Raw genomic sequence first — 57,671 nt, forward strand, 5'->3', positions numbered from 1 at the left:
GCTTTAACTGCTAGTTTATTCTGTGATAAGCCATTTATCTCCATTAGTTCTTTCAATTTATCAGAATTTAAATTCATAAGCTCCCCTCCCTTAGTTATCTGTTAAGCTTGTCAGCTAACTTGCTAACATAATGACAAAAAAATAAATATATAAGAAACATCAACCTGTATAATTTTTAAATAAATCAGCTATTTGCTTCTCATAAAATTTGTAGGACATTGAATTTTTACAAAAGCAAATAGCGATTTACTAATAACAATTAGTATATTGCCAATTGTACTGTTTTTTCTCTTATAAATCTTAATTGACTGAGTCTTATTGAAGCAGCTGTTACTGAAACTCCAAATACTCTAGAAACTTTTTTGCTATTTCAATTGCAATTTCATCAGTTTCAAAGTCTTGTCCTAATATTATATAATCACCCTTAATTCTAAACTTTTTAAATATTTCACTTGTTACCACTTTAAACATCTTTTTTGGCATAAGCAAGCAAGATGCCATATAGTTAGCCTGCCACTCCATCCAATCATTATTCGTTTTAAAAGTTCTCCTTGATGCATAATTTTCAAAGCTCCTTTTAAAACATTTTATTGATGGCATTTCTTTACCATTTATACTATCCCAAAAACCAAATTGATCTCTCTTTGCTTTAAACATTTCCCTATGCAATATCCAATGCCCAGCTTCATGACCACTGGTAAAATTATATCTTCCTTCTTGATTTTCAGTAAGTAATGAATTATCAATAATTACAGTACCTTTTTTTACGTATATATTTCTTATTTTCTTGCTTTCAGAATCATATACATTTAGAAATCCATTATCAAAGGCTGTTAAACCAAGAATACTTCCATCTTGTGTTATATCCTTATAATCCATATCTAACTTCAAATAATTTTCTAAGAATTCATCAATAGGAGTCTGCATAGGTTCTTTCAATATTTGAGGATTGAAATCCCACAAATACATTTCAGCAATTTCTTCTATGTCACTTTTGTATAGTAATGGTAAGCCATCTTTTTTTCTTGGGATACTTACATCCACTAAATCTTTTTCCCCCTATCATTTAGCTTTTTAACAAATTCATCCCAATCTTCTTCCGTTGCAACTTCCTTAGCTTTCCTAAGTGCTACCCTAACTTTTTCTGATGACATAATATACTCTGGAAGATCAGGCGATATTGTATTTTTACCTTCACCGGCTAAATCAAACATTGTATGTTTTTCATCCTCAGTTAATTTTAAAATTTCAGCTATTTGTAAGAGTTTCTCCATGTCTGGTGGATATCTTCTGCCTTTTTCAATATCACTGAGATATGCGGGTGCAATTCCTAGTTCTGAGGCCATTCCTCTTAAGGTTATTCCGAGTGCCTTCCTTTTATCTGCAATATAATTTCCGAAACCTAATATATTATTCATTTCAATCCCCTTCTAAACAAATTAGCGTGTTCGCATATCTGATAACATTATTGTATAGGAAACAGTTTCCATTGTCAATATGTTTTTTACAATTTATTCAATTTTTTATATTTTAATGTATATTTCTAAAACATAATATTTTTAAATTTTCCTTCTTCGATTTGTAAAATAGACTTTTCATAAATTTTCTTTAATTTGCACATCTTAATAGTAAAAACACAAATATCATCAATTACTACTGGTTCTACAATATCAGCATACTCTTTTATAATATTCTCCATAAATTCTATATCTGTATTGTCAATGAAATCATTTTGACTAAAATTCAATAAGGCTAGCTCATGTATTAATTCATCCTTTTTATATTTAATTAATTCATATTTATTTTTATCCATATATAAATTTAATTTTTCGATAATTAAAGCAAGAATTTGATAATTAGGTTCCGCCTCAAGTTCTACATTATCCTTTAAATATATAAATCCTTTCTTGTGTAAATTTTTCGCTATTTTTATAGTTTCCTTAAGTTTTTTTTCCATAAAAATCACCTTCACTTATTATATATGCATAGCATTTAGAAAATTCAGTAATTTTATAAAAAATTTATGTACACAATAAAAAACAAGGGTATTTATATTATTGTACAAATTCTACCCTTGTTTTCTATTTATCTTATTCTATTTCATTTTCCAAAGACAACATTTTCTCCTGTCTCATGTCATGTAAAGTCTTATCACTGTCTTTGATCATAGCCCAAGAATAAATTCTGATTGTAGACCATCCAGTAACCTTTTGCCCCCATTTATTGAATGTAATTTTTTCACCATTAAAATCAACATACTTAGCATCAACAACCGTTGCTTCTGAATTCTCAGAGTTCTTAATTACAACAATGTCTCCACTTTTAATTATTCCCCATTCAAAAAGCTTATCCATTCCTGGAAGTTTAGTTCTTATAATTGGTGTTAATTCAAAACAACTAATATCTACATTATTAGCTATAAACCAAGCTGCGGCTTATAATGTTTGATTGTCAAATGAAGAAGCTATAAGTATTATTCTCTGTTTTGAATTTAAAGTTTTAACAGCATTATTTTTTTAGAAAACCATTTAGTTTGTTCATTTTAACAATGAAAGTGTAAACATCATCAATTAAATAATTTTCATTAACGTTTAATAAGGCAAGTTCATCTTCATCATCTCTAATTAATTCATTTTCCACTTTATCCATATATAAGTTTAGATTCTAGCAAGTATCTGATAATTAGGCTCTGCAACAAGTTCTACACTGTCCTTTAAATATATGAGTCCTTTCTTATGTAAGCTTTTTGCTATTTTTATAGTATCCTTAAGTTTTTTATCCATAAAAAATCTTTAACTATGTTCTTAGACGTTCACTATATTATTTTAGATAATATAGTTGTAAAATTAAAGATACCTTGGAATTAGTATGTTTCAATATAAACTATGTGTATCCTTGAAAACATCTGCACCTGAGATACAGGCAAACTACTTTGCATCAGCAGAATTTCTTATCCCAGATAATAATTTTTTTAAGTTAGCAGTTGAAAAATATACCTATGATCACATAGCTAGTGTAATAGGCATGCATACCGAGCTTGCTATTACTGATTCACTAAATCAATTACATATTTCAACCATGATAAATTAAATATTTTTTATCCCACTATTTTAATATAAGTGTTAGTAATTGTCTTCTTACCTACTATAAACTAATCTAATGAATATCCATTCGTGAATTGTTTATATTATAAACTATAATATCAATTTGATTTTTCCACTCAGGTGCCTCACGCCCTTCTTTTGCTTCAAAGCACATATTAAATAGATTTATTACGTTATCAGGGTGAGCTTTATCATTTTCAAATATTTCTTTAAAGAAGAAAGAAAACTGCCCTAATGTTAATGGTACAATTTTTAATGCCATTTTCTCATCTTGTGGAGTATACCAAACTCCAATTCTAAAAGTTTCTGCTGTATTTGAATCAATTTTATTAGCAATGAATATTCCATACACAGGCTTGTCCTTATGTAAAACAAGATCTGCAACATGCCTACGAACTGGTTCACCTTCCATAGCTTCTTGCCTTGAATTTGTCGACATTGTAACTTCAACCACGATGATATAATCTTCAAATTCAAAAATCATATCTGGACCCCCGCCAGGCGCAGTGCCTACTGGTAAATAATCTTGATCTATACTAAATCCTCTAGCTTCATATGGTTTATTAGATATATGATCTATTGCTAAAAAAGCTCTCCATAAAACCCATTCTAAATATGCTGCCGCCTCGGATTTAGGCACTTTAATTGTACAATCTTCATTTAATTCTTTTTCCTTTCCATTGTTAACAATTAGTAAATTCATATACTCATAAATTTCTTTCCAATCTTTATGCTGCCTTTTAGAATATTCATCTTCCTTGAATTTATCGATATCCCTTTTTAAACTATTTCGAACCATATTTACGTTTGCAGCTGAATTAAGCGGCACATCAGGAATTACATATGGAATATTATATGTTTTTAATTCTGTAATTAAATCTTGTAAAACTCTATTTGCTGTTTCAACATTATCTGTTGGCAATGGTGCACCATTACACAATTTATTATATCGTTCTTTTAATGGCTCTGTGCTTGTAACTTTTCTACTAAGTTCAAATGCTAGAGTACGATATTCAGGTACAATACATATTCCTCTTCCTGCTCTCTTAACAATTCCTGAAGACACAATATAGCGTAGATTCATATCAGCATAATCTTTAAAATTCACTTTCGATTTCAAATAATGAATCCATACTAAATCAATTAATTCACGATCGTATTTTTTCTTGTTATCTGCTTTCTTTCTATTTTGCCTTATATTTAAAATATTCTCTACAACTTTATTAATATCATAACTAGGGTTTGTTGTTTGAACGCACGTTGCAAATTCAATAAAATTAAGCTTTGTATCCCCTGTACTTTCCTCCAACTTAAACATTACTGCAAGCACCCATAAAAATGGTGAATACGTAAGTTCTTCAGTTAGTTTTTCCATTGGCACCGTTAACCCGCGCAAAAAACACTCCTGTTGTGCTAAAATAGTATCTGCATTATAAAATGTTTTTCCTATAGGCGTTATATCATCTACAATTCCCAATTCATTTTGAGAAAAACCATCCTTTAAAGTTACTTCCGGATATGCAAACCCGTACTTATTAAACATAAGTCTATATTTACGGGTTATACTTGCATCCTTATCTTTATTTATATCCCCACCTATTTCTCCTACATTAAATAACAATTTTTTAAATGCAACCTGATCCTTTGGTTCCCGTAATTTTCCTACCAAATTAGATTCTACATATACTTTAAACCCACTAGGTATACGCCATGGATTTCTCATGCCAGTATTACCAATTAACCATATGTCTATTGGTTCTTTTACTATTCTAACTTCTTTAACTATTTTTTCTTTTGTCTTTTCACCTTCTTTATATTTAACTTTCTTTTTTTCAATTACCTCGTAAACACCAGGTTCTATCTCATTTATGTTTTCCTTCCCCATTATTATACCCCACAAAAATATATTCTTTTACGTTATTGCGTGTTGTATTAGTTCGTGTTCCAAAACTATACTTATAATCTACAGGTACAACATTAACATTTTCTTTATAACGTTTCAATAAATTTACCATCTCCTCCATAGTCGGCAAACTATTTGATGAGTAAGAAACTATAAGTATGCTATTTTTATGCTTTTTAAAAATGCTATCAAATGCCTCTGCAGCACCATTCTTTGTTGAAAATGGTGTCGGATATGACTTAAACTTCTTGGTTAGTGTATTCTCTTGAATTTCTACCCCTTCCCAATCTCTTGCAAGTCCTTCAACAAAATGATATCGACGTACATACTCGTTATCAGATTTCGGAGTATAATACGGTGGATCAATATAAACCAAATCCGCCTTTTTTTCATTTCTATCGAATCCATATTGTATGATTTATTTCTTTTTTTGTTATTAAAGACTGCATTGTTAATAACTTCAACAGCTTCCAAAAACTGCTCTTTGAACGTTTTTTTGTAAATCTCTCCTTCCATCATTATAACGATCTCCTACATAAGTAAAAATTCCTCTAGGACGTTTTTTTTGTGCATGCTCGTATTAAAGCTTCCATAGCAATTGCTCTTTGGTATTCATTTTCTATTTTCTTAATATTTGACCTTAGAATATCAATAAATTGATTATCTTCATCACTATAGTAAATTCCTTTAAATGTTTCTGAAACAAAGTTATTAACATTACCATTGGATATTAGCAATTCTTTTGCTTTTTCTATTGGAAGAATCACTTTATTATTCTCTATTAATGCCTTCGTAATTACTGCAGACATTGTCATATAATCATTACTAATTACTCGCTTTCCCTGCGCCTTATACATATAACTTACTATTCCAGAACCTGAAAAAAGATCTATAACTGAATCAAACTCAAATTTAGATGAATTCTTCCATATTTGTCCTATTAGTTTACTTTTAGACCCCATATATCTCGTTGAAGGAAATTTTGTTACTTGCTCCGATAATTCCATGTTGTTATTAGTTTGGATATGCTGTGACAATAATATCTTCTCCTGTTCTTCCATTACTCTTGCTATTAATACTTCGTTTGGTCTGGATAATGTCTATCTTAAAATCTTTATAAAGTTCATGTATCAAAGGATGGTTTGAATTTGTTAGTAATACATAACATCCTTTTTCATATAATCGATGTACTTGTTGCGCAAGATTAACTTGATCTTGTTCATAAAATTGCTCTTTTGTATATCGTTTAAAATCTGAGTAATTAGATATTGGCATATACGGTGGATCTAAAAAAATAAAATCCCCTTCAGTTGCATACGTTTCTAAAACTTCCAAATAATCTCCGCATATAATTGTAGTATTTTTAAGAACTTCAGCAGCTGCATGAAGTTTATCTGGATTACATATAGTTGGATTTTTATACCTTCCAAAAGGCGTATTAAATTTTCCTTTCTTATTCAGGCGATATAATCCATTAAAGCAAGTCTTGTTCAAATAAAGCATTCTCGCTGCTGCTTCAATTGGAGCGCACTCTAACCAATCTTTGGCTCTAACTTCATAATACATCTCTTCAGTATTTTTGTACACCTGTAGTTCTTCTATAACTTGATCACAATTTGCTGCTAACTGTTTATATAAATTTATAAGTTCCGGATTGGAATCTGCAATAATAGATTTAGAATACCCTAATTTGAAAAACAACGCTCCTCCACCTATAAAAGGTTCGATATATTTTTCATATTTTTTAGGAACCCTTGGAATTATCTCATTAAACATTTGTGTTTTTCCCCCTGCCCATTTTAGAACTGGGGTTACAGACTTACCTTCATCTACATTACTATTTGATCTTCTCCAATTTATATATTTTCCTGTTTTCACACGATTATCTTTTGGGTATTCAGCCCCAGTTGGAATAGCCCACATATTTCCAAACTTTTCTATTCCCTCTATTTTTTTTCATTACATAAAGTTTGAATTCTTCTAATCGATAATTGCCATTTTTCAGAGGCTTCTTTTATTGTCATGTACTCCACGATATTCACCCTGTTCCAAACACACCACTAAAAGTAAATCAGTAGTATGTTTTAAATTATAGTAATATTCATCTTATTATAAGCGTCCTTACGCCAAATGTCAATTTACAACTACTTTCTTTATAGGTGTTTTCAGTCTTTTACTATAAACTTTTTTAGTTTCTACTATCACTAATCACAAGCCAACTAATATCCTAAAACTTATTCACTATATATTATTTATTATAAAATACACAACACAATTTACTATTCTAACTTCCCATTTAATAATTTTATTTAACCTAAAAAAAGAGATAGAATTAAATAATTCCACCTCAATCTTAACTTTTTTAATCTTTTTAAATACACTTAAAATTTCTATTTATACATATAGCTCCAACATATTTAATTCATCTCATAAGCCCTATCAATGTATTCCTTAGCTTTTTCAAAATCCCTAACATCTTTTATTGTAATTTCTAAATCCCCAGTTCCCCAATGTCCAATTTTAGTTACATCTCTTGTAAAACCATCTTCAATAGCAATATCTTTAGGCTCTAATCTTAAATATAAGACTATACTTTTCATCTTAACTTCTACACATATAATATTTTTTATCTTCTTGAATACACTATACAATTTTAATTTATTTTCAGTAACATCATCACCAAGAGCCAATATGTAATCCCTAATAGAATAGTATAATCCTCTTATTTTTTCACTTGTTGCTTCTAATTGATCATCAAAATTCTTATCATTACTTTGCGGCTTTGTTACTTTATCTCCATCAATATCCTTAAGTCTTGTAGCAACATTAGAATTTATTAAATCAAACATCAATAAATCATCACCAAATTTTTTATATCTAATAAGATCTATGTTTCTATTTATTTGCTTCACAGCATACTCATCGTATTTAGTAAAATCTCCTGCTATGCAAATGAGACGTGGCATGGTCCAATCTAATTTATCTGAACATTCTTTTCCTAATGTTTTCATAACTAAAAGTTGAAAATCAGCCTTATGATCTAAAAGCCAGTCTAAATAAAACAGTCCTTGATTTATTACATTTTCATTGCTAGCTCTTTTATATTCAAAAATTACAGGACAATTATTCTCATCTATTCCTAGGCTATCCATACGCCCACCATTGGAAGTTGTATATTCACTTTTGAGAAATGTAACGCCAAAAAATACAGACATGTTTTTTTCAATTAATGTCTGCAATGCTCTTTCTAGTGTAGCCCATTTAGCTGGTAATTCTTCTACTTTACCATTTATTTTAAATAATTTTATATCAGACATTTTAACAGCTCCTAACCATATTTCACATAAATATTATAACATAGGTATTTCCGATTCATAGTGATACATTAAATTATATCCATTTTTCGTATATAAAAAAAGCCCCTGAGTGTAAATAAACACATCAGGAGCTTTAATTAGTATATTACCTAATTCTTATTTTCTTCCTGTTTCCTACCCACGTCCAAGGAAACATGTAAGATTTTTTTAACTTTCTAAACTTAACTTTATCAATGTCTCTAACTGTGTTTTCTTTCTAGCCTTACTACCGTCTCCACGTGTGTCGTGTTCTGTATAGGAACACACTTTTTCATCTTTTGAATCACCATTAAATTTTACCACATCTTTACCTTTTAATGAATGGCTCATGCCAGAATTAAATATGAATGTTAGCATATATGGATCTTTATTTCCTTCTTCATCCGTTCCACCTAATATTATTTTATTAACTGCACTTTCAAAAACTACTCTATCAAATTCTCTTATAGGCTTATTGCTATCAAAAACTTTTCTAAAACTTTCAATTCGTTTTTTTACATCAATATTATCTTCATTTACAAGTTCTGCTTCATCTCTTTGAGCTTTAAGTTTTTCTAACTCAGTTGATAGTTCTGTATATTTAAGTTCATAAGTATCTTTGTCTATCATTTCATCTATTCTCATATCAACTAATTTTCTAATCTTATTTTCTATAGAAGAAACTTCTCTTTGAAGCTTTTTTAATTCTTTTATAGAATTAGTAGCATTAATTGTATTTTCTACTGTTTCCATAAATTCTTCTACTATTTCTTTATTTTGAAGACAAAACATATTAAATGCTTCAAGAAATGCATTTTCTATTATCTTTTCATCTATTCCTTTACTATCTGGGCAGTATTTCTTACCTTTTTTAGTTGATACTACACAATGCCAAATGGTCTTTTCATGAGAAGTATTACTATGCCATCTTCTTCTTGTAGCAGTTCCTCCACAGAAACCACATTCTATTTTACTGCTAAATGCAAACTGCCTGCTATATTTTTCTTTTCTTCCCATGTTGCTGCTTCCTGAACTTCTCTTATTTAATATCTTCTGAGCTTCATTAAACATTTCTTCTGAAATAATTGCTTCGTGATGGGAGTTAATATAGTATTTTTCTTCTTCTCCCATATTATCAAGCCTTCTATGGGATATTGGATCAACTGTAAAAGTCTTACCTAGCAGTAAATCGCCTTTGTATTTTTCATTTTTAATAATACCTCTTACAGAACCATCATTCCAATTTGTACTTCCTTTTTTTGTTTTATACTTTAATTTAGTAAGCTCTTTTGCTATTACAAAACAACCTGCACCTTCCACATATCTTTGAAAAATGTATCTAACCGTCTTAGCTTCTTCTTCATTTATTGTAATTACTTTATTTATTGGATCGTAGTCATACCCTAAACAACCATTGAATCCAACCATTTCTCCTCTTTTCATTTTCATCTTCAATCCCATTTTTACATTAGCTGAAATAGATTCGCTTTCTTGTTGAGCTAAAGAACTTAAAATAACCAGCAGCATTTCACCATTCATTGTTAGTGTATTGATATTTTCCTTTTCAAATAAGATTGCAACATTATGTTCTTTAAGAAGTCTTACATATTTTAATGTATCTAAAGTGTTTCTTGCAAATCTGGATATTGATTTAGTTATTATTAAATCAATCTTCCCATCTACCGCATCATTTATCATTCTTTGAAAATCTAATCTTTTATCTGTCTGCGTTCCACTAATCGCTTCATCTGCATATATATCAACAAGTGCCCAATCCAGCTTATTTTCTACCATATTTCTATAATGTTCTACTTGGGAATTATAACTACTTAATTGTTCTTCTGAATCCGTACTTACTCTGCAATAAGCAGCTACTCTTAATCTTTCAATAACCTTTGCGTTTTTTCTATTGACTCTGCTTGTATTAGCTTTTATCACCTGAACATCTGCCATATGAATCGCTCCTTCAAAACATGTATTCCTATAACTTATTAGTTACTATTATATGACTCCTATCATGTTTTTTCAAGCGCTGACCATACTAATCTTATATTTTTTCATTAATTCATTTTTTATTGCTACAAATTCTTTATTTGATATCAAATTTAACTTTAATAGTTGACTTAACATTGCAAGCTGAACACTATATTTCATGTTATTATCCATATAATAATATCCCCCTTACTTCTTCTAATCAAAATAACAGGCAAAAAATTGAAAACTAACTAATTCTTCTTTGCCTGTTATTTATAAATACAATTTGTGTTTGTTAATTTTTAATATAGAGAAAGCAGCTACTCCTGTAACTACTTTATATTGCTATAAAAAATATTCTTCTCTTTTAACTTTCTTAAAAAATCTTCTCACATCATCAAGAGAATCTGTTATCCTGTATTCATTAAGAGCTTGAAGCACTCTTTTTCTGTACTTCCCTTTTAAGCTTACTCTATAATCAAGTATTGAAATAACACCTGTATCCGTCTCACATCTTATAAGCCTTCCCATACCTTGCTTTAGCTTTATTAGCATTTCTGGAAACACAATGTGCTTTATAAATTCCTTTAGCTCCTCATACTGCATTTTTTTATGTTCATAAATAGGTGTAGGTGTTGGGAAAGGCAAATTCACAATTATAAGTGATGATAAAATATCTCCAGGACAGTCAACGCCTTCCCAAAAGGAACCAGTTGCAAATAAAACACCGTTTTTGCTCCTTTTATAAGCATCAACGATGTTCTTCTCACTTTTATCCATCTTAAATAATGGATATTTTATTTTAGTTTTTGTTAATTCATAAACCTTTGACAACAGTGAATAGGCTGTAAATAGAACTACTGCATGTCCAAAAGATGCATCTATAAGTCTTAAAATTTCATCTGCTATGGCTGAAATATATTCCTCACTTTGCTTATCTGGATAAGGTATGTTTTCACTAATATATAGTAAGGTATTATTTTTATAGTCATAGGGTGATGAATAACTAACTTCACTTAGCTTATTACTGTAGCTCATATCTATTCCTGAAGTGCTTTTAAAATAATTAAAGCCTCTATCATCTGAAAGTGTACCTGATGTTAGTATCTTAGGCACTCTATTTTTCCATAGAACCTTATAAAGCTGTTTTTCCATATCCGTTGGAATAGAGCAAATAGAAATTAATCTTTCACTTTGTGGATTTTCAAGCCAATAAATTATATTAACCGACCCATGAAATATTTCTATAACTTCTCTTAAATTTTCAATCATTAACTCAAGCTGTCTATTTTTTTCAATATCAGCTTTACAATATAGACTTATCTTATCAAGTTTTAAAATGATATTTCCAAGTATTTTTCTTTCATATGCTCCAAGTTTAATTCTAATCTGTGAACTATCTTCCTCAAGCTCAATGTTTTTTAACTGATTTAAAAGACCTTGATAGAACTTTTTAGCCTCCAGAGATAAATCATCTAAATAGCCTTTTTGCACTGTCAAATATGCTTTATTTCCCTTCATTTTACTTTTTAAAACATTAACAATAATAAGTACATCTTCATAAGAAAATCTTTTTTCAAAAATTTGAATGGCAGCATCCATTAATTTATGTGCTTCATCAATTATTGCTAATGAATGCTCTGGCATAAGACTTGTCTTTCCTTTATATCTTTTAATTGCATCGGCTATATAGTAGTTATGATTACAAACTTGAAAATCATGGGTTGATGATTTTACATATTTCATAAGTTCTATATACCTACAATTTTCATAAAAAGGACAACTATAATTACAACCTTTAGGTACATTTATCTTTTGTACTATATGATTTTTAAGCCCCTTATACTCATCTAAATCTATTGAAATTTCTCCTATTTTTAAACCTATTAATTTATTAAGCAGTTCCTTATCAATATCCTTATCACTGCTTTTCAAATAGTTCATTATTCTCTTAAATCTTAATATACAAAAATAATGTTCTTTACCTTTTCTTAAAACTGCACTTAATGGCTTATCTATAATCTTATTATCAACTAAAATTTTTGATAGAACTGGTACATAGTTCTTAATTATGGCATTCTGTAACTCAATACTTGATGTTGATATTATTGAAACTGATTTCTTCTCACCTGTTTTATAAAGTGAATATACTATAGAGGCTACTAAATATGCATAGGTCTTACCAGTACCTACCCCTGCTTCACAGATTAAAATATTATTATTTTTTATACCATCAAATATTTTTTTAGATAGTTCAATTTGGTTATCTCTTACTATAAATCCATTTCCGCACATAAGCCTTTTGAAAATGAATTCAATCATTTCTTTAGGCTCCAATGGGAAATTTTCTCTTTCCTTTTTCATTTTCTTCTCCTCATATCTCCTTGACAGCACAAGGATACGGTGGAATTTATTCCACCGCATAGTTTCTGCTGTCAAGCAGTTTATTTATCTTATAAAAATAATTTCTTCTAAATTAATGTGCATCATATTTGTTCTCAACACCCCTGACACCTTCGGACATATATCAAGTTGCTTTTGGATAAGCATCATATAAGCTGCCATGCTATAAGTTCTCAAGCCAAAGGAGCGTTATCCCATCATTCCTTGTGGGCTGCCCAATGCCGATAAGCGTTCAAGGCAGAAGTATCATTATTTATCCCTTTGCCTATCATCGCAATTAGTCTTTCCACAGACTATTTAAAGCCAGAGTTAATCGCTCGCATATTTAATGGTCATGGCGCTCTGCTTAAGTTGCTTTCCGTGTCCCAGCAGCAAAGGTAGTTTTCTTGATATATGGAGTATTAAATTCTCAAAGAACTATAAAAGCACTTATAAAAAATGCCTTCACTATATAGCCTTGAGAAAATACATAAGGGGACAAAATTTGAAAATTTTATTTATTTTTTTCTAAAATTACTTTTAATTTTTTTATTGCTCTTTGATGTTTCTTTTTTGCAGCTTCATCCTTTAGTTGAAGTTTTACTGCTATTTCATTTATAGAAAGCCCAAATCTATATCTAAGCTCAATCACTCTAAGATCATCTTCTTTTAAACTTTTCAGGGCTTTTATAAGCCTTGGGTCTGAAATTAAATCAATAAATTTCATAAGCTTGTCTACCTCTTTTTCAACCTGAGAATCTTTTTCTGTTTCTGCAAATTCCACTGGTACCTCACAACTTTGTAAGTATTCCAGCGAAATGTTATGCCTATAATACTTCCGTTCATTGTTCTTTTCTTTTTTGTTTTCTTCCTCAATAACAACTTTAAATTCTTCATTAAATTTTTGATTTTCTTCCTTTGACATTTTTAATAACTCCTTTCAGAACGCAAAAAGGAGCCGCACAAAATGTGCGACTCCTTCCTGAGTTTTTATATTAATTTTTAATTTTGGGTATAAAAAAGCCCTGAGGCGTATATAAACGCTTCAAGGCTAAAAAACAGCTAATATTATTTCCATTGTATATATCATAGCAGTATCAAAGTATGGTGTCAGTACCAGTTATGTATCTTTTTAGTATCAATCTTGTATCAATTTTATGCTTTTAATTTCTTTCATAAAATTAGGAAATAAAAATCCCCATAGTATTGTTCCAAGTAAATTAATTGCATTTTTCTTCTCTCTATAATAGGTAGCCCTTGAACAGCATAAGTAATCAATTATTTCACTTTCACTATAAGTGTAGGCAGAAATATATATCTTATAAATTATTGAATAATACCTCTCTCCATTTTTAGGATAGGACTTTAACATAAGTAAGGCTTTTTCAATTAAATTTATAATACTTTTACTATCTTCTATAGATTGCAGCCTGCTTTCAAGTCTTGCCTCTGTTATGAATTCTTCTGTATCAGTAAGACTATGTAATAGTTCGTCCAGTCTCTTTCCAGAGAAAGAAATACAATCTTCCTCTATTTCTTCAAAGGAATTATTTATTCTCCATAGAACCTTATTATATAATTTTAAAAGCAGCTTAGTATTATGATAAATATTAGGACTTACTTTCTTATTATCTTTTAAGTTATCAATTCCAGCATTAATATTATTACTTTGAATTTCTTTAAAAATAGCCATATGACACATCCCCCTTACACTTTATCATTGACAGAAATATTGTTCTGAATTAGAATAATATTATGAACTTTCGTTCTAATTATAAGTATATATTGGCAAATTTATCTTGTCAATAATTTCAAGAACAAATGTTCTGTATTTAAATTTATATATTTGGAGGTCACGGAAATGAATTTTGGTGATAAAATAAAATTACTCCGTAGAGAAGCTGGACTTTCTCAGGAAGACTTAGCAAAAAAGTTAGGTATTACTCAAAAATCTATCTGTAATTACGAAAATAATACTAGATTCCCTAAAGGGCAAAAAATTATTACTGGACTTGCTGAAATATTCAATGTTTCTGTAGATTACTTAATTTCAGATAATGAAAATGTTTCAAGAGATGAGAATTTTATATCTTCTGCTAAAGCTGATTTTGGTTATAAAGGAAAAAAAGAAGCAGAAATGATTTTAAGGAGAACTTCTGCAGTACTTGCAGGAGGGGAATTATCCGATGAAGATAAGGATGCTTTTTTTAAGTCTATTACGGAAATATATTTTGATGCAAAACAAAAGGCAAGAAAAAAATATGGTAAGAAATCAGCATCTATAGGCAATGACGGTAATAAAACTCCTTAAGAGAGGTAATTGCTTATGACTAATTTTATTTCTAAAGAAGTGGATAAGCTTATTAAAAAATATAAGACAAGAGATCCTTTTGAAATGGCTAAAGGTATGAAAATTAATATATGCTATCATGATTTAGGTAACTTAAAGGGATACTATTTTTACCAGTCTAAATTTAGATACATTGTAATAAACAAGAACATTCAAGAAGAACTTTTGCCAGTAATATGTGCTCACGAGCTTGGACACGATAGGTTTCACCAAAATTATGCCAAAAATGATGCTATAAGAGAATTCTCTTTGTTTGATATGACATCAAAACCTGAAAGAGAAGCTAATCTTTTCGCATCAGAACTTTTAATTCCAGACTCTACTATTATGGATTTATTTAATGAAGATTGTACGTTTTCATCTGTAGCTGCAAAACTAAAAGTACCTGTTGAATTAGTTGATTTTAAAAGTCAAATTTTAAAATACAAAGGATATTCGATAACTCCTCTTGAACTTGCAAAAGGCAATTTTTTAAAAAGTTAATCACTACAAATTACTACTCTTTAATTATTAGGCAATATAAAGAGTAGTAATTTGATCATGCTTCTAATTGATAATACTTAATTTTTAGTATATCTCTAAACTCCATTTAAAGTCTTTTTATTGTTCATTCCTATATCATGGTGTATCCCTGTTCTTTTTATTAACTTAGTAATAATAATAAATGTTATATAAGTACCAACTGCTACAATTATTATTGATGCTCCAGAAGCAATATGAAGTTTATATGATATAAAAAGTCCTAATAGTGAAAATACCACACCAAACAAAATAGATAACTCCATAATTTTTCTTAAATTAAATGTAAATATTTTAGAAATAGCAGGTGGAACTGTTAATAATGCAATTACAAGTATTATTCCAACTACTCTTATAAGTACAACTACACTAAAAGCTATTAGTAGAAATACTATATACTCCATTAATTTAGCATTAATACCTATTACCATAGAAAATTCTTCATCAAAAAGATAAGCTTTTAAATTATTATAAAATGCTATTATAATAAAAATAACAACAAAATCTAAAATAGCCATTATACAAAGATCCATTTTAGAAACTGTAAGTATATCTCCAAATAAATATGATGATATGTCTGGTGGATATCCTGGAGTTAATGAAATAAATATTATTCCAAGTGCCATACCTAACGACCAAAACATTCCTATAATAGTGTCTGTATTTACTCTTGATTTTCTTTTGATTCCAACTATTCCAAAAGAAGATATTATAGCAAAAATCAGAGCCCCTATTATTGGTTCTATTTTTAAAAAGTAGCCCATACCTACCCCGCCAAATGCAGTATGTGCTATACCACCACTCATCATCACAAGTTTTTTTTCAACAATTATTGTTCCAATAATGCCACATATTATACTTGCAAGTATTGCCCCAATTATAGCATGCTGCAAGAATGTATATTTTAAAATAGAATCTAACATTTAACTCTCCTCCTGATGACTTCTAAACACTCTATGAGGTATATCTCCATGTGCTATAACATCTACTGGGCATCTATAAACCTTGTCCATTATATTTTTATCAAGTTCAGGTTCACCGTGATAAAATAACTTCTTATTTAAGCAGGCGATTTTATCAATATAAGAATATATAAACCCAGTATCATGAGTAACTACCAATATAGTAATATTTTTATTAAGTTCTTTTAGCAATGAATAAATACTGGTCTTTGATTGTATATCAAGACTTGCTGTTGGTTCATCTAAAAGTAAAAGTTTGGGTTCTGTACAAAGTGCTCTTGCAATCAAAACTCTTTGCATCTGACCACCAGAAAGCTGCCCTATTTGTCTATCCTTTAATTCATATATCTCTAACATATCCATTATATTTTTAGCAAATTCTACATCCTCTTTAGAATACTTATGAAAAAAATTCATACCAAATTTTAATCTTCCCGTTAGAACCACATCTATTACATCAATAGGAAAAGTTTTTTCGAACTTTGTAAATTGAGGTACATATCCTATAGAATTTTTTTTATAACTTGGATCTTTACCATATACTTTTATTTGTCCTAATGAAGGTTTAATTAGTCCTAAAATTGCATTTAAAAGTGTTGTTTTTCCACCTCCATTAGGACCTAAGATAGCAATAAACTCCTTATCTTTAACAGTAATATTTATATTCTCTAGAGCATTTACATTTTCATAGTAAACACTTAGATTTTCTATTTCAACTGCATTCATACTAATTCACTTCCATTACTTTTTTAAAAGTTTCCGCTATTTTTTCTAAGTTATTTATATAATCTGATGAGAGTGGATCTACCATTTCAGTCTTACCACCAATTTCTGAAGCAAAAGTTTTAGATTGTTTACTATCTATTTCTGCTTGATAAAATATTGTTTTTATTCCTTCTTTTTTTGCAAAATCAATAGTTTTTTGAAAATCTTCTGTTGTAGCTTCTTTTCCTTCTTGTTCAAGTGATACCATCTTAAGTCCGTAATCATCAGCCAAATATCCAAAAGCAGGATGATAACATATAAAAGCCTTATTCTTTAGTGGTAACAATGAACTTTTTAAATCAGCATCCAGTTTATCCAGCTTATTTAAATAATTCTCAGCATTAGTTTTATAAAAACTTTTGTTAGCAGGATCTTTTGCGGAAAGTTCTTTTTCTATTTCGTTAATCATAACTTTAACTCTTTTTGGAGAAAGCCATATATGAGGGTCTCTTCCTTCTGATACAAATTTTCTTTCTGCATACACCTTTGAAACCTCATCTGCCATATTTACTATTTCTATACTTTTGTTAAAATCTCTTATCTTCGGCAATATACTTGCTTCTTCAGTAGGTACGCCTATACTAAAATATATAGATGCACCACTAAGCTTTTCCATTATATCTGGTGTAGTTGCAAAATTTTCTGGACTTTTTCCAGGCGGAATCATTGTAATAACATCAACTTTATCTCCACCAACTTCTTTTACAAAAGCTTCCTGAGGAACAATAGAAACTGCAACACTAAGTTTCTTTTCTTTATTTTTATTACTACTTTTTTCAAGAATACTACATCCAGAAGAAAATATAACAGAAATAGAAATCAAAAATACTAATAAATTTTTACTTATTTTTAACATTAGACCACCCCTCTATATTTATGTAAATGCAAACTATTTGCATTTACACTCAATTTCATTATACTCTTTTCTTAGAATTTATCAATAACTAGTATTATCAATTTCTACTAATTGAATTAGTGTAATAAATTCAATTAATAACATATCTTAATTTTTTTAAATCCCTATTGATTAGCTAATAAAAATTTGTTAAAATAAAACAGTAAGTCACGAAGACTTATAATTGTTATTAATGTTTATAATTTTTAAATTTGTACCACGAAGGTAGAGTCAATTTTGCTCTACCTTTTATTTTATTATGGGGGTGTTATAATGAAATTCAAAACAAATGAAATGATTAAGGCAAGTTTGTTTATTGCATTAGGACTTGTTCTTCCATTTGCTTTTCATCAAATTGGGTTGGGTCAAGCATTGCTTCCTATGCATATTCCAGTTTTATTATGTGGATTTATTCTTGGAGGAAGGTATGGTATAATTGTTGGACTTATAACTCCATTTCTAAATTCTATACTTACAGGTATGCCACCTATATATCCTGCTGCATTATCAATGGCTTTAGAGCTTGCTACATATGGTTTTGTTTCAGGATATTTGTATAAGAAAAAGAACACAAATATTTTTCTATCTTTAATAATTTCAATGTTACTTGGAAGATTAGTATCTGGAACAACTAATTATCTTTTACTTTCAATGGCTGGAAAGCCATATGCTTTTAAAATATTTATTACAGCATCTTTTATTACCCCAATTTCAGGAATAATTCTACAATTAGTACTAATCCCTGTTATTGTAAAATCATTATATAAAATTCAAAAAGGAACTACTATAAATGGATAGCAGAGATTTTTTTAACAACCTTGCTTTTAAATGGGACGAAATTTGTAATCATGAGCCTTTAAAATTAAAGAAAATTATTGATTTATCTAATATCAAATATAACTCTAAAATAATAGATATTGGTACAGGTACTGGAATCATGTTAGACTATCTCATGCAGACTAATCCACTAAAAATTACTGCTATAGATATATCTGAAAACATGATTGCAGTTGCTAAATCAAAATATAAAGATAATAAAATCTCCTTTGTAAATGATGATATATTTAATTTTAAAGAAGATGGTTACGATTATGCCCTCTTATACTCTGTATATCCTCATTTTGAAGATAAGGAAGCTCTTTTTAGACAAATTTCAAATCTGCTAAATAATAACGGGAAAATAATTATTGCACATTCTGAAAGTAAAGAAAAAATTAATGCTGTTCATTCACTTAGTGAATCTGTAAAACATGATATTCTTCCGTCTATTGAAATAACAGCTAAAATTATGTGTAAATACTTTAAAATATCTACAATAATAGACAATGAAGAAATGTATTTTATTGATGGAATCAAAATATAATATTTAAAAACACTACCATGAAAAATTGGTAGTGTTTTTATACCCATCTTTTTATTTTCTTTTAGCTAAATAACTTTTCTTTTTATTAATGCTTCAATAATTATTAAAGCAAAAACTCCGCCTGCAAGTGCAGTTATAAGTTGAGGAGTACTCATACTTATTGATAATGTTTTAACCACCTTAGGTGGAAAGTTTAAGCCAAGAAGATCTATTAATTTAGTAGAAGCAAAAGTTAAAAAAGCATATTTCCCTATTGCTCCAAGAATAATTCCAATACCTCTTTTTAACAGTTGTCCTTCCATAAATAATGAAAATAAAAATACAAATAAAAAATTTCCAATTATAATAAATGGTATAAATGGAGCTAAAGGAGTTGCAAGTTGACCAACAAACCATGCTAACATAGGCGTTAAAATTCCTACTCCTACACCCCACCACTTACCGCAAATAAAAGCCGTTAGTATTAAAATACAATTAATTATCGGACCCACTAAAAATTGATTAATCTGTGGTATATTTCTACCTATTATTTGAAATATGATGCCCATTGCTAATAGTAAAGAAGCTTGGACTAATTTTTTTGTGTTAATGTTCATTTTCATATCCCCAATCTTTTATATTACTTTTATTATGTTTCCGGTATTGTTATATATAAATTTTTCTTTAAATTCATGCTTAATTTCTTCAGCAGCTTTTTCTCCTGTACAATGAGACAATCCTAAAATTTGTATATGCTTTTCTTTTAAAAAATCAATTGTTTTACTTAACCTTAATTCATCAGCTTCAAGTAAATGAGTTCCCCCTATGACACCATAGATTGGAATACCTGTCCTTTCTATAATTGTCTCTAAAATATTAATTATTCCTATATGGGAACATCCTAATATAACCATAAATCCCTTATCAGTTTTTACTCCCAAAACTATTTCATCTGAAAAAATTATCCAATACAAAATTTTCATCCTGTTTTATTTTAAATTTCTCACTTGTGACTTCAAAATCATTATTTCTTTTAAAATTAGCAAATATCATTATATTTTCAGTAATATAATATATATCTTCTTTAACATATTTTATTGGTATATTATTTTGATTAACAAATTCCTCATAAAAAGAATTGCCGATATACTTATAAGTTCCTTCTTCTATAAGTTTATATTTGTTGTTAAAAAATCCTTTCCCAACAATTAATTTATATGAGGTTTCAACTTTATCCACAAGTTTTTTAAACCCTCCACTATGATCGTAATGGCCATGACTTAATATAACGTATTTTAAATTTTTTAAATCGACATCTAATTTCTCAGCATTTTCAATAAAATTGCCGCTTTTACCAGTATCAAACAACATCTTTGTTCCATCAACTTCTATATATAGAGATAATCCATGTTCATTAAATAAATTTAAATTAATACTAGGATTATCTTCTATAAGGGTTATTATTTTTAGATTCATTTTAATTATCAACTCCATTATTTTTCTTGCTTAATTCCAGATTATTATCAGATAATACCTACGTTGAACTAATTCTCTCGTCCTTAAACTATATACTCTAAAGACTTCATTTCTAATTGTGATTATATCCTATCATATCTTTCACATTTCTTTCATTAACAAAAATACCTTTAAACTTTTCTATATTAAACCTTCTAGTAAATAAATCACATTTACATAAAAAGATATAATAAATATTCTTGCCGCAACCGAAGAGGGTTTCAAAATTTCCTTGTCCTTTTGCAATTATTAAATCTGCATTATCAATTATTTCTTTTGACTTTAAATTAATTTTATCTAATTGTGTACCTGGTATATCTGTTCCATTTTCTATGACATTAGCTATTTCACAGAGACCTACTTCTTCTGCATCAATTATAGTTGCATCATTAAGTGCTGGTTTTCCTCTTACAATAACATTTACAATTATATTGGGATATATTTAATTTATAACTTTAATAAATATTTTATCAAACACTATTTCCCCAGCATTATCAACTATATATGCTATTTGTTTAGCATCTTTTAGTCCTTGAAGAAATTCTTGATATTCCTTAACATCAATTACTTGTTCTTTAGCACCTATAATTAATTTTTTTAATTTTTCAATATCCACTTGATCCATAGCACCAAAATCAATAAAATTACCAACCATTGCATACTTTAATGCTGTAAGAAGTTTATCTTGAGAACTATAAATGTATCTTAAAATCTCTTCTTGCATAGAAATTAAAAGATTATTATATTCCTTTTTTATTTCATAATAAATATCCCCTAAGTTAAATTTACTGTTTAAAAATCTCATTATCCGTGTATTTAAATAGGGAGATGTGTCTCCTTTTTCAGACATTGAAATTATTTTAAATACTTCTTTCATAAATTTTAACTTTTCATCTTCATCAGTTTCATACTTACTAAATAAAGAATCTGCTTTTTTTATAGTACAATAAATACATTCCAAATTAATATCCACAGTTATCCCCCATCATTTTATTTCTTCCATGTCTATGTCTACCACAAATACATTTTTCGCAATTTTCTCTATCTCCAAAATCACTGCATAGCTTATAATCACCACCTTCTATTTTTAGTATCTTACCATTTACTAAGCTATCTGCTATTTTCTTGCGTGCATCATCATATATTCTTTGTATCGTAGAACGTGCAACCCCCATTGTATCTGCACATAGTTCTTGATTTAACCCTTCTAAATCCATAAGTCTTATTGTTTCATATTCCTCTACTGTCATTATTATTGCTTCACTTACACTTTTAGATAAATCAATAGGACCAAATTTATCTACTTCCGGTAATGTACAAACTCTTCTCCACTTTCTTGGTCTTGCCATTACTTACAACACTCCTCAGCCTTTTTATTTCTATAATATTGTAGTGCTATTGCATACTCAATTCTTTTTCTTTGCATATTGCATCCAATTTCATAAGGTATTTTTGTGTCTCCATTAAAATTATAATTATTAGCTTGGCAACCTCCACTACAAAAAAATCTTGCCCAACAATTTTTACATTCTGCTTTATTATATATATTTGATTTTCTAAAATCACTTGATATTTTTTTATTATTAATGCCTTCATATACATTTCCCATATAAAAATCTTTATTACCTACAAATTGGTGGCAAGGATAAATATCGCCATCAGGAGTTACTGCAATATATTCAAAGCCAGCTCCACAACCTGATATTCTTTTATAAATACATGCGCCTCCATTAATATCAATATTAAAATGATAAAAAATAACATCATCATGCTGTAATAATTCATCTAAAATTTTATCATATTCCTCATAAATCTTATCTAAATATTCTTCCTTAATAGAAAGTACATTATCCTCTGATAATACTACTGGTTCAATAGAAATTTCTTTAAATCCAAGCTCTATAAAATGCTTTATTTCTTCAGAAAAATCTAAATTTTGTGATGTAAAGGTTCCTCTTATATAATATTGCTTTTTAGATTTATGTCTTCTTTCAACCATCCTTTTTATTTTAGGAAGAATATCATCATAAGTACCGCTTCCATCAACTTTTAATCTTATACTGTCTTGCACCTTTTTCCTACCGTCAATACTCAAAACAATATTCACCATATTTTCTTCCAAATAATCCATTACTTCTTCAGTTAAAAGCGTTGCATTCGTAGTAATTGTAAATCTGAAATTTTTATTATATTGTTTCTCCAAGCTTCTTGCATAATCAATGGTTTTCTTTACAACACCAATATTTAAAAGTGGTTCCCCGCCAAAAAAATCCACTTCTATATTCTTTCTTGGGCCTGAATTTTTAATTAGAAAATCAATACTTTTTTTAGCTACCTCAAAACTCATCAACTTTTTTGCTGATCATATCCTTCACCATCAGCAAAACAATACTTGCATCTCAAATTACAATCATGGGCAATATTAAGGCATACTGCTTTTATATAATTAGGTTCTTCTTCAAATTTTTTAGCAATATTCTCATATATATCTTTAGTATATAACTGCTCATTATAAATGAGTTCTTCTATTTCATCATAACACTCATTTATAATAGCTTCATCACATATTCCTTTGAATTTATTTAAAACATTATCTCTACTTTCAATGTTATTTTCATCAATTATGTCATAAACAATTTTATCTACTACATGAATAGCCCCAGAATTTACATCCAAAATAAAATAATCATCTTTACATTTAAATTTATGTATATTTTTCATCGATTTATTGTCCTTCTTTCTCTACTTACACTTATATCTATTAGAAACCATATCCTAAATATCAGTATTCTTAATGGTTCCTGAAACAACCTTATCAATAAATAGGACACCATCAAGGTGATCTATCTCATGACAAAAGGCTCTTGCAAGCAATCCTTGAGCTTCAATTTCCACTTTTACACCAATTTCATTAAGAGCTTTAACCCTAACCTTATACGGTCGTTTAACTTCGCCTACAATGCTAGGAATACTTAAACATCCTTCTGTATCTTGTTCTTCACCTTCTTGTGCTACTATTTCAGGATTTATCAGTTTTATAAGACCATCACCAATATCAACCACAATTGCTCTTTTTAGTATTCCTACCTGAGGAGCAGCTAATCCTACACCATTCTCTTTATACATTGTTTCAGCCATATCATCTAACAATTGTAATGTTCTTTTATCAATTTTATCTATATACTTTGATTTTTTTCTCAATATATCATCTGTTTTATAATTAGTAATATTTCTTAAAGCCATATTTTTTTCTCTCCTTACAATAAAATTCAAATTAATAATATATACTTATACCTTAAGCATAAATAAAGGGTGGAAAGCCACCCCTTATTTACTTGTCATCTTGAAAATTATTTAATTGATTATTGATTAGATCAAGTCTGTTTTCAAGAATAGCTTTTTGTTCATTTAGTAAATCCTTTATATTGTCAGAATTAATTGTATTATTAAAGCCATTCCTTCTCAAACCTCTTCTGCAACCTAATCCTAATCCTCCAATTGCACCAAGAGCTTTAGCTGTATTACATAAGCCCATACCTCGTCCTGTCATTGATCCCATTCCTATTGGACCTGTACCATCTCTTCTTGGCATAACTCCATCTCCTTTTTAATTTTTGTTTTGGGCATTTGCCCTTTACAATTATTATTATACTCAGTTTTGGGTATATGTCAATAATCATTTGTATTGATTTTAAAGAAGTTCAATTTTAGAAAAATCAATGTTCCCTTTATCATCAACTATTTTTCTATCAGTATGAACATATTCAATTTTACTCACAAACATTTCATGTGAACCAGTTACTATGGAGTCCACTACCTTACACTCTATATTTATAGGACAATCTGCTAGTAAAGGAGCATTAACCTTTATTCCCTCTTCAACCTTAATATTAAATTTTGAAAATTTATCCTCTTCCCTGCCACTATGGCTTCCTAAATAATCAAACATTTCCTTTTGTAGCAATATTTACAACAAAAACTCCTGTTTCCTTCACAATTTTATAAGAATATCTTGAAGGAACAATACCCACCATAAGCATTGGCGGATCATAACTGCAATTACAACAGTAGGCTATTGCTAATGCATTGTTTTTACCTTCTGTATCCCTACAAGAAACTAGTATCTTTGGCATTGGCTGAAGACAGCTCTTCATATTTCCTTGAATTTTTTCCATAGTAATTCCTCCATTATTTATACAATTTATTTTTATAATAACCATCTGAAAGATATAATGCACCAATAGGGTTATGCGCAAGGACTCTATCTTTAACTGCAAAAACAGTTACAGGTGCATCGGAATATTTTATAAATAGTGAATCATGTCCTACACATAATCCTAAAATAATATTCAAATCCGTTTTAGCATTATTTAAAAGTATTGCCTGTCCTATAGGATTGCACATCGGTTCATAAGTATCCGGTCTTACTTTTTCACTATCTTTAATTTTTAGAAATTCTTTAGGTATGCTTCCGTTTTTGCAAACTACTGAATTAACCTCAAAACCATTATGCTTTAATATTGAACATAAAATTTTAGCCTCATTACTTAATCCAATGCAAAAGGCTACTCCTAATTTTTTATAGTTACATTTATTTGCAAAATCAATTATTTCTTCAAGTCTTGTTTTCTTACAATAGCCTTCGGCTTCAACCAATGCAGAATTATAAGCTAATTTATGATTTTCTTCTTCCAAATATAGTTTCTTTATTTTTTCCTGTTCTTCTTTTTCATTGCATGGACAATTAAGCGGAAGATTTTCATACTCTCCTGTTTTACAGTAATGTTCTCTACACATTGCACAAGTATACATATTGTCACCTCAACCATTTTAATCTATATAAAATCAATCGTAATTTTTCATTATTGCCTCTGTATCTTTAAATAACTCTGGAGCAATTGTACTCATGTTCATTTCCTTCCAAAATGACATTTTTTCATGGTCTAAAAAATATTTCATAGGAATTGGATGTGTTCCAACTATAACTGGTATTTTATAATGAGTCTCGATAAATTCTTTAAATTTTTCAATACTAGGGCATGGAGGATATCCCACTACAAAACCAGTCGCTAAATGAATTGCCTCTGCCCCATTTTTAATCATTTCTGCTGGAACATATTCTATGTTACCACCTGGACATCCCCCACAATACGAATATCCAACTATTTCAACTTCTTCTTCTTGCGAGTAGATTGAAAACCCTCCTACACGTTCCCTTAAAGCTCTAAAGCATTTTCCTCCACCACAGTTCTGATAGCGTCCACATATAATAATTCCTATCTTTTTCATAAGATCCACCCCCATTGTTCATATTTAAATAATATTTAATCTTAATATAAATTAATGTTTTCTCTTAAATTTTTTATTATATTTCTTATCCTATCATCATGTATAGAATATGTAATAGAAAGTCCATTTTTATATGAATCTACTATTCTATGAGCTTTTAAAATAGCTAGATGCTGTGATAATGCTGGCTGTGTAAGATTATTCATCCTTTTATGAAGCTCACTTACTGTCATTGACGATTCTAATAGATAGCAAACAATTATTACTCTATTTTCGTTTGCTAATACCTTTAATAATTCTGATATATCTTTAGCATTATCTATCATGTTATCTCTCATTATGAGGTATTGTATAATGTAGTTATACCATTTGATAAAAGACAGACGTATTTTCAAACAAATATTACAAGCTCACTTAATTCTCTAGTAATTATATTACCATTTAAACTTGTCCAATTTTTAAGTTTTATTCTATATATAATGCTATAAACAAAAGCACAATTTGTGTTTATCAAATTTACAACTAGGCCAATTAAAAGCACTGGAAGATACCTAGTCTTAAGTCCTAGATTTGGAGTAAAATTATTTTTTACGTATATTATATTTTGTTAATTAAATATTACTTCTTAAAATAAAAGCACAAAAGAATATCTCATTTTGTGCATAACCTTCTTTTGTGCTTTATTAAAATTTTAAAATTTATTGTACATTATACATTCTTTTACTTTCCATATACTTAAATATAGATTCTCCATGCTTTTGTTCTTCTTTTTGTATGTGATTTAATATATCACGAACATTAGTATCTCTAAATTCAAAAATTGTAGTATCATAAGTTCCTGAAACATATTTTTCTGTCATTAATAAATCTGAGCATATATCCTTATCAGATAAATTATTTTCCTTAGTTTGAATACTACCAATATTCTGCTGAATATTTTGATTTTGCTGTTGGTTCATATCAGGAATCTTACCACTTAGCAATTGATTAATAGTGTCAAGATGATTTTTTCGACTTGCTCATTAGCCTTACATATTTGTTTTAATTGATTATCTTTTGCTTGATTTGCATAATTATTATACTTTTGTATACAAAATTTGTTCATGACTTTTTGATCTTCTAGTAACATTCTTCCTTTTTGTGATAAAGTTATTTCCAAAATAAAACACCTCCTGTCTTATTTTGTGTAAACTTTGTTTTTTATACTATTCTTCTTTATGAATACTTTTAGCAAAATAGTCATCAATAGCTTTTCTTAATGCTTTAACCCCAAGATTTGAACAATGCTTCTTATTTTCAGGTAATCCGCCAAGCGCATTTACTATATCATCTTCTGTTAGTTTTAATGCTTGTTCTGTAGTTTTTCCCTTTACAAGTTCTGTGGTCATGCTGCTTGTTGCAATTGAAGCAGGGCATCCAAAAACTAAAAAACTAATATCATCAATTATATTATTTTTCACATTAATATATATACATAAAGAGTCCCCACATCCTGGATCTCCTATTGTTCCTTCTCCATTTGCATCCTTTATTATTCCAACATTTCTTGGACACATAAAATGTTCAATTACTGTGTCAGTATAATCTTCAGAAAACATAAGATTCACCTCATCACTCTATTGGCTTATAATTACTCTGATATAATTTTATTTTTTAAAAACTCTAATAATTCAGAGACACTTTCAAAAATGCAATTCATAGATGCCTCTATCATTGGATTTAATTTGGAATATTTATATGCACCTCTTTTATCAGTTTGTAATCCTATTAACAATTTATTATTATTTACTAAACTTTTGTGCATATAACACATTCCTAATGCAACGCAGGCTCCCTCATCTGGTATTCTACCATCTAATACAAAAAGAAATATATCAGAGCTAAACATTTCTTTTTTATCTAATTCAAATATAAATTTTGATTTTTCATGATTGGTTATTTCTCTTGAACATTTTTCATCTAAATCAATATTGGCTCTTTGAGGTAAAAACACTTCATATCCTAATCTTTCAATCTGATTAGTTATTTTTTCATTAAATTCTCTTTCTGCATCACAAAATAATGGTGCTGCAAAATATAGTTTTATATATTTCACCATCCTTATAAATTTATATCTACTCAAACATATCTGAAAGCATATAATGGTCAATTACTTTATCAATATAATTTTCTGAAAATAAACAATTAAATTAATTACTCTGTAGTTTTACACCATTTTGTGCAAAAAATCTGCCTTTTTACTGCACATAACTTTATCTGAACCGCAAACAGGACAGTTATATTTATCCTGCTCATAGTTTATTTCATATACATTCCCACAATTAAAGCATTTAAACTTACAAAATGTTGCTCTGTAATTACCACCACTTATCCTTATAGCATTCCCTTCTGTCAAAGCTATAGCTATCTTTTTTCTGGCACTATCAATAATATTTTGAAAAGTTTGCCTTGATACCTGCATTCTATCAGCACACTCTTCTTGATTTAGCTCCTCAATATCCTTAAGCCTCATTGCTTCAAGTTCTTCTACTTTTAATACTATTTCTTCAATCTCGCATTTAGGCTTACCCCATGGAACAAAATAAGTATCCTCTGGAAAAAATTCTACTCTTCTAAATTTTGTTGGTCTTGGCATTTTAATTCCTCCCTGCATTTACTGCATAATCCTTCGAACATAATATTTGAATCATATATTACTATGTTATTTTCTTCTTCCACTTTTTTTATTTAACTTTAGATAGTCAATTTAAACTTTGTACTATCTAAATCAATTATACTTATTACATTTAAAACATTTAAAATGAATATTGCAGGGTTTAGTATATTGCTTTTTCTCTATTAACATATAAACACATCCTTCTCTTATCTATATTTTAATGTGTTCGGTCTTTCGTGTCTACAATATTATACTAGCACCATTATAAGATTTACCTAAGCGAAGCAAAAGGTAAATCCACCTTCATTGTACTCTGTACTCTGCTTTACAACTTCCAGTTTGTAGGGATGAACTTAAAATCTATAGTTAACCATTTTGAATGTCATTTAAAATCTGCTTTGCAATAGCATCTGCATCTAAGTCGTCTTCTACCTGCAGCATTAGGTTTTGATATTTACCTTTCGCTTCTCCTGTAAGGTACATTATTTCACCAGTTTTTTCATCAACTTTTTTTATGACTCTTGCAGTATCGCCTTTTTTTACTAATATTTTTCCACCTTTTTCTAGTGAAATGTAATGATCACTTTGAAATCTAATCATTTGACCAAGTTTAACCTTTTGCATAATTATCTCCTATTCCCTTATTTGTCCGTTCCCATATATAATATATTTAAGAGTTGTAAGTTCGTTAAGTCCCATAGGTCCCCTTGCATGAAGCTTTTGATTGCTTATTCCAATTTCTGCACCAAAACCAAATTGTCCGCCGTCGGTGAAACGTGTCGAAGCATTTACATAAACGGCAGCAGCATCAACTTCAGTTAAGAACTTTTGAGAGTTAGCATAATTATTTGTTATTATTGCCTCTGAGTGCTTTGTACCGTATTTAAATATGTGATCAATAGCTTCATCTATAGAGTCAACTACTTTTATAGATAAGATTAAGTCTGAAAATTCTGTTGCGAAGTCTTCGTCTGAAGCAGGTACTATTTTAACTGTTTTAACTATTTCACTAGTTTTAGCACAACCCCTTATTTCTACATGGAAGGAATTTAACTTTTCACATATGCGAGGTAAGAATTCCTTTGCAATATCCTTGTGAACTAGAAGAGTTTCCATAGCATTGCAGGTAGAAGGACGCTGTACTTTTGCATTTACAATTATGTTTTCTGCCATTGAAAAATCAGCATCTTTATCCACATAAACATGGCAGTTTCCAACTCCTGTTTGTATAACTGGAACTGTTGAATTTTGCACAACGTTTTTTATGAGGTTTCCGCCGCCCCTTGGTATAATTACATCTATATAATCATTTAACTTCATTAATATGTTTACTGCTTCTCTGCCACCAGCATCTATAAGTTGTATACTTCCCTCAGGAAGACCAGCCTTAGTTGCTGCTTCAGTTATGATTTTAGCAATTGCTAAATTGGAGTTTAAAGCTTCCTTACCACCCTTAAGTATAACGGCATTTCCTGATTTTATGCATAAGGCAGCAGCATCAACAGTTACATTTGGTCTTGATTCATAAATTATGCCTATTACTCCAATAGGAACTCTTGTTTGACCTATTCGAAGTCCATTAGGTCTTTTCCACATTTTTACTACTTCACCAATAGGATCAGGAAGAGTGGCTGTATCTTTAAGACCTTGAGCCATTTCATTTATTCTTTTTTCGGTGAGAGTTAATCTGTCAATAAAAGATTCGGAAAGTCCAGTTTCTCTAGCCAATTTAATATCTTTTGCATTTTCAGATATTAGATAATCTTTGTTTTTTAAGATAGCATCACTCATCATTAAAAGAGCTTTGTTTTTAGTGTTTGTATCCGCATAAGATAGCTTTTTCGCTGACAACTTTGATAAGGAAGCCATTTTTATAATGTGATCTTTTAATTCCATTTAAATTCCTCCCATTTTAATTATGATGTGAAATAAATAAGGTTCCTATATTCTTATAATTAAGTAGATCTACTATTACATTTTGGGCTTCACCGTTAGCTATTATCATTGATGCACCTGCTTCAGTTGCAATTTTAGCAGCTTTAATTTTTGTAAACATTCCACCAGTTCCTAGATTAGAGCCTGCTCCCTCAGCAGAATCTTCTATTTCAGTTGTTATTTCGTCTACTTTGCTTATAAGAATTGCATCTGGATTAGTTCTAGGATTGCAATTGTATAAGCCATCAATGTCTGATAGTAAAATAAGGAGATCCGCGCCGATTAATGAGGCAACATGTGCTGATAAAGTGTCGTTATCTCCAAATTTAATTTCTTCTACTATTGTGGCATCATTTTCGTTTACTATAGGAATGATGCTTTTTTTTAGAAGTTCGGAAAAGGTATTTTGAGCATTTTCAAATCGTTCTTCATTAAAAATATCTTCTCTATTTATCAAAATTTGAGCTACAGTTTGACCGTATTCAGAAAAGAATTTTTCGTATGTATGCATTAAAATTCCTTGCCCAACAGCAGCTGCAGCCTGATTTTCTGGAATACTTTTGGGTTTTTCTTTAAAACCAAGTTTCCTAAAACCAGCCCCTATAGCTCCAGAGGTTACTAAAACGACTTCTAGTCCTCTATTGTTTAAATCCGAAATTTGTCTTACAAGGTGTTCTATTCTGTATAGATTTAGGAGACCATTTGGATGTGTTATAGTTGAACTGCCTACTTTTATTACTACCTTACGTACTCTGCCGAGATAATTTTCTCTATCGTTCATTTAAATTAGTTATGTAAGTGGCTGCATAAATTATACTGTTTTATGAAATAATATAATTCTATAGTTAGGATATATTACTTCAACTAAGAAAATTTATGTGCAATAAAATGTTGAGAAGATAGTATTTTATTACAGATAAATTCTAAGTTTTAGATGCTATATCTTTAGCCCTCAGATAACTGACGCCCCCTTTATTATTTAAATGTATTTGTAAAATAAGTTTTATATAAACTCTATGTAGGTGTATAATCATGTATATATTATTTTTAGATTATAGCACAAAAAATTGATGATTTTCAAGGAGTGATAAACTATGTATAAGAAAATAGGTTTTATTGGATGCGGAAACATGGCGCAGGCAATGATAAAGGGAATTGTTAAATCGGAAAAAGTTTCACCTGAAAATATAATTGTAAGCAATCCATCGGAAGAGAAGCTTAAAAACATTAAAAGGGAATGCGGTGTAAATGTAACTAAGGATAATAAGAAAGTTGCTTTAAATTCAGATATATTAATTTTATCAGTGAAACCAAATAAATACGGAGATGTTATTAAAGAAATAAAGGAAGAGGTAAGTCCAAGAGCAATAATTGTTACTATAGCAGCAGGTATATCTATAGATAAGGTAAGATTGTTTTTCAAAAGTGATGATGTAAAAGTAATAAGAACTATGCCAAATACTCCAGCGCTTGTAGGCGAAGCATGACGGCTTTATGTGCATCAGATAATGTGCACGATGAGGAAATTGACTTGATAAGAGAATTGTTTGATAGCTTTGGAAGAACAGAGGTTATAGATGAAAAATTAATGGACGTTATAACTGGGCTTAGTGGTTCATCACCGGCTTACGTTTACATGTTTATAGAAGCCATGGCAGATGGTGCTGTGCTTCAAGGAATGCCGAGGGAAAAGGCATATAAAATTGCAGCTCAGTCTGTTTTAGGTGCGGCAAAAATGGTACTTGAAACAAAGAAACATCCAGGAGAACTTAAAGATCAAGTATGCTCTCCTGGAGGAACTACAATAGAAGCTGTATATTATCTTGAAAAAAGTAATTTTAGAGCCTCCATTATGGGAGCCGTTGATAAATGCACTGAAAAATCAAAAGAAATGGCGAAGAAATAGTGCTTTGAAATATTAAAAAAATTCTATAAATCTTGGTGGCTATTTTAAAATAGTGCTTGCTTTGGGTTATAGAAGGATAAGGGCAAAGCCCAAACCTCGTATATGTTTATACTCGCTGAAAAGATGCTGAGACAATTGAAATATCTAAGTATTTTACGATTTTTTTATCAAGATTTATTAGAATTTTTTTAAATCATTTCTTCAGCACTATTTCTTCTCCCACACGGTAGTTCAAGTAAAAAATTCCTCCGTACCTACGGAATTTTAGTTGTGAAAGAGTTAAATATCAGGAAATTTGTCTCTTACTTCTAATATCTGATGTAAACTCTTAAAAAATATTTTAACTATTTTAGGATCAAAGTGCTGGCCGCTTTCTTCTTTGAAATAGTTTATAATTTTGCTTAGTTCCCAAGCCTTTTTATAAACTCTGTCACTTCCAAGAGCATCAAATACATCAGCTACAGCAGTTATTCTACCATATAAGTGAATGTCTTCTCCAGATAGTCCATAAGGATAGCCAGTACCATTGTATTTTTCATGATGTTCGAGTGCGATAATTGAAGCACTTTTCATTAGTCTTTTATTGGATTTCTTTAACATTTCATATCCTATTCTTGAATGGGTTTTCATAATTTCAAATTCTTCCTTTGTTAGTTTTGCAGGTTTGTTAAGGATAGAATCCGGTATTGCAAGCTTGCCAACATCATGCATAGGAGAAGCCATACGTATTAGTTCTGCTTCTTTGTGTGACAAGCCATAGCTAAGAGCCAAAATTTTAGAATATTCTGCTACACGCTTTACATGATGACCTGTTTCTCTTGAACGTGCTTCGGATATTTCACCAAGAGTAAAAATTAATTCTTTTTCAGTTGTTTCTAATTCTTGATTAAGATGCATATTATTTATAGCAGCGGAGATATTTGTGCAAAATATTTCTATTAAATCAATTGTAATTGAAGATAATGGCTGCGGAATTTCAAAATAAATTATGTTCTGGTTTGCTTCATCTTCTCCCAAAAAGATAATAAAGTAATCATCAAAATATCTATTTTTTTTAAAGTTTTCAGCATCGTATAACTTTTCAATAATATCTGAGGGTATATTATTTGTTATAAGATGTGAACCATATTTACCAGTTCCACAGAGAAAGTAAAAATTGTTTTGTGATTTAGTTAACATAAAAGAAGACAATGTTTTTGAGGATATTATGGAAGATAATTGATTTAATACCATGAGTGAAAGTTTTTTCATAGACTGAGTCCTAAAAAGCGTAGACGATGATTTTATTATTTGTTCAAGACCCTTTCTGTTTTTATTCATGGTATATAAATCTTGAAAATTTCTAAGGCATGTTAATATGCAAGCCGTAACTGAATCATTATCTAACGCCTCGTTATTTATAAAACCATTAATATTGTATTTTAAAGCGTATGTTGTTGAAGCATCTTTTTTGGAAAAGGTTCCTTTTAATATAATTCGCATTGTCTTGTTTTTTAGTACATTTCTTATATAATTAATCAGTTCTAATCTGAAAGCCTTTACATCATCATTATCATCTAAATCTATAATACTTAAAGCAGTATCAGGATTACTATTTATAAATTCCTTACAATCTTCTATTAGGTTTAGTGAGGTGGTTTCTAGGTACATATTATTAAATTTTATATGCGATAATAATTTTATTAGATAATCTTGGTTTATATTGTAATTGCTTATAATTAATACTTTCAAGTATTTGATTTTAGTATTTCTATACAATTTAATCCCTCCCATATGTTGGGTTTGTAGGTTTACTCATTCAATGGTTTATCTATTGCCTATCTTAGTAACTAAACTATTACTTATATAATATTCGAAATATTATTAAAAAATTATAGACTAGAATGACTTAATTTATACAAAATTATTATGAATTTATATATATTTATCTGCTTAAGCCATGATTTTAGTACATATAAAGACTAATTAAATTAATTTTAATAGGTAAGTAAAGTATGTATATACTAATATTAATATAATATTGAATAGTTTTCAATATATGGAAACAAAAATATTAAAAAGGTTATTATTATGTAGTGAAAAAGGTGATATATGTTGTATAATTATGAGGTATGAATTATAGTGAAATCAGTGTAACTGAAAACTATATATGCACCATAATTCTTTTAAGCTTTGGATTTTGAAGCATATATAGTTTAAGATTTGCGGTGGTCTCACTCTATTAGAGGTGATATTCTTGGAAAATAAATATAAACCAATAGGTGTTTTTGATTCTGGTGTTGGTGGTATAAGTGTTCTTAAAGAAGCGGTTAAGCAGCTACCCAATGAGGATTTTATATATTATGGAGATTCTAAAAATGCACCGTATGGAGAAAAGAGTGTTGAGGAAATAAAAAAATTAGCATTTGAAGTTGCAGAGAAGCTTATAAATAGACAAGTTAAGGCAATTGTCGTTGCGTGCAATACTGCTACAAGTGCAGCAATAAATGATCTTAGGGAAAGATATAAAAACATGCCAGTTATAGGGATTGAGCCAGCACTTAAACCCGCAATAAAGCTTAAAAGAGACGGAAAGGTAATAGTTATGGCTACACCTGTAACTTTAAAAGAAAATAAATTTATGAATTTGATGAAAAGATATGAGGATACTGCTGAAATGATTCCAGTACCTTGCGCAGGGCTTGCGGAAATAATAGAGCATGGGTATTTTGATGGACCAATTGTGAATAATTATATTGAAACGAAATTGGCTGCATACAAAAATGATAAAATTGCAGCTATTGTACTTGGATGCACTCATTATCCATTTATTCAAGAGGAAATTTCTAAAGTTGTGAATGATAGTATTCCAATTATAGATGGAAGTGAAGGAACTATAAAACAGCTTAAAAGAAAACTTCAATCTTGTAATATACTAAATAATAAAGAAGAAAAGGGAGCGATTGAAATATTTAATTCTCTTAATAATGAGATGGTTGAATTGAGTTACAAGCTGCTTAGCAAATAGCAGCATATTTAAATCATAGCATTCAATTTTATTTCACCATAACATAGTTGTTTGAATAAATTATTAGTATTAGAGGTTTATTTGTATATAGTGAAACTAGCTCAACTACAAACTATATAATATAACTATGGAAATAAGGTGATTTAAAAAATGAAAGTTTTTGCTTGTGGAAAAGTTAATGAGTGTAATATGTACTTAAATAACAGTGAAATAAAAGAAAAGTCCATAAAAATTTCATATGATGAATTATATAACTCTTTAAAATTTGTGAATCCTAAAAATGGAAATTTAATATATATTATTGAAAAACTTGAAGTAATTCTTTGTGATAATGATAATAAGCTAGAAGTGCTCATAGGAGAAGAAAACTATGAAGCTGAGAATGATGATTTAAATATAAGTTGTAGTTTTACTAAAAATTTCGATGATTGTATTGAAATTAAAAATTTTTTGTGTGGTAAAATCTAATAGAAAAGAGATATTTAAAGAACAAAGAATTTTTGTTTTGCCAGGTGGATGTATAATATTAAATTTTGATAGTAAAGTTAAAAGCCTAGAGGTAAATATAGTATGGCATGAAGAAACTATTCACCAGTAAAAAATATGTATTAAAGAAAGAAGGGGCTTTATGGAGAACAACAGTAAAATACTAATATATGGTTATACTGAAGAAGAAATTCAAAAGATTAAAGATTTATTGCATAAAAACAGGATGCCTGATTTATTGGTAATAAATAAGAATATGTCACAAATGAAAATATGTGATATATTAAAAGGTCTTGAGATTTTAACTTATGATGTTAAATTGCCAGATGAAAAGTTGGTACTGTTTAATAATGTTCCTGATAAAAAAATAGATAAGGGAATACAAATTATAAAAGACATATCAGATAAAAGACCTATATTTGCACAGGTCACACCAGTTTCTCAAAATTGGTCATTAAAGTATCTTATAGAACACATGATTGAAGAAAGACAGTGGTACATTGATAACGGTTATAAGTAATTGTTTAGTTTTTGCAGTTTGAAAATATTAAGAACCTTAAACCACAGTAGAGAGTAAAAAGTGGAGTGAATACTCCTTACTTTCTACTCTGTACAAAAAGTTAAATGGAATAAAAATATTTTAACTAAATTAAATCTTATAGGCAAATTATGTATATAACGCAAAGTAAGAGGGATGATAAGATGAGTAGAGTAGGAGAAAAGGTAAAGAACATAAGATTAGAAGCTAAACTTAGTGAGAAGCAGTTTGGAAAAAAGCTTGGAGTAAATGAAAATTTTATTAAAGAAATAGAAAATGGAAAAAAAGTTATAAATGACAGCTTGATAGCAAGAATAAAAAAGGTATTTGGAAAAGATATAAATGATATTAACATGAACGACTTAAATGATGAAATAGTAGAAGAGAAGAAAAACACTGCGTTTAGTAATAAAAGCACTGAAGCTAATGAAACTTGGACAAATGCTATGAGTTCAATATTGAAGGAAGTTTCAATATATGATTATAATTTTAATAAAAAGCTTGGTTCAAAGCAGCTTCCGGTAGTGTCAAATAAAATTGAAGGTTATAATCACGATAAGGTGTTCTTTGTTAAAATAGAAAATAATGATATGGCTGGATTTAGAATGATGAAGGACGATATAGCCTTTGGTCATATAATACATGAAATTGAAAATAATTCAATATGCCTTTTGGAATTTAATGGAGAAAGATTTATAAGACAAATTAAAAAATTAGATAACACTAAGGCACTTTTAATAAGTAACAATGGAAATGTTCAAACACAAACTGTAAACATAAAGGAAATTAAAGTTATAGGCAAGTTAGAGAAGGTTGAATTTAATCTATAATTTATATTAAAACTAAAATCTTATTAAAAATTCATTTAAGATTTCAGAAGGTTTATTTATAATACTATCTGAAATCTTATTTTTTTACTATAATTTAAGTAATAAGATTATTCTCCTTATATATCTTTCACCAATCATACATAGCTTGAACAATTTTTTCCATTGACATGCCGAGTTCAGTAAGTTCGTATTCAACGCAAATACGTATATTTTTATCTTTACTCATAATATCACATCCAGGTATAAAATTTTATACTTATATACAATCATATATATTATATATCAATAATGTGCCTACTTAAAGAGTATATCATTATGTGCTAAGATTATCTCTTAATTCCTTTGGTTTTGAGCCTTGGAAGTTTCTCGTTACAAAGGATTTCAGTTTACTTGAGAAGAGAAATAAATGATTTTAAACTGTTAGAAAATGACAGCGCTATATTTGATTGGGTATGCAATAAAGTAGAAATTGATTGTGCATATGTATTGAAAAAAAGTACCTATGCACAGTCTTTTTTTCATTTATAATTCATATATTTTATTATAGTGAAACTGGCTTAACTAGAAATTATATATGTAACATAAGAGTACATTCTCTGTACTCTCTACTTTCTACTCTGCTTTATAAATTCCAGTTTAGCAGGGTAAATTTGGTATTAGTCATTTTAACCTTTTAAGTTGTATATCTATAATACTTTAAGGAAGTGTTGTTGTGAGAAATAATGATGCCTTTCTAGACCTATTTTTAAACGTACCTGCGCCAATACGAAACCAGTTATTTTCGCTTAAAAATGAAAATAATCCACAAAATGTAGAATTAATAATAAAATATGTGGATAACCCAACAAAATTGAACTCAGCTGTGAATAACATTGGAGGAACATTTGAAGACTTAGGTTTTAGCTTTGGGATAATAACAATACCAATAGATAAACTTAAGAGTGTTAATACAATAACACAAATAGAATATGCAGAGCTTCCTAAAAATTTGTATACGGGTTTTTCAGAAAGCAATAGAGCTAGCTGCATAGATGAAGCATGGAAAGTATATAAATTGTCTGGCAGTGGGGTTCTTGTTGGCTTTATAGATTCGGGAATAGATTATACACATCCAGCCTTTATAGATAAAAATAAAAAAAGCAGAATAGATTATATTTATGATTTAAGTTCTGGAGGAAAAGTGTGGAATAATAATGATATAAATAAAGCTATAGCATCGCCAAATCCTTATACTATAGTCACGGAAAGAGATGACGTAGGACATGGAACTCATGTTGCTGGAATCGCTTGTGGTAATGGAAATATAAATGAAAGATATTATGGAGTTGCCTATGAAAGTAGAATAGCCATGGTTAAAATGACAGGAGAAGGTAAGGTAAACTATGGTAAGAGTACTCAACTTATGAGGGGAGTAAAATTTTTAGTTGATAGAGCAAATGAAAAAAACCTGCCTCTTGTTATAAATCTTAGTTTTAGCACTAATGATGGAGCTCATGATGGAGCAAGTCTTCTTGAACAGTATGTACAGACTATATGCAATTTGGAAAGGATAACCTTTGTTATAGCAGCAGGAAATGAGGGAGATAGAGCTCATCATGTTGGAGGTACTTTAAGAGATAGACAGACCATATCCATGAGTGTTGCTTCTGAAGAAAGAAATATATTAGTGCAGCTTTATAAAAGCTTCATATCCGATATAAGTATTGAAGTGAAAAATCCTGCTGGAAATACAACGGGAGTTTTTGAAGTTAGGGAAGGATATAAAGATGGAAAGCTTCAGGCAGATAATTACTTTATATATAATAGTGGACCAAAACCTTTTAGCATGAACGGTGAAATTTTAATAAGCTTAATATCTAGTGGCAATTATCTTCTTTCAGGTACCTGGAGTATTACTATATATACTTCCTCTGGAATTGGAAATAGATATGACATGTGGATGCCCATATCAGAGGGGCTTAGCTCCCAAACTAAATTTTTAAGACCAGATGTATATAATACTTTAGGGATACCAGGAACTGTTCAAAATGCACTTACTGTTGGAAGCTATGATTATTTAACTGGAGCTGTTTCAAGTTTTTCTGGAAGAGGAAGCCAAGTAGGATGCTTTACAAAACCAGATTTATTGGCTCCTGGTGAAAAAATAGAATCATCAATTCCGGGTGGTGGATATGATAAATTATCGGGAACTTCTATGGCTACACCTTCAGTATCTGGGGCATCAGCTCTTTTAATGCAGTGGGGAATCGTACTTAAAAATGATCCATACATGTATGGCGATAGGCTGAAATATTATATGTTAAAAGGTTCAGCAAGAAATAGAAATGATGTTAAGTATCCAGACCCAACCTTTGGATATGGAAATTTGTGTTTGGGCAGAAGTCTTGCATTAGCTTCTGGAAGTAGACGTGAAAGAAGCCTTACAAGGATTGACTGCGGAGCACTGTACCTTGCGGAAAACTACGAAAGTTTTATAGTTGAATACGAAGGAGATTTAGCATCTGAATTTTCAAGGATAGACTATGCATGTCAATTTCCACTTGGTAATAATTATGCAGTTATTACTGTTAGGCAAGATAAAATAAGTGATCTTTTAAACACTGTTACTGAAATAACGTATGCAGAAAGAGCTGTGCTGTATACATTATGTGCAATTTCACCTTTGGATACCTCGAATATAAGTTCATTTCACAATAATCCATACCTAATGCTTACAGGAAGAGAAGTTGTAGCAGGAATAATAGATACAGGCATAGATTATTTAAATGAGGAATTTATAAATGAAGATGGAACTACAAGAATTTTAAATGCATGGGATCAAACAGGAACTTCAGGAAATAAGCCACAGGGATTTAATTTTGGCACAGAATATAGTTATGAGGATATGAATGCTGCTATACAATTAAGTAAAAATAAAGGTGATCCATACAGTAAAGTTCCAATGAAGGATGATATAGGCCATGGTACATGTACAGCAAGTATAATAGGCGGAAGAGGAAAATATATAGGAGCAGCTCCAGAGTGTGCTTTTATGGTTGTAAAACTTAAAACTGCAAAAGCAAGCACGTTAGCTAGAGAAGGAGTTACAAATCCAAAGTGTCAAGTGTTTAGCAGTACCGATTTAATTCAAGCAATAAGATATTTATTTGAAAGAGCTTCAAAGCTTAATAAACCACTAGTTATATATATACCTCTAGGCGCTAATATGGGAGGACATGATGGAAATTCAATTATTGAAAGGTATATAGATGAAATATCTAAAATTAAAGGAGTAGCAGTTGTTACAGGTACAGGAAATGAAGGGGATGCTGATACTCATACTTCAGGGACAATAGCTAAAACTGGAGATCAAAAAACAATTGAACTTAAAGTAGCTAATAATGAAAATTCAATAGTAGTTCAAATATGGGGACATAAACCAGATAAATTATCAATTAGCATTGTATCTCCATCGGGAGAAATCATAGAAAAAATACCAGCAAAGTCAAAAGGAGATATCATAAATAAATTAGTTTATGAAGGAAGCACTATCAATGTTAGATATTATTTTCCAGAATCTCTTACAGGGGATGAATTAATACGAATATTTATAGGAGATATAAAACCTGGTATATGGAAATTAAATCTTATAGGAGATGTTATAACTGATGGGAGATATGATGCATGGATACCACAAAGACCTTTGATTGAGCAAGACACTAGATTTTTAAATCCATCTCAGTATACTACACTTACTCTTCCATCGACTAGTAATCAAGTAATAACCTGCAGTTATTATAATCAAGATAATAAAACACTTATGGCAGCGTCAGGTAGGGGGTATACAAGGGATGACAGAATAAAACCAGATGTTGCTACTGGAGGATATGAGGTTCCATGTGTTGGAACTGAAGGGAACACTCAAACTTTAAGTGGAAGTAGTGCGGCTTCTGCTGTTTTAGCTGGTGCAGTAGCACTAATTTTACAATGGGGAATAGTAGATGGAAATAATAGAAATATGCATGCGGCAGAAATTAGAACCTATATTATAAGAGGTGCATATCAAATGCCAGGGCAAACATATCCTAATAGGGATATAGGCTATGGAATTTTAGATTTAAATGGCGTTTTTCAAAGCCAAAGAGGAAGAATATCAAGAGGTGTATTTATAAGATATCCGAAAAAAGTAATGTGACATATAATATGATACCTGTGTATACTATTAATATAAATAATATTAAGGATGTAAATAAATGGCTAATGGTCAACTTCAAATACAAGTATTTAGAGGAGATAATTATGTACCTATAGATAAGGCTAAAGTTACTATAACACAAACAGATGGCGTTGCAAAACCAACAAAGCAGCAGGTTGCAAATACGGATAGCTCAGGACTTACAGGGAATGTTGAACTTACTACACCGCCTTTAGAATATTCAATGAATCCAACCGATAAAGTGCCATATAGTTTTTGTGACATAAGGGTAGATGCGCCAAATTTTAAAACATTATTTGTAAAGGGCTGTCAAATCATGCCAGACAGTTTAGCAATTCAAAATTGTAATTTAACACCTCAAACGCCTATGCAAAGTAGGCAGGAAGAAATTATAGATATAAAACCTAATACATTGGTTGGAAAGTATCCTCCAAAGATACCGGAAGATCCTAATAAGCCGCTGCCACCTCCACCAAGTGGTTTTGTTGTATTGCCAGAGCCTGTTGTTCCACAGTATATTGTAGTGCATACTGGGGGACCAGATGAGGCAGCACCTAATTATACATTACGGTTTATGGATTATATAAAAAATGTTGCATCTTGTGAGATATTTTCAACCTGGCCAGAAAGCACAATAAGAGCTAACGTGCTTTGTATAATATCTTTTGTTCTAAATAGAGTGTATACAGAATGGTATAGAGGCAAAGGTAAGAATTTTACAATAACTAATTCAACAGCTTTTGATCAGGCTTTTAATTATGGAAGAAACATATATAAAAGCATTAGCAACGTAGTCGATGAGATATTTTCAACTTATATAAAACGACCTGGGGCAAAGCAGCCACTTTTAACTCAGTTTTGTGATGGCAAAAATGTAAGTTGTCCTGGATGGCTCACTCAATGGGGAAGTAAGTATTTAGGTGATCAAGGTAAAAAGGCTCCAGAAATAATTAGAAACTTTTATGGCTCGGATGTCCAGTTTGTTACTGCTAAAAAGGTAACAGGAATACCAGAATCTTATCCTGGATATGTTTTGAAAATTGGATCAACAGGGCAGCCGGTAAGAACCATTCAAACCTATTTAAATAGGATTTCTGTAAATTATCCAGCCATTCCTAAAGTTGCAGTTAGCGCATATTATAATGAAGCAACTAAGAATGCAGTAACACAATTTCAAAAGATATTTTCAATGCCTGCAATTGGCGTTGTTGATTATCCTACTTGGTATAGAATTTCAGATATATATGTTGCAGTTACAAAAATAGGGGAACTTAGAAGAAGTGAAAAACTTGAAGAATATCATGAAAAAATTTTTGTCCCACCGTATATATATAGAAACGGTCGTGTACCAACTATGAAGTATCCAGAAGACTAATTATATTATGGGGAAACTGATTGAAAGTTTTAAAATCTATTTAACAAGGTCTTACAAGTAATTTATATTAAGAGTACAGGGTAGAGTGAAGGATGATTTTTCTTCGTTTTACTGTGGAAATCTTCAAATGTAATTATTTAGCCATACTTATAAACAGGCTGCAGCATTAAGTTTAAAAATCTTGTGCAGTAGTAGAAAATTAACCTTCATTGTACTCTGTACTTTGCTCTTTGCTTTTGAGATTTATTATTAGATAAAAAAAATTATTAATTATTTGAAGGAAACGTTTACTTGGAAATAAAAGGCTTCAAAAAACAAGTGATTATATGTATAATTTAAGTAAGAAGAAATTGATTGGGGGGAATTTAATGAAAGGTACTGTAGTTGGTACATGGGTTAATACATGTAAAAAACTGTATGGTGAAGATATTGCTAAGAATGCACTTGAGGAGTGTGGACTTGGAAGAGACAAGATATTTTCTCCAATGGAGGATGTACAGGATAGTACGGTTTATAAATTAATTGAAATTATATCTAGCAGGGTTGATAAAGATAAAAAGGAAATATGGGAAAGCATAGGAGAAGATAATATAAATGCTTTTTTTGATAGCTTTCCTGCTTTCTTTGAGCATGAAAATTTGTTTTCATTTTTAAAATCCATGTTTGATGTCCATGTTGTCATGACAAAAAAGTTTCCTGGTGCGAAGCCACCTTTAATAACTATAAATCCAATATCAAAAAGAAAAGCAGTTTTTTTGTATAAATCAAAACGCGGAATGTTTGACTACCTTCAAGGAATGCTAAAAGGAAGCGCTAAATTTTTTAATGAGGAAATTAAATGCGATATCTTGGAGCAAGGTGATGATTTTGTAAAAATAAAAATAACTTTTGATAAAGATATTTACTATAAGAAAACTTTTAGATTTAATAAACTTTTATCATTTGGATTTATAAAAAGTTTTGGTGCTAAGGTTGGAATATTTACATTTATTGTATCCATAGTAACGTTTATTCCTATAATGGGGCTGAATAATTACATAAAGGCAATTATAGCAGCTTTAATATCTTCAGTATCAGCATTTGTTGCTGCTGAAATTATGACAGGGCCTAAAAAAATTATAAGCGAAACTATACAAGACTTAAAAAATAATAATTTTACTGTTAATGGTAACATAGTCACCGGTGATTTTTGGGAACAGCTATATGATGAATTAGGAAATTACATAAAAGCTATGACTGCTAATTTTGTTGGCTTTAAAGGATTAACAGATGAAATGAATGCATTTGTAGGCAATGTTAGCGGCATATCTGATTCTATGAAAGAAACTTCAGGTCAAATATCCACAGTTGTTGAACAGGTATCAGAATCATTTGTAAGTCAAGCTGAAAATACTCAGGATAGTGTAACAGTTCTTAACGGCAATATTGAATCATTAAATCAAGTAGTTGAAAATGAAAATACAAACAAGAGGCAGCTTGAGGAAACAATAGATAAGATAAATAATAGTTATAAGAGTGTTGATACTACAAGTAAAAATATTCTTGAAAGTCTTACAAAATTCCAAGAAGTAAAAAGCAAAGGTTTAGAACTTTCAAGCAAAGCTAAAGATATAAATAATATTGTGCTTATAGTAGCTGAAATATCAGATCAAACAAATCTTTTAGCACTTAATGCATCTATAGAGGCAGCAAGAGCAGGGGAAATGGGCAAAGGATTTTCAGTTGTAGCAGAAGAAGTAAGAAAACTTGCAGAAGAGACCAAAGACGCAGTTCAAAAGATAAACTCTAATCTTGAAAGCTTTGTAACTGACATCGGTGAACTTGTTGGAAAAATAGAAACACAATATGATGTACTTGAAAATGAAACTTCAAACTTAGAAAATGTAAGAAAATTAAGCCAGGATGCAAATGCTTCAGCTAAGTCAGTTGCAGATTCAATGATTGAAACTGTTGAAAAGTTAAACAATGAAGCAAATTCAATATCAAAAATCTATGAAAATATAGAGGCCATTGCAGCTATATCAGAAGAAAATTCAGCTTCTTCAGAAGAGGTAAGTGCTAGTGTTACAGAATATATGTCTCAGATAGGAAAGCTTACTGAGGGTATAGATGAGTTTAAAAAGATTGCAGAAAACTTTAAGGGAGACCTTAAAAAATATAAAATATAGAGTAAAGAGTAGAGTGAAGGTTGATTTTCCTACGTTTCTCTACGGAAAATTTTTAATTTATTTATTTTCCGTAGAGAAACGTAGGAAAAATTACCTTCACTTTTGGCTTTAGCCGAAAAATTCATCTTTGGCAAGCGAAGCAAGTTAAAACCCTTCACTTGTGTTCGTGTAGTATTAACTTAATTTGATCAAATTAACATCCGCGGAGATCAAACTCAGGTACAAAGTCTTTTGAGTTTGTTCCTGTTTCTTGTATAAAGCCATTTTTAACACCAATAGATAAACTGTAATCTATAAGTGCATCGTAGTGTTTTGGGTTAAGTGGCTTATTTATTTCTGGATATTTTTCAGCATTAAACATAGGCGTATATTGATTCATTATGCTTATATAAACGGAATCCCCAAAGGTATTATAAATATAGTCAATTACTTTTTTGAATCAAAAAGAAGACCGGGAAGCATTAAATGCCTTATAATAACGCCTTTTTTTATTAAGTTGTTCTCATCGAATACAGGAGTACCAACTTGAGATACCATTTCGTTTATAGCTTTAGAAGCTATTTTAAAATAATTTGGTGCCTTTGAATATTTAATAGCATACTTGTCATTAAAGTATTTCAAATCAGGAAGATAAACGTCTATATAGCCTTTGAGCATTTTTAGTGTTTCAACATTTTCGTATCCATTTGAATTATATAAAATAGGTATTGATAAACCATTTTTCTTTGATAATTTTATTGCTTTAATTATTTGATAAGCATAATGAGTTGGTGTTACAAGATTTATATTATGAGCACCTCTTGCTTGCTGTTCCAAAAAAATTTCGCTAAGTCTTTCTATTGAAACTTCTTTTCCAAAGCCTTCCTGACTTATAGTATGATTTTGGCAAAATACACATCTAAGGTTACAGTTTGAAAAAAATACGGTGCCTGATCCTTTTGTTCCAGAAATACAAGGCTCTTCCCAGTTATGAAGAGAAACTCTTGAAATTTTTATGTTTTTTCCCGATAAGCAAAAGCCTAATTTATCATCTAATCTATTAACATCACACTTTCTAGGACATAAGTTACATTCTGAAAGTAAATCGGTCAATTTAAAACAACTCCTCTTTTTATGGTATATAGTAAACTACATGAAAGCTTTAAACTCTATTCTTTGCTCTCTACTCTATAATTGACAAATTTAAATGCTTAAAAAATTTATCATATTTAAAGCTTATAGGTAGTAAATTTTTATTTATGCTTAACATAGAAATAACTACATTGTATCATAAAAAATACACTTACGACGCCAAAAGCAGGATATAAAACTGAAATTAAATTTTTAAAACCTATTTGTGAAATAGGGAGTGCAATGATTATTACTATTATTATAGATTTTTTATATGAAAATTTTAAAAAACTATTTTCTATGCTTTTGGCAATACTATATATATCTGAAATTTCAGTGGACAGCATTTCACACCATATTGTAATAAGGAGTATGAATTGAATCATTTTGCCAAACCTGCTTGAGATGTACAGCAAAGGTATTTCATATTTTAAAGTGTAAGGCAAATTTAGTATTAACATTAGATTTATCATTGAAGAAATGAGTAAAAGTGCCAAAGAACCTAAAGCTATGCCTAAAATTAAATGAATAAAACTGCTGTATTCTTTTTCTGTACTTAAAGGTACAAGAACACCAGAACAACATAGTATATTGAAGGCTGAATATAGAATACTAGAAATAAGCCAGTTTTTTTTGTAAACAATAAATTGAGAGGCATGAATGGGCTCTATATTGTTTGAAAATAGAAAATAGAGTATAAATACTAATGATATAACTGTAATTAATATAGGAACTATTATTGAATTTATTTCAATAATTCCTGCAGTATTTCTAAATAGAACAAATAGAGTACAAGTTATCATTATAATAGTTCCAAATAGTTTTGGAATTTTAAAAAATTCGGCTAATAAAGATCCGCTTCCGGCTAGAATTATAGCTGCACTGCTAAGCATGAAAAAACTTACAATGATAGTAATTATATTTCCTAATATTCCAGGACTAACAAGACTTATCAGTTCTTTATAGGAATTAAGCTTAAAATTTTTACTTAACTTTATTATTATATTTCCTAAAACTATGTATAGTAATGTACATATTACAAGACCTAAAAAACTTTTGTTTCCGTATATGGTAAAAAATTGAGAGATTTCTTGTCCAGAAGCTAGTCCAGCTCCAACGATTGTACCTATAAAGACAGCTGCAATTTGGAAAATTACTTTTAAATTACTTTTTAGGCTGTTCATAACCCAATATATCCTCCAAAGAAAATGTTTCTATATATGTATATAGATTTAAAAGAAAATAATGATTACGATTATAAACTTTGTGACAAACTATATATAAAAATATAACCGTAATTAAAGAAATATTGATAAAAATTTATGTCATTAATGGAATTTAAAAATATATATTGGAGGCAGTATATATGAAAAAAATAATTTGTTTTTTTATATCTTTGTTTTTTATCTTCAATCTCACAGGATGTGTTAAGAAAAAAGATAAAATTACAAACGTAAATGAATTTGAAATTACAAAAGCCAATAAATTGGTTGAGAGTTATATTAAGTATTACATGAAAAATGATTTTACAAGTATGGATTATATGTATAGTAAGGATTTTAAAAGCAAGGTTAAAAAGCAAAATGAACCTAGCCTTAAGATAACTGGATATAAGATTATGGATTCGACTGAAATGGGAACAAAGGCAAATATAAAGGCCAATGTGATTAGTGTTGATGAAACATCACCATATTCCAGCACAGATGTTTATACTTTTAAAGTAAAAAAAGAAAAAGGTGCTTATGTTATAGATAGCATAGAGACAAATAATGAGAAAGAAGTATATATATATAAAAGAAGCTTGATGGTAAGAGCAAGAGATGAGGCAATGAGCAATGTTCTTATTAATTTAAGAGGTATTCCAGAATATTATTTTCAAAAAAGCGATATTGCTAATATAGATAAGTTAAAGGTATCTAAAGATGGTTTTAAAAATATAAATCTATCATATACAGGTGATAATATAGCCATATCTACGCAGGGAGCAAATGCATTTGTAGCAGTATGTCCAATAACTGATTTGCAGCAGCAGTCTGGTGGCTCAGATCAAGGAGGTGGCGGAGGTCAAGGTGGAACCAGTGGTGTGAGTCAAATTGAAGGAATGGGAAGTACTCAAGATGATTTGCAGCCATTGAAGGTATCCGCACAAGCTTTGACGGCTATTGATGTATATAAGGATTCAGAAGTACAAAAAATGGCATTTTCAAGAGATGAAAAAAATATTGCTGTTCAATATAAAAGTGGTGATGGTACTAATTTTAAAATATATGCTATACAGACTGGGAAACCTTTATCAGAGAATATAGAAAAAAGGTTTCAAAAGGAAAAAGTTGATTTAAAAGTAAATATGTTTGATGATGAAAATCTTATATTTGAAAGTTCTCCTAAGGATAAGTATGCAAATGACTATTCTGTGAAGAAATTAGCAGGAATGTGGAAATGGAACATAAAAACTCAAAAAGTAGAAAGACAAAATGAGTAAAATAATGCGAAGTAACAATGCTTCGTCACGTTAAAAAAGTCATATAAATCTAAGATTTATTATGGCTTTTTTAAATCGTTCCTTCAGCATTGTACTCTTTACTCTCTACTCTGATTTAAGGTTCCTGGTGTTTATAAATTGTAGCTGAAATAATTATTAGTGCAATAAATAACGCCTTAATTTTTGCAATACAGGTGGTATAATTATATTGTTGCTTTTTAGAGGAGGTAAACTAAGTTGGATAACGTTAATAATAGAAATATGTGGGGAGATAAGCCTTATTACAATTTAAACTATTTCCTAAGAAATAAGTTTGGAGAAAAAGTTTTTAAGATATCACTGGATGCAGGCTTTTCTTGCCCTAATAGAGATGGCACTATAAGCAGCGGTGGATGTATATTTTGCAGCGAGAGAGGTTCTGGTGATTTCGCCGGAAACAGAAATTATTCCATATCAAAGCAGTTTGAAGATATAAAAGTTATGATGAATAAAAAGTGGAAGAATGGAGAATATATAGCTTACTTTCAGGCATACACCAATACCTATGCACCCTGCAGCATTCTTAGACAAAAATACAGTGAGGCACTTCAGCAGAAAGGAGTAGTTGGACTTGCTATTGCTACACGTCCAGATTGTTTGGAAGAAGATGTACTTGATTTAATAGAAGAGTTTAGTAAAAAAACTTATGTCTGGGTAGAATTGGGTTTGCAAACTGTAAATGATGAAACTGCAAAAATAATAAACAGGGGTTATGATTTGGGAGTTTTTGAAGATGCAGTAGAAAGGCTTAGAAAAAGAAATATAGATGTTGTAGTTCACACTATATTTGGGCTGCCTTATGAAAATAGAGAAAATATGCTAGACACAGTAAGATATATATCACAAATTGATATCCAAGGTGTAAAATTTCACTTGCTTCATTTACTTTATGATACTCCTTTAGCTAATTTATATGAACAGAATAAGTTTAAGTTTATGGACAAGGAAGAATATGTAGATATAGTTTGTACATCAATAGCGATGCTGCGCCAAGATATAGTTGTTCACAGACTTACAGGGGATGCTCCTAGAAATTTACTCATAGGACCGATGTGGAGTCTTAAAAAGTGGGAGGTATTAAATGCAATAAACAACAAAATGGTACGAGAAGGCTTGTATCAAGGTTTGTACTTTTACACAAATAAGATAAAATAGTTTTGTGTTTTTTATGTATAGATAAAAGGTTTTCAATAAGATAATATATAAGCAATGAGAGAAAAAAAGTTGAGGAGGAGTTAGCAATGTCAAATTTATCATTAAGACATATCTATAAAGTTTATGAAGGAAACGTAACAGCAGTTAAAGATTTTAATCTTGAAATAGAAGATAAGGAATTCGTAGTATTTGTAGGACCTTCTGGATGTGGTAAATCAACAACACTTAGAATGATTGCTGGACTTGAAGAAATTTCCCAAGGAGAGCTTTACATAGGAGACAAGTTAGTTAACGATGTTTCACCAAAAGACAGAGATATAGCAATGGTTTTCCAGAACTATGCATTATATCCGCACATGACCGTTTATGATAATATGGCTTTTGGATTGAAACTTAGAAAAATACCTAAAGCAGAAATAGATCAAAAAGTTAAGGAAGCGGCAAAAATACTTGACATAGATCACTTATTAGATAGAAAACCAAAGGCACTTTCTGGTGGACAAAGACAAAGAGTTGCCATGGGAAGAGCTATAGTAAGAAATCCAAAGGTATTCCTTCTTGATGAACCTTTGTCAAACTTGGATGCTAAACTTAGAGTTCAAATGAGAACTGAAATATCAAAACTTCATACTAAATTACAGACAACATTTATATACGTTACACATGACCAGACAGAAGCTATGACATTAGGAACAAAACTTGTTGTTATGAAAGATGGTATAGTTCAACAAGTTGATACTCCTCAGAAAATATATGAGCATCCTATAAATATATTTGTTGCAGGATTTATTGGAAGTCCTCAAATGAACTTTGTAGATGCCAAAGTAACAGAAAGTAATGGTAAGATAACTTTAATAGTAGAAGGCGATACTATTCCACTTCCACAAGATAAAGCAGAAGTACTTAAAAAAGGTGGATATATTGGAAAAGAAGTTATTATGGGTATAAGACCTGAAAATATAGATGAAGATCCAGAATTCCTAGAGAAACATAAGGATGCAGTAATAGAAGCTAAGGTAGAAGTAACAGAACTTATGGGTTCAGAAACATATATATATCTTACAAAGGGTAAATCTAACTTTACTGCAAGAGTTGCTGGAACTTCACAAGCTAAAGCTGGAGACGCTTTAAAGATAGGTATGAACACATCTAAGATTCATATATTCGATAAAGAAACTGAACAAACTTTAGTTTAATAAAATTTGTTTCCCAATAAATATATTTTAAATATATTGAAAAAGCTCCTGTTTTATAGGAGCTTTTTCAATATATAATGATATAATTATACTTACAAATATAAGTTAACATAGGAGGAATAAAAATGTACGAATTTAAGGATTTTTCTACAAGAATTAAGTGGAAATACAAATATATCATTTAAGCTTACTGGAGAAAATGGAAAAGTAATATATACTAGTAATTCTTACGTAGAAAACTGTGATAAGATTTATTTTCCTGTGTATTTAGGAAAAAATAAGCATGTTGTAAGTATACATAAAGGAAATGAGTCTTGTTTAAAGCTCTTGAGGTATACTATAGAAAATAAATATAAAGAACTTTATTCTGTAAAGGAACAATCTATAATTAATTTATTAGAAGCTAGTGAAATTGATAAGGATAAATTTGAAAGTGAAGAGTTTTTTATATCTAAGGGTTCTAGTCTTTTTATTGTAAATATAAGTTCTAGTAGGTATGAGGGAATAAACGTAATAGAGCAAATGTACAACGATGAAAATATTATAAGTATAATATATAAGGGCAATATCATTGTAATAGGATACTTTGAGGACCCATATGAACATGCCGTAAGTATTAGAGACGCTATAGTTTCTAATTTATTTTGCGAATGTACTGTAAGCTATAGTAAAACTATACATGATAAATATGAATTAAAAGAAGCTTATGATGAGGCAAGAGAAGCATTAATACTTGGTAAGAAATTTTCCCTAAAGGAAGGGGTTCTTGACTACAATAAATTACTGTTTGAGAAAATAGTTTATAACATTGAACCTAAATTAAAAAAGGAATTCTTAGATAAATTCAAAGAAAAGTTTAATCAATTTGATGCAGAAATGATAAACACTATAGATGAGTTTGTTAAAACTGGTCTTAATATAAGCGAATCCGCTAGAAAACTGTATATACATAGAAATACTTTGATATACAGACTTGATAAAATAAAAAAGAAACGGGTTTTGATATAAGAAATTTTAAAGAGGCGACAGTATTTATAACCGCATTTCTTGTGTGGAGAGAAGTTAAATAAAAAAACAGCATATGGGCTGTTTTTTTTTTACGAATTTTATCGAAAATAATAAAAAATTTAATAATATTAGATATTATATTAATTTTGTATGAAAATTTTATTAGTAAGTGGTAAAATGTTTAGTATATGAATTTTATATTAATAAAATATGCCTTTTTTGTGAACTACAGGGTTATAAACGGAGGATGATAATTATGAAATATTGTTACAAGTGTGGATATCAACTTGAAGATGATGATTTATTTTGTGGCAACTGTGGAGAAAAGCAAATGCAAGATAATAGTGCAAATGGTGAAAATTTTGACCATAATAAAAATGATATGAAGAAAAAAACTACAGAACATGAGAATTTAAGTAACTATAGAAGAAGCAGTAACGTAAATTTGTCTTATATAATAGATAATTTGTTAAAGATGTTTACGAAACCAATAAGTACTAGTAAAAGATTTATAGAGGACAGAGATAATAATACCGTTATAGCAGTAAGTATATTCTCAATTTTATTTTATGGAATTTTAGGAATTTGGAGAATTAAGCAATTATTTTATAGTGCAGAAAATATTATGATAAATGGGTTGAAAAAAATAGAAAGTATATATAGGTTATTCGGTAATATTGGTTCAAGTACTGATACATCGGATATTAATCAAGCTATGATTGCAATTAATAAAGTAAGGCAGTCTATTGTTATACCTTATGGAAAAATATTTTTTCAAAACTGCATTGTTTTTATAATGTTACTGATAATTATATTTGCATTTATAAGTGTTGCAACCAATATTACAAATCATAAACAAACTTCAGCATTAGAAACCTATAAAATTTCTCTTATCGTGTTAATTCCATTTTTATATTTTAAAACACTTTCTATATTAATATCATATGGATCAAATTATGTTGGAATTGGAATTCAATTAATTGGAATTATAGTATCAATAGGGTGCTTATTTATATTAATTAAGGATGTATTGGGAGTTAAAGAAGATTGTAGTTTATTTATTGTTTCAATTTGTTTTGTAGTTATATGCATTGCTTATTTGGTTTGCTTATCAAATTTTATATATTCTGATTTGCAGCAAGTAATAACATCATTTAAAGGTATTAATTTTTAACATAAGATAGGAGAGGATTAATTTGAAGTTTTGCCCTAAATGTGGTGCTGAATTGAAAGATGGACAAACATTTTGTTCTAAGTGCGGTAGTAAAGTAGGTTCCCAAGATATTGACAATAACCATAAGAATGATACTACACGTGAAATTGAAATTATACAGGATGGGTCATCTAAATTTCAAGACCACAATTTTAAGTTTGGTTTTAGAAAAAAAATTATTTCTTGTGTTGTACTAGTTTTAGTTATATTATCTATATTCCTTTATATTGTAGGCAGCAATGTTACAAAGCCAGATGTAGTTGTTGATAAATTTAAAAGTGCAGTTACATCTAATGATAAGAAAGAACTTAAAAGCTTATTATTTTGTGATGATAGTGAATTAAATATAAATGACGAAAATGTATCAATGCTTTTAAAATATTTTAAAAAAAATCCATCTAATTTAAATAGTATTGTGGCAAATTTAAATAAACAAGCAGCAGTAGCATCAGAAATAAAAAACTTTCAGAAAGATTCAAGTATGGCTTTTAATATTGAACGTGTAGGAAAAAAATATTTATTTTTTCCAAAGTATAAAATAAATATGCAGCCAGCATTTATAGAAATAAAGGCGTCAACTAAAGGTATAAAATTTATATTAGATAATAAAGAAATAGGAAAAAGTGATAGCGATAGCTTTAAGAAAAAATATGGACCTTTTATGCCAATAGGGTATACTCTTTTGGCTGACTATAAGGGAAAATATGTGTCTTTAAGCAAAGCCTATGATGTTAATCTTGATAAGGCAAGCCATGAAGAGAGCATAGAGGCTTTAAATGATTTAAAATACATAAGTATTGATAGTGATAGGCCAGAAGCTGAAATATTTGTAAACAATAAAGATACCGGAGTTAAGGTAGCAGAGGCTAATAATTTCGGACCTGTTGGCAAAAATACGCAAATTTATGGAGTTGTTCAAAAAGATGGCGCAAAATTAAGAAGCAATAATTATAATGTTTCTGATGATGATAGAATTTATTTAGATTTTGGTGATGCTGAAAACAAACTTAATGATGTACAAGATAAGGTTAAGAATCTTGCCTATTGGTATACTAATGCATTTACTCAAGCTGTTAATTCAAACGATATTTCCCAAATACAATCATACGTATATCCTGGAAGTGACTTGTATAACGAACAAACGAAGTATATTCCTAGTACATATGAAAAGGGAATAAAAGAGTATCTTAGAAATTGCAATGTTGTATCTGTAAATGTAAATGATGATAATGATTCAGGAACAGTTATTACAAATGAGGTTTATGATATCGAGGATAATAGTGGTAATATTACTACAAAATCATTTAACTATAAATATGCTTTTAAATACAATGATAGTATTAATAGTTATCAACTTACAAGTATAGCAAATGCACAATGAAAATCATTTAAAGGAAGCGTAGGTTATGTTTTGTACAAAGTGTGGTAATAAGTTGAAAGATGGAGCAAAATTTTGTGACAAGTGCGGGACTCCAGTACAATTAAAAAGCGAAGTACAAGATGATAATAAAATAATAGAGCAGCATTATGAAGAAGAAAATAATGCTATAAAGAAATCTAAAAATAAAAATTCTATTATAGTTATACTAGGATGTATAGCATTTATAGTTGCAGTTATAATCGTATATGGTGTATTTTTTGCTAAACCAGGTAGTGTATTTAGCTTTTTATCTTTTGGATCAAGTTCTTCTAGTCAGCCAGTAAAGGTTAAAAATAAAGTTAGTACAAAAAAGGTTAATAAGACTAATAATAAAAAAGTTGATACCGATAAAGAGGACAATATAAAGTTAGGTACTACATCTGGTAATCTTACAAATTGTAGTTTTGTTTTTGAAAAAAATGGCGCTATTTACTATTCTAATTTTACAAAACAGTACAAGCTTTATGAGATGAATTATGATAGCTCAAATCCAATACAATTAAACAATGACGACAGTGGATATTTTACTCAAAATGGAGATTATATATATTATACTAATGATTCAGATGGTGGTAAGATATATAGTATAAGCACAAATGGTTCTGGTAGGAAAAAAATATGTGAAGATAAGAGCTCATACCTGGAATATGCTGATGGATACATATACTATAGAAATGAAAGTGATGGAAGCCTGGTATACAAAATCAAGGAAGATGGAACAGCTAAGGAAAAGGTTTCTGGACCGTGCAATTTATTTAATATTGATTCTAATTTTTTATATTATCTTAAAGATGGTATATTAAAAAGAAAAAATTTAAAAACAGGTGATGAAATAAAGATAGGGGATACTATATCAACTATTGTTGTACAAGATAATACAGTGTATTTTACAGATAGTTCTCAAAATAAACTTTACAAGATGAAAAATGATGGCAGCAATAAAATAAAGATATGCGATGATGAATTTGGAACTTTTAATGTTAATGGAAATAAAATTTTCTATAGAAATAGATCTGATAACAGCAAATTATACAGTATTGATTTAGACGGTAATAATAAGCAAAAAATATCAGATATACCTGTAGCACTTATAATTTCAGCTGGAGATTATGTTTATTGCAATGCTACAGACAAGACTATGTTTAAGGTAAGGAAAGATGGAACTGATGAACAATCCATAGCACAATAATACTCACATCAGTGCACAATTCACAATGAAGGATGATTTTTCTCCGCTAGCATTGTGAACTGTGCATTGAGTTAACTTCCAATTTAACAGGATAAACTTGGCACTTGTAATTTTCAGATTTCAAGTAGTCTATCCATATATAAGAGGGTGTGTATAATGAAAATAGATATAATAATATCTGCTGATGATATAAAAAAGGACAAGGTACTTCATAAATCTGCTGTTGTAATAGACATGCTTAGAGCTACTTCAGTAATAACTACAGCTATGAATAATGGCTGTAAAAGGGTTATTCCCGTACTTACCATAGATGAAGCACTTGAAACAGCAAAAAATATTAAAGAGGATGTTATTCTTGGTGGAGAAAGAAAGGGCTTAAAAATAGATGGTTTCGATTTTTCTAATTCTCCACTTGAATATAGCAGGGATGTAATAGAAAGAAAAACTCTTGTTATGACAACCACAAATGGTACTAAAGCAATAAGAGGAAGTATAGGGGCTAATAATGTACTCGTAGGTTCGGTTCTAAATGCAAGCGCAGTGGCAGAAAGGCTTATAGAACTAAAAAATGATGTTGTTATAGTAAATGCTGGTACATATGGTCAGTTTTCAATTGATGACTTTATATGCAGTGGATACATAATAAGTTGCCTAAAGGAAATGACAGCTGTAGAGTTATCCGATGTTGCCATTACTGCAAATTATGTATATGAAAACAACAAGGATATAAAAAAGTTTTGCAAAGTTTGCAAAGCACTACAAAAGAATAATGGAATTAAATCTTGAAGAGGATTTTGAATACTGCTGCAAAAAAGACATTATAAAGGTAGTGCCGGAATTTATAAATGGAGAAATAGTAATTAGATAATATAAATATTGCGAACAAAATCAAGTGGAGGGTTTTAACTTCGCCCTGCTTGTTTAAAAGACTAACTTTTTCACTTACGCGAAAAGTGAAGGGTTTAACGATGCTACGCACGTTAAAGGTGAACTTTTCGTATAAATCCGAAAGTTAAGGTTATTTTTCCTCCGCTTTGCTACAGAAAAATTATAAATTTAAATTAAAGATTTTCCGTAGTAAAACGGAGGAAAATCAACATTAACTTTTTACCGAAGGTAAAACCCTTCACCTTTTACAGCGTAGCTATGTCAAACCCTTCACTTTTTTCACATAGTGAAAAAGTTAACCTTTTTAACGTGCAAAGCATCGTTAAAAACTTTCACTTGAGTTGCTTCGCAACATTTATATATATTGAATTAATTAAATTACCTGGAATATGTAAAATTTAAGATAGTAGGATTCATCATCAGTCCAAAGTATTGGATGATCTGGTGCCTGTGTTCTAAATTCTACCTGTCTTAGAGTTCTTCCAGCATCAAAGGCTGCAGAAGCTATTGCATCTTTAAATAATTCTGGACTCATAAAAT

General features: G+C 29.6%; 57 protein-coding genes and 8 pseudogenes (2 of these 65 only partly in view). 21 read left to right on the forward strand and 44 right to left on the reverse strand.

Annotated features, from left to right (window positions below; genetic code table 11):
- The 7 genes from AGR56_RS04345 to AGR56_RS22575 form a co-directional block, all read right to left on the reverse strand.
- On the reverse strand, positions 1-77 hold the 5' portion of the coding sequence (locus AGR56_RS04345) for a helix-turn-helix transcriptional regulator (RefSeq protein ID WP_053241267.1). It extends 133 nt beyond the left edge of the window; the window shows 77 of its 210 coding nt (coding positions 1-77); the start codon lies at positions 75-77; its stop codon lies off the left edge, out of view.
- Positions 78-330: 253 nt separating this feature from the next.
- On the reverse strand, positions 331-1,044 hold the full coding sequence (locus AGR56_RS04350) for an ImmA/IrrE family metallo-endopeptidase (protein WP_053241268.1): 714 nt from the start codon (positions 1,042-1,044) through the stop codon (positions 331-333).
- Positions 1,044-1,418 carry a helix-turn-helix transcriptional regulator gene (locus AGR56_RS04355; protein WP_053241269.1) on the reverse strand — a complete coding sequence of 125 codons (375 nt, stop codon included), beginning with the start codon at positions 1,416-1,418 and terminating at the stop codon, positions 1,044-1,046. The genes AGR56_RS04350 and AGR56_RS04355 overlap by 1 nt, the downstream gene beginning before the upstream one ends.
- Before the next feature lie 125 nt (positions 1,419-1,543).
- On the reverse strand, positions 1,544-1,957 hold the full coding sequence (locus tag AGR56_RS04360; protein WP_053241270.1) for a hypothetical protein: 414 nt from the start codon (positions 1,955-1,957) through the stop codon (positions 1,544-1,546).
- A gap of 133 nt (positions 1,958-2,090) precedes the next feature.
- The gene (locus AGR56_RS04365) at positions 2,091-2,354 is read right to left on the reverse strand and encodes a hypothetical protein (RefSeq protein WP_053241271.1); all 264 of its coding nucleotides are present in this window, start codon (positions 2,352-2,354) and stop codon (positions 2,091-2,093) included.
- A gap of 154 nt (positions 2,355-2,508) precedes the next feature.
- Positions 2,509-2,649, reverse strand: a complete 141-nt coding sequence (locus AGR56_RS20035) for a hypothetical protein (RefSeq protein ID WP_157055660.1) — start codon at positions 2,647-2,649, stop codon at positions 2,509-2,511.
- Positions 2,650-2,657: 8 nt separating this feature from the next.
- The gene (locus AGR56_RS22575; protein ID WP_278279574.1) at positions 2,658-2,783 is read right to left on the reverse strand and encodes a hypothetical protein; all 126 of its coding nucleotides are present in this window, start codon (positions 2,781-2,783) and stop codon (positions 2,658-2,660) included.
- A 112-nt stretch (positions 2,784-2,895) separates the two neighbouring features.
- On the opposite strand from AGR56_RS22575, the gene AGR56_RS04370 reads away from it, so the two are divergent.
- Positions 2,896-3,090 (forward strand): hypothetical protein, encoded by a 195-nt coding sequence (locus tag AGR56_RS04370; protein ID WP_207642161.1) that lies wholly within the window; start codon positions 2,896-2,898, stop codon positions 3,088-3,090.
- Positions 3,091-3,156: 66 nt separating this feature from the next.
- On the opposite strand, the gene AGR56_RS04375 is transcribed toward AGR56_RS04370, so the two are convergent.
- From AGR56_RS04375 to AGR56_RS04405, 10 genes are all read right to left on the reverse strand, one after another.
- Complete coding sequence (locus AGR56_RS04375) at positions 3,157-4,989, reverse strand: AlwI family type II restriction endonuclease (RefSeq protein ID WP_053241273.1); 1,833 nt, start codon at positions 4,987-4,989, stop codon at positions 3,157-3,159.
- Positions 4,967-5,383 carry a hypothetical protein gene (locus AGR56_RS20670; protein ID WP_084756867.1) on the reverse strand — a complete coding sequence of 139 codons (417 nt, stop codon included), beginning with the start codon at positions 5,381-5,383 and terminating at the stop codon, positions 4,967-4,969. The genes AGR56_RS04375 and AGR56_RS20670 overlap by 23 nt, the downstream gene beginning before the upstream one ends.
- A 175-nt stretch (positions 5,384-5,558) precedes the next feature.
- A complete protein-coding gene (locus AGR56_RS20675; protein WP_198150100.1) occupies positions 5,559-6,044 on the reverse strand; it encodes a DNA adenine methylase in 486 nt (161 codons plus the stop codon).
- Positions 6,022-6,930 (reverse strand): DNA adenine methylase, encoded by a 909-nt coding sequence (locus AGR56_RS21365; protein WP_347460389.1) that lies wholly within the window; start codon positions 6,928-6,930, stop codon positions 6,022-6,024. Before AGR56_RS21365 ends, AGR56_RS20675 begins: the two co-directional genes overlap by 23 nt.
- A 494-nt stretch (positions 6,931-7,424) precedes the next feature.
- Positions 7,425-8,324, reverse strand: a complete 900-nt coding sequence (locus tag AGR56_RS04385; protein ID WP_053241274.1) for a DUF5655 domain-containing protein — start codon at positions 8,322-8,324, stop codon at positions 7,425-7,427.
- Between the two features lie 207 nt (positions 8,325-8,531).
- On the reverse strand, positions 8,532-10,295 hold the full coding sequence (locus AGR56_RS04390) for a recombinase family protein (RefSeq protein WP_053241275.1): 1,764 nt from the start codon (positions 10,293-10,295) through the stop codon (positions 8,532-8,534).
- 72 nt (positions 10,296-10,367) lie between these two features.
- Positions 10,368-10,508 carry an SHOCT domain-containing protein gene (locus AGR56_RS20685; protein WP_164880674.1) on the reverse strand — a complete coding sequence of 47 codons (141 nt, stop codon included), beginning with the start codon at positions 10,506-10,508 and terminating at the stop codon, positions 10,368-10,370.
- Positions 10,509-10,661: 153 nt separating this feature from the next.
- Positions 10,662-12,680, reverse strand: coding sequence for an ATP-dependent DNA helicase (locus AGR56_RS04395; RefSeq protein WP_053241276.1), 2,019 nt, complete (start codon positions 12,678-12,680; stop codon positions 10,662-10,664).
- Between the two features lie 532 nt (positions 12,681-13,212).
- The gene (locus AGR56_RS04400) at positions 13,213-13,623 is read right to left on the reverse strand and encodes a sigma factor-like helix-turn-helix DNA-binding protein (RefSeq protein WP_053241277.1); all 411 of its coding nucleotides are present in this window, start codon (positions 13,621-13,623) and stop codon (positions 13,213-13,215) included.
- 213 nt (positions 13,624-13,836) lie between these two features.
- Positions 13,837-14,391 carry a hypothetical protein gene (locus AGR56_RS04405; protein ID WP_053241278.1) on the reverse strand — a complete coding sequence of 185 codons (555 nt, stop codon included), beginning with the start codon at positions 14,389-14,391 and terminating at the stop codon, positions 13,837-13,839.
- Positions 14,392-14,559: 168 nt separating this feature from the next.
- Between AGR56_RS04405 and AGR56_RS04410 the strand changes: the two genes are divergently transcribed.
- Positions 14,560-15,009 carry a helix-turn-helix transcriptional regulator gene (locus AGR56_RS04410; RefSeq protein WP_053241279.1) on the forward strand — a complete coding sequence of 150 codons (450 nt, stop codon included), beginning with the start codon at positions 14,560-14,562 and terminating at the stop codon, positions 15,007-15,009.
- A 15-nt stretch (positions 15,010-15,024) separates the two neighbouring features.
- Positions 15,025-15,531, forward strand: a complete 507-nt coding sequence (locus AGR56_RS04415; protein WP_053241280.1) for an ImmA/IrrE family metallo-endopeptidase — start codon at positions 15,025-15,027, stop codon at positions 15,529-15,531.
- A gap of 95 nt (positions 15,532-15,626) precedes the next feature.
- Here the strand turns inward: AGR56_RS04415 and AGR56_RS04420 are convergent, their stop codons facing one another.
- Genes AGR56_RS04420 through AGR56_RS04430 form a run of 3 tightly spaced genes read right to left on the reverse strand, consistent with a single transcriptional unit; the run spans position 15,627 to position 18,150 of the window.
- Positions 15,627-16,490, reverse strand: a complete 864-nt coding sequence (locus AGR56_RS04420) for a metal ABC transporter permease (protein ID WP_053241281.1) — start codon at positions 16,488-16,490, stop codon at positions 15,627-15,629.
- On the reverse strand, positions 16,491-17,255 hold the full coding sequence (locus AGR56_RS04425; RefSeq protein WP_053241282.1) for an ABC transporter ATP-binding protein: 765 nt from the start codon (positions 17,253-17,255) through the stop codon (positions 16,491-16,493).
- Position 17,256: 1 nt separating this feature from the next.
- On the reverse strand, positions 17,257-18,150 hold the full coding sequence (locus AGR56_RS04430; protein WP_053241283.1) for a zinc ABC transporter substrate-binding protein: 894 nt from the start codon (positions 18,148-18,150) through the stop codon (positions 17,257-17,259).
- Positions 18,151-18,462: 312 nt separating this feature from the next.
- On the opposite strand from AGR56_RS04430, the gene AGR56_RS04435 reads away from it, so the two are divergent.
- Positions 18,463-18,987: an ECF transporter S component gene (locus AGR56_RS04435; RefSeq protein WP_053241284.1), complete on the forward strand. Its 525-nt coding sequence runs from the start codon at positions 18,463-18,465 to the stop codon at positions 18,985-18,987.
- The gene (locus AGR56_RS04440; protein WP_053241285.1) at positions 18,980-19,552 is read left to right on the forward strand and encodes a class I SAM-dependent methyltransferase; all 573 of its coding nucleotides are present in this window, start codon (positions 18,980-18,982) and stop codon (positions 19,550-19,552) included. The genes AGR56_RS04435 and AGR56_RS04440 overlap by 8 nt, the downstream gene beginning before the upstream one ends.
- Before the next feature lie 65 nt (positions 19,553-19,617).
- Here the strand turns inward: AGR56_RS04440 and AGR56_RS04445 are convergent, their stop codons facing one another.
- The 19 genes and pseudogenes from AGR56_RS04445 to proB all read right to left on the reverse strand — a co-directional run bounded on the left by AGR56_RS04445 (position 19,618) and on the right by proB (position 31,707).
- Positions 19,618-20,148, reverse strand: coding sequence for an ECF transporter S component (locus AGR56_RS04445; RefSeq protein ID WP_053241286.1), 531 nt, complete (start codon positions 20,146-20,148; stop codon positions 19,618-19,620).
- Positions 20,149-20,166: 18 nt separating this feature from the next.
- Positions 20,167-20,505, reverse strand: coding sequence for an MBL fold metallo-hydrolase (locus tag AGR56_RS04450; protein ID WP_053241287.1), 339 nt, complete (start codon positions 20,503-20,505; stop codon positions 20,167-20,169).
- Positions 20,480-21,007, reverse strand: a complete 528-nt coding sequence (locus AGR56_RS04455; RefSeq protein ID WP_053241288.1) for an MBL fold metallo-hydrolase — start codon at positions 21,005-21,007, stop codon at positions 20,480-20,482. The genes AGR56_RS04450 and AGR56_RS04455 overlap by 26 nt, the downstream gene beginning before the upstream one ends.
- A 112-nt stretch (positions 21,008-21,119) precedes the next feature.
- Positions 21,120-22,019, reverse strand: a pseudogene (locus AGR56_RS21370) (ARMT1-like domain-containing protein).
- Positions 22,009-22,395 (reverse strand): DUF134 domain-containing protein, encoded by a 387-nt coding sequence (locus tag AGR56_RS04470; protein WP_053241291.1) that lies wholly within the window; start codon positions 22,393-22,395, stop codon positions 22,009-22,011. Before AGR56_RS04470 ends, AGR56_RS21370 begins: the two are co-directional and overlap by 11 nt.
- Positions 22,395-23,767 (reverse strand): annotated as a pseudogene (gene nscfB, locus AGR56_RS04475) (ScfB-related radical SAM/SPASM orphan maturase). Before nscfB ends, AGR56_RS04470 begins: the two are co-directional and overlap by 1 nt.
- A 54-nt stretch (positions 23,768-23,821) precedes the next feature.
- Positions 23,822-24,289: a peptide deformylase gene (gene def, locus AGR56_RS04480; RefSeq protein WP_053241292.1), complete on the reverse strand. Its 468-nt coding sequence runs from the start codon at positions 24,287-24,289 to the stop codon at positions 23,822-23,824.
- Positions 24,290-24,377: 88 nt separating this feature from the next.
- Positions 24,378-24,638, reverse strand: a complete 261-nt coding sequence (locus AGR56_RS04485) for a DUF5320 domain-containing protein (protein WP_053241293.1) — start codon at positions 24,636-24,638, stop codon at positions 24,378-24,380.
- Positions 24,639-24,737: 99 nt separating this feature from the next.
- A pseudogene (locus tag AGR56_RS04490) lies at positions 24,738-25,266 on the reverse strand (flavin reductase family protein).
- Positions 25,235-25,858, reverse strand: coding sequence for a DUF1847 domain-containing protein (locus AGR56_RS04495; RefSeq protein WP_053241294.1), 624 nt, complete (start codon positions 25,856-25,858; stop codon positions 25,235-25,237). The pseudogene AGR56_RS04490 and the gene AGR56_RS04495 overlap by 32 nt, the downstream one beginning before the upstream one ends.
- A gap of 33 nt (positions 25,859-25,891) precedes the next feature.
- Positions 25,892-26,335: a CGGC domain-containing protein gene (locus AGR56_RS04500; protein WP_053241295.1), complete on the reverse strand. Its 444-nt coding sequence runs from the start codon at positions 26,333-26,335 to the stop codon at positions 25,892-25,894.
- Positions 26,336-26,376: 41 nt separating this feature from the next.
- Positions 26,377-26,661: a metalloregulator ArsR/SmtB family transcription factor gene (locus AGR56_RS04505; RefSeq protein ID WP_053241296.1), complete on the reverse strand. Its 285-nt coding sequence runs from the start codon at positions 26,659-26,661 to the stop codon at positions 26,377-26,379.
- A 372-nt stretch (positions 26,662-27,033) separates the two neighbouring features.
- A pseudogene (locus AGR56_RS04510) lies at positions 27,034-27,494 on the reverse strand (spore coat protein).
- Positions 27,495-27,540: 46 nt separating this feature from the next.
- Positions 27,541-27,933 carry an iron-sulfur cluster assembly scaffold protein NifU gene (locus AGR56_RS04515; RefSeq protein ID WP_053241297.1) on the reverse strand — a complete coding sequence of 131 codons (393 nt, stop codon included), beginning with the start codon at positions 27,931-27,933 and terminating at the stop codon, positions 27,541-27,543.
- A gap of 32 nt (positions 27,934-27,965) precedes the next feature.
- A complete protein-coding gene (locus AGR56_RS04520; protein ID WP_157055661.1) occupies positions 27,966-28,457 on the reverse strand; it encodes a nucleoside 2-deoxyribosyltransferase domain-containing protein in 492 nt (163 codons plus the stop codon).
- Positions 28,458-28,528: 71 nt separating this feature from the next.
- Positions 28,529-28,970 (reverse strand): annotated as a pseudogene (locus tag AGR56_RS04525) (DUF134 domain-containing protein).
- Between the two features lie 387 nt (positions 28,971-29,357).
- Positions 29,358-29,615 carry a hypothetical protein gene (locus AGR56_RS04530; protein ID WP_053241299.1) on the reverse strand — a complete coding sequence of 86 codons (258 nt, stop codon included), beginning with the start codon at positions 29,613-29,615 and terminating at the stop codon, positions 29,358-29,360.
- 9 nt (positions 29,616-29,624) lie between these two features.
- Positions 29,625-30,887 carry a glutamate-5-semialdehyde dehydrogenase gene (locus tag AGR56_RS04535; RefSeq protein ID WP_053241300.1) on the reverse strand — a complete coding sequence of 421 codons (1,263 nt, stop codon included), beginning with the start codon at positions 30,885-30,887 and terminating at the stop codon, positions 29,625-29,627.
- Positions 30,888-30,903: 16 nt separating this feature from the next.
- Positions 30,904-31,707, reverse strand: coding sequence for a glutamate 5-kinase (gene proB, locus AGR56_RS04540; RefSeq protein ID WP_053241301.1), 804 nt, complete (start codon positions 31,705-31,707; stop codon positions 30,904-30,906).
- A gap of 313 nt (positions 31,708-32,020) precedes the next feature.
- Between proB and proC the strand changes: the two are divergent.
- Positions 32,021-32,832: pseudogene (gene proC, locus AGR56_RS04545) on the forward strand (pyrroline-5-carboxylate reductase).
- A gap of 279 nt (positions 32,833-33,111) precedes the next feature.
- Here proC and AGR56_RS04550 read toward each other — a convergent pair.
- Positions 33,112-34,590, reverse strand: a complete 1,479-nt coding sequence (locus tag AGR56_RS04550) for a DUF3369 domain-containing protein (RefSeq protein ID WP_053241302.1) — start codon at positions 34,588-34,590, stop codon at positions 33,112-33,114.
- A gap of 478 nt (positions 34,591-35,068) precedes the next feature.
- On the opposite strand from AGR56_RS04550, the gene murI reads away from it, so the two are divergent.
- The 4 genes from murI to AGR56_RS04570 all read left to right on the forward strand — a co-directional run bounded on the left by murI (position 35,069) and on the right by AGR56_RS04570 (position 37,693).
- Positions 35,069-35,839 (forward strand): glutamate racemase, encoded by a 771-nt coding sequence (gene murI / locus AGR56_RS04555; protein ID WP_053241303.1) that lies wholly within the window; start codon positions 35,069-35,071, stop codon positions 35,837-35,839.
- Positions 35,840-35,989: 150 nt separating this feature from the next.
- Entirely contained in the window at positions 35,990-36,307 is a 318-nt protein-coding gene (locus AGR56_RS04560) for a hypothetical protein (protein WP_053241304.1), read from the forward strand.
- 160 nt (positions 36,308-36,467) lie between these two features.
- On the forward strand, positions 36,468-36,845 hold the full coding sequence (locus AGR56_RS04565; RefSeq protein WP_053241305.1) for a DUF3783 domain-containing protein: 378 nt from the start codon (positions 36,468-36,470) through the stop codon (positions 36,843-36,845).
- A 182-nt stretch (positions 36,846-37,027) separates the two neighbouring features.
- Positions 37,028-37,693 carry an XRE family transcriptional regulator gene (locus tag AGR56_RS04570; RefSeq protein WP_053241306.1) on the forward strand — a complete coding sequence of 222 codons (666 nt, stop codon included), beginning with the start codon at positions 37,028-37,030 and terminating at the stop codon, positions 37,691-37,693.
- 127 nt (positions 37,694-37,820) lie between these two features.
- Here the strand turns inward: AGR56_RS04570 and AGR56_RS20045 are convergent, their stop codons facing one another.
- A complete protein-coding gene (locus tag AGR56_RS20045; protein ID WP_157055662.1) occupies positions 37,821-37,919 on the reverse strand; it encodes a winged helix-turn-helix transcriptional regulator in 99 nt (32 codons plus the stop codon).
- Positions 37,920-38,405: 486 nt separating this feature from the next.
- Here AGR56_RS20045 and AGR56_RS22580 point away from each other — a divergent pair, with 486 nt between their 5' ends.
- The 3 genes from AGR56_RS22580 (at position 38,406) to AGR56_RS04585 (ending at position 45,431) form a co-directional block, all read left to right on the forward strand.
- Positions 38,406-41,867 (forward strand): S8 family peptidase, encoded by a 3,462-nt coding sequence (locus AGR56_RS22580; protein ID WP_198149938.1) that lies wholly within the window; start codon positions 38,406-38,408, stop codon positions 41,865-41,867.
- Positions 41,868-41,925: 58 nt separating this feature from the next.
- Positions 41,926-43,263, forward strand: a complete 1,338-nt coding sequence (locus AGR56_RS04580) for a peptidoglycan-binding domain-containing protein (RefSeq protein ID WP_053241307.1) — start codon at positions 41,926-41,928, stop codon at positions 43,261-43,263.
- Between the two features lie 368 nt (positions 43,264-43,631).
- On the forward strand, positions 43,632-45,431 hold the full coding sequence (locus tag AGR56_RS04585) for a heme NO-binding domain-containing protein (protein ID WP_053241308.1): 1,800 nt from the start codon (positions 43,632-43,634) through the stop codon (positions 45,429-45,431).
- Positions 45,432-45,624: 193 nt separating this feature from the next.
- Here the strand turns inward: AGR56_RS04585 and AGR56_RS04590 are convergent.
- Together AGR56_RS04590 and AGR56_RS04595 are read right to left on the reverse strand one after the other, a co-directional pair.
- A pseudogene (locus AGR56_RS04590) lies at positions 45,625-46,523 on the reverse strand (radical SAM protein).
- A 140-nt stretch (positions 46,524-46,663) separates the two neighbouring features.
- Positions 46,664-47,725: a branched-chain amino acid transport system II carrier protein gene (locus AGR56_RS04595; protein ID WP_053241309.1), complete on the reverse strand. Its 1,062-nt coding sequence runs from the start codon at positions 47,723-47,725 to the stop codon at positions 46,664-46,666.
- Between the two features lie 182 nt (positions 47,726-47,907).
- Here AGR56_RS04595 and AGR56_RS04600 point away from each other — a divergent pair, with 182 nt between their 5' ends.
- The 8 genes and pseudogenes from AGR56_RS04600 to AGR56_RS04635 all read left to right on the forward strand — a co-directional run bounded on the left by AGR56_RS04600 (position 47,908) and on the right by AGR56_RS04635 (position 57,111).
- The gene (locus AGR56_RS04600; protein ID WP_053241310.1) at positions 47,908-49,023 is read left to right on the forward strand and encodes a hypothetical protein; all 1,116 of its coding nucleotides are present in this window, start codon (positions 47,908-47,910) and stop codon (positions 49,021-49,023) included.
- Between the two features lie 261 nt (positions 49,024-49,284).
- The gene (locus AGR56_RS04605; RefSeq protein WP_053243277.1) at positions 49,285-50,217 is read left to right on the forward strand and encodes a TIGR01212 family radical SAM protein; all 933 of its coding nucleotides are present in this window, start codon (positions 49,285-49,287) and stop codon (positions 50,215-50,217) included.
- 86 nt (positions 50,218-50,303) lie between these two features.
- Positions 50,304-51,413, forward strand: a complete 1,110-nt coding sequence (gene ugpC, locus AGR56_RS04610) for a sn-glycerol-3-phosphate ABC transporter ATP-binding protein UgpC (protein WP_053241311.1) — start codon at positions 50,304-50,306, stop codon at positions 51,411-51,413.
- Between the two features lie 261 nt (positions 51,414-51,674).
- Positions 51,675-52,421, forward strand: a complete 747-nt coding sequence (locus tag AGR56_RS04615) for a helix-turn-helix domain-containing protein (RefSeq protein WP_242851315.1) — start codon at positions 51,675-51,677, stop codon at positions 52,419-52,421.
- Positions 52,422-52,677: 256 nt separating this feature from the next.
- The gene (locus AGR56_RS04620; protein ID WP_053241312.1) at positions 52,678-53,595 is read left to right on the forward strand and encodes a zinc ribbon domain-containing protein; all 918 of its coding nucleotides are present in this window, start codon (positions 52,678-52,680) and stop codon (positions 53,593-53,595) included.
- Positions 53,596-53,617: 22 nt separating this feature from the next.
- Positions 53,618-55,015 carry a zinc-ribbon domain-containing protein gene (locus tag AGR56_RS04625; protein WP_053241313.1) on the forward strand — a complete coding sequence of 466 codons (1,398 nt, stop codon included), beginning with the start codon at positions 53,618-53,620 and terminating at the stop codon, positions 55,013-55,015.
- Positions 55,016-55,040: 25 nt separating this feature from the next.
- On the forward strand, positions 55,041-56,243 hold the full coding sequence (locus AGR56_RS04630; RefSeq protein WP_053241314.1) for a zinc ribbon domain-containing protein: 1,203 nt from the start codon (positions 55,041-55,043) through the stop codon (positions 56,241-56,243).
- A gap of 156 nt (positions 56,244-56,399) precedes the next feature.
- A pseudogene (locus AGR56_RS04635) lies at positions 56,400-57,111 on the forward strand (2-phosphosulfolactate phosphatase family protein).
- A gap of 393 nt (positions 57,112-57,504) precedes the next feature.
- Here AGR56_RS04635 and AGR56_RS04640 read toward each other — a convergent pair.
- Positions 57,505-57,671: the 3' end of a class I SAM-dependent rRNA methyltransferase gene (locus AGR56_RS04640; protein WP_053241315.1), read on the reverse strand. It continues 1,009 nt past the right edge of the window; only the last 167 of its 1,176 coding nucleotides appear in the window; its start codon lies beyond the right edge, outside the window — the gene reads right to left on this strand; its stop codon occupies positions 57,505-57,507.

This window comes from Clostridium sp. DMHC 10, assembly GCF_001270375.1.
Classification (GTDB): Bacteria; Bacillota; Clostridia; order Clostridiales; family Clostridiaceae; genus Clostridium_S; species Clostridium_S guangxiense.

Excerpts from the sequence above, each read along its gene's own strand:
- AGR56_RS04435 (WP_053241284.1), top strand. The coding sequence starts at position 18,463 with ATGAAATTCAAAACAAATGAAATGATTAAGGCAAGTTTGTTTATTGCA.
- AGR56_RS04560 (WP_053241304.1), top strand. The coding sequence starts at position 35,990 with ATGAAAGTTTTTGCTTGTGGAAAAGTTAATGAGTGTAATATGTACTTA.
- AGR56_RS04425 (WP_053241282.1), bottom strand. The coding sequence starts at position 17,255 with ATGAATGCAGTTGAAATAGAAAATCTAAGTGTTTACTATGAAAATGTA.
- AGR56_RS04470 (WP_053241291.1), bottom strand. The coding sequence starts at position 22,395 with ATGGCAAGACCAAGAAAGTGGAGAAGAGTTTGTACATTACCGGAAGTA.
- AGR56_RS04505 (WP_053241296.1), bottom strand. The coding sequence starts at position 26,661 with ATGATAGATAATGCTAAAGATATATCAGAATTATTAAAGGTATTAGCA.
- AGR56_RS21365 (WP_347460389.1), bottom strand. The coding sequence starts at position 6,930 with ATGTGGGCTATTCCAACTGGGGCTGAATACCCAAAAGATAATCGTGTG.
- AGR56_RS04570 (WP_053241306.1), top strand. The coding sequence starts at position 37,028 with ATGAGTAGAGTAGGAGAAAAGGTAAAGAACATAAGATTAGAAGCTAAA.
- AGR56_RS04390 (WP_053241275.1), bottom strand. The coding sequence starts at position 10,295 with ATGGCAGATGTTCAGGTGATAAAAGCTAATACAAGCAGAGTCAATAGA.
- AGR56_RS04415 (WP_053241280.1), top strand. The coding sequence starts at position 15,025 with ATGACTAATTTTATTTCTAAAGAAGTGGATAAGCTTATTAAAAAATAT.
- AGR56_RS04430 (WP_053241283.1), bottom strand. The coding sequence starts at position 18,150 with ATGTTAAAAATAAGTAAAAATTTATTAGTATTTTTGATTTCTATTTCT.
- AGR56_RS04515 (WP_053241297.1), bottom strand. The coding sequence starts at position 27,933 with ATGTTTTCTGAAGATTATACTGACACAGTAATTGAACATTTTATGTGT.
- AGR56_RS04565 (WP_053241305.1), top strand. The coding sequence starts at position 36,468 with ATGGAGAACAACAGTAAAATACTAATATATGGTTATACTGAAGAAGAA.
- AGR56_RS04395 (WP_053241276.1), bottom strand. The coding sequence starts at position 12,680 with ATGAAAAAGGAAAGAGAAAATTTCCCATTGGAGCCTAAAGAAATGATT.
- AGR56_RS04495 (WP_053241294.1), bottom strand. The coding sequence starts at position 25,858 with ATGTATACTTGTGCAATGTGTAGAGAACATTACTGTAAAACAGGAGAG.
- AGR56_RS04360 (WP_053241270.1), bottom strand. The coding sequence starts at position 1,957 with ATGGAAAAAAAACTTAAGGAAACTATAAAAATAGCGAAAAATTTACAC.
- AGR56_RS04580 (WP_053241307.1), top strand. The coding sequence starts at position 41,926 with ATGGCTAATGGTCAACTTCAAATACAAGTATTTAGAGGAGATAATTAT.
- AGR56_RS04440 (WP_053241285.1), top strand. The coding sequence starts at position 18,980 with ATGGATAGCAGAGATTTTTTTAACAACCTTGCTTTTAAATGGGACGAA.
- AGR56_RS04535 (WP_053241300.1), bottom strand. The coding sequence starts at position 30,887 with ATGGAATTAAAAGATCACATTATAAAAATGGCTTCCTTATCAAAGTTG.
- AGR56_RS22575 (WP_278279574.1), bottom strand. The coding sequence starts at position 2,783 with ATGGATAAAAAACTTAAGGATACTATAAAAATAGCAAAAAGCTTACAT.
- AGR56_RS04400 (WP_053241277.1), bottom strand. The coding sequence starts at position 13,623 with ATGTCAAAGGAAGAAAATCAAAAATTTAATGAAGAATTTAAAGTTGTT.
- AGR56_RS20685 (WP_164880674.1), bottom strand. The coding sequence starts at position 10,508 with ATGGATAATAACATGAAATATAGTGTTCAGCTTGCAATGTTAAGTCAA.
- AGR56_RS20045 (WP_157055662.1), bottom strand. The coding sequence starts at position 37,919 with ATGAGTAAAGATAAAAATATACGTATTTGCGTTGAATACGAACTTACT.
- AGR56_RS04605 (WP_053243277.1), top strand. The coding sequence starts at position 49,285 with ATGTGGGGAGATAAGCCTTATTACAATTTAAACTATTTCCTAAGAAAT.
- AGR56_RS04630 (WP_053241314.1), top strand. The coding sequence starts at position 55,041 with ATGTTTTGTACAAAGTGTGGTAATAAGTTGAAAGATGGAGCAAAATTT.
- AGR56_RS04385 (WP_053241274.1), bottom strand. The coding sequence starts at position 8,324 with ATGTCTGATATAAAATTATTTAAAATAAATGGTAAAGTAGAAGAATTA.
- AGR56_RS04375 (WP_053241273.1), bottom strand. The coding sequence starts at position 4,989 with ATGGGGAAGGAAAACATAAATGAGATAGAACCTGGTGTTTACGAGGTA.
- proB (WP_053241301.1), bottom strand. The coding sequence starts at position 31,707 with ATGAACGATAGAGAAAATTATCTCGGCAGAGTACGTAAGGTAGTAATA.
- AGR56_RS04485 (WP_053241293.1), bottom strand. The coding sequence starts at position 24,638 with ATGCCAAGAAGAGATGGTACAGGTCCAATAGGAATGGGATCAATGACA.
- AGR56_RS04500 (WP_053241295.1), bottom strand. The coding sequence starts at position 26,335 with ATGAAAAAGATAGGAATTATTATATGTGGACGCTATCAGAACTGTGGT.
- AGR56_RS04365 (WP_053241271.1), bottom strand. The coding sequence starts at position 2,354 with ATGGATAAGCTTTTTGAATGGGGAATAATTAAAAGTGGAGACATTGTT.
- AGR56_RS04410 (WP_053241279.1), top strand. The coding sequence starts at position 14,560 with ATGAATTTTGGTGATAAAATAAAATTACTCCGTAGAGAAGCTGGACTT.
- AGR56_RS20035 (WP_157055660.1), bottom strand. The coding sequence starts at position 2,649 with ATGGATAAAGTGGAAAATGAATTAATTAGAGATGATGAAGATGAACTT.
- def (WP_053241292.1), bottom strand. The coding sequence starts at position 24,289 with ATGGCTTTAAGAAATATTACTAATTATAAAACAGATGATATATTGAGA.
- AGR56_RS04530 (WP_053241299.1), bottom strand. The coding sequence starts at position 29,615 with ATGCAAAAGGTTAAACTTGGTCAAATGATTAGATTTCAAAGTGATCAT.
- AGR56_RS04405 (WP_053241278.1), bottom strand. The coding sequence starts at position 14,391 with ATGGCTATTTTTAAAGAAATTCAAAGTAATAATATTAATGCTGGAATT.
- AGR56_RS04585 (WP_053241308.1), top strand. The coding sequence starts at position 43,632 with ATGAAAGGTACTGTAGTTGGTACATGGGTTAATACATGTAAAAAACTG.
- AGR56_RS04595 (WP_053241309.1), bottom strand. The coding sequence starts at position 47,725 with ATGAACAGCCTAAAAAGTAATTTAAAAGTAATTTTCCAAATTGCAGCT.
- AGR56_RS04455 (WP_053241288.1), bottom strand. The coding sequence starts at position 21,007 with ATGAATCTAAAAATAATAACCCTTATAGAAGATAATCCTAGTATTAAT.
- ugpC (WP_053241311.1), top strand. The coding sequence starts at position 50,304 with ATGTCAAATTTATCATTAAGACATATCTATAAAGTTTATGAAGGAAAC.
- AGR56_RS04355 (WP_053241269.1), bottom strand. The coding sequence starts at position 1,418 with ATGAATAATATATTAGGTTTCGGAAATTATATTGCAGATAAAAGGAAG.
- AGR56_RS04600 (WP_053241310.1), top strand. The coding sequence starts at position 47,908 with ATGAAAAAAATAATTTGTTTTTTTATATCTTTGTTTTTTATCTTCAAT.
- AGR56_RS04445 (WP_053241286.1), bottom strand. The coding sequence starts at position 20,148 with ATGAACATTAACACAAAAAAATTAGTCCAAGCTTCTTTACTATTAGCA.
- AGR56_RS04420 (WP_053241281.1), bottom strand. The coding sequence starts at position 16,490 with ATGTTAGATTCTATTTTAAAATATACATTCTTGCAGCATGCTATAATT.
- AGR56_RS04620 (WP_053241312.1), top strand. The coding sequence starts at position 52,678 with ATGAAATATTGTTACAAGTGTGGATATCAACTTGAAGATGATGATTTA.